General features: G+C 66.7%; 53 protein-coding genes (1 of these 53 cut by a window edge). 31 read left to right on the top strand and 22 right to left on the bottom strand.

Annotated features, from left to right (window positions below; translation table 11 throughout):
* From ACQR0U_RS18280 to ACQR0U_RS18245, 8 genes are all read left to right on the top strand, one after another.
* Positions 1–634, top strand: partial view of a DsbA family protein gene (locus ACQR0U_RS18280; protein WP_315717267.1) — the 3' portion only. Its footprint begins 23 nt before the window's first position; the window shows 634 of its 657 coding nt (coding positions 24–657); the start codon falls outside the window, past its left edge; its stop codon occupies positions 632–634.
* 243 nt (positions 635–877) lie between these two features.
* Positions 878–4,342 (top strand): chromosome segregation protein SMC, encoded by a 3,465-nt coding sequence (gene smc / locus ACQR0U_RS18275; RefSeq protein WP_434844151.1) that lies wholly within the window; start codon positions 878–880, stop codon positions 4,340–4,342.
* A gap of 63 nt (positions 4,343–4,405) precedes the next feature.
* Positions 4,406–5,395 (top strand): small ribosomal subunit Rsm22 family protein, encoded by a 990-nt coding sequence (locus ACQR0U_RS18270; RefSeq protein WP_434844150.1) that lies wholly within the window; start codon positions 4,406–4,408, stop codon positions 5,393–5,395.
* Between the two features lie 144 nt (positions 5,396–5,539).
* Entirely contained in the window at positions 5,540–5,968 is a 429-nt protein-coding gene (locus tag ACQR0U_RS18265) for a COG4315 family predicted lipoprotein (RefSeq protein ID WP_315750410.1), read from the top strand.
* 189 nt (positions 5,969–6,157) lie between these two features.
* The gene (locus tag ACQR0U_RS18260) at positions 6,158–6,715 is read left to right on the top strand and encodes a LemA family protein (RefSeq protein WP_315750409.1); all 558 of its coding nucleotides are present in this window, start codon (positions 6,158–6,160) and stop codon (positions 6,713–6,715) included.
* Positions 6,716–6,748: 33 nt separating this feature from the next.
* Entirely contained in the window at positions 6,749–7,948 is a 1,200-nt protein-coding gene (locus ACQR0U_RS18255; RefSeq protein ID WP_315717272.1) for a M48 family metalloprotease, read from the top strand.
* 264 nt (positions 7,949–8,212) lie between these two features.
* Positions 8,213–8,974 carry a hypothetical protein gene (locus ACQR0U_RS18250; RefSeq protein WP_009025709.1) on the top strand — a complete coding sequence of 254 codons (762 nt, stop codon included), beginning with the start codon at positions 8,213–8,215 and terminating at the stop codon, positions 8,972–8,974.
* 56 nt (positions 8,975–9,030) lie between these two features.
* On the top strand, positions 9,031–9,699 hold the full coding sequence (locus ACQR0U_RS18245; RefSeq protein ID WP_315717273.1) for a hypothetical protein: 669 nt from the start codon (positions 9,031–9,033) through the stop codon (positions 9,697–9,699).
* Between the two features lie 16 nt (positions 9,700–9,715).
* Here ACQR0U_RS18245 and ACQR0U_RS18240 read toward each other — a convergent pair whose 3' ends face one another.
* Both ACQR0U_RS18240 and ACQR0U_RS18235 read right to left on the bottom strand, forming a co-directional pair.
* Positions 9,716–10,255 carry an adenine phosphoribosyltransferase gene (locus tag ACQR0U_RS18240; protein ID WP_172133418.1) on the bottom strand — a complete coding sequence of 180 codons (540 nt, stop codon included), beginning with the start codon at positions 10,253–10,255 and terminating at the stop codon, positions 9,716–9,718.
* Between the two features lie 135 nt (positions 10,256–10,390).
* Positions 10,391–12,553 carry an anthranilate synthase component I gene (locus ACQR0U_RS18235; protein WP_315717274.1) on the bottom strand — a complete coding sequence of 721 codons (2,163 nt, stop codon included), beginning with the start codon at positions 12,551–12,553 and terminating at the stop codon, positions 10,391–10,393.
* A gap of 1,024 nt (positions 12,554–13,577) precedes the next feature.
* Here ACQR0U_RS18235 and ACQR0U_RS18230 point away from each other — a divergent pair.
* Positions 13,578–14,981, top strand: a complete 1,404-nt coding sequence (locus ACQR0U_RS18230) for a tetratricopeptide repeat protein (protein WP_434872206.1) — start codon at positions 13,578–13,580, stop codon at positions 14,979–14,981.
* A gap of 62 nt (positions 14,982–15,043) precedes the next feature.
* Here ACQR0U_RS18230 and ACQR0U_RS18225 read toward each other — a convergent pair whose 3' ends face one another.
* The 3 genes from ACQR0U_RS18225 to ACQR0U_RS18215 all read right to left on the bottom strand — a co-directional run bounded on the left by ACQR0U_RS18225 (position 15,044) and on the right by ACQR0U_RS18215 (position 16,854).
* Complete coding sequence (locus ACQR0U_RS18225) at positions 15,044–15,880, bottom strand: DUF3658 domain-containing protein (RefSeq protein WP_434863373.1); 837 nt, start codon at positions 15,878–15,880, stop codon at positions 15,044–15,046.
* Complete coding sequence (locus ACQR0U_RS18220; RefSeq protein WP_315750406.1) at positions 15,877–16,104, bottom strand: hypothetical protein; 228 nt, start codon at positions 16,102–16,104, stop codon at positions 15,877–15,879. The genes ACQR0U_RS18225 and ACQR0U_RS18220 overlap by 4 nt, the downstream gene beginning before the upstream one ends.
* A gap of 177 nt (positions 16,105–16,281) precedes the next feature.
* The gene (locus ACQR0U_RS18215; protein WP_315717278.1) at positions 16,282–16,854 is read right to left on the bottom strand and encodes a TetR/AcrR family transcriptional regulator; all 573 of its coding nucleotides are present in this window, start codon (positions 16,852–16,854) and stop codon (positions 16,282–16,284) included.
* Positions 16,855–16,987: 133 nt separating this feature from the next.
* Between ACQR0U_RS18215 and ACQR0U_RS18210 the strand changes: the two genes are divergently transcribed.
* A complete protein-coding gene (locus ACQR0U_RS18210; protein ID WP_315717279.1) occupies positions 16,988–17,404 on the top strand; it encodes a 4-oxalocrotonate tautomerase in 417 nt (138 codons plus the stop codon).
* A 61-nt stretch (positions 17,405–17,465) separates the two neighbouring features.
* Here the strand turns inward: ACQR0U_RS18210 and ACQR0U_RS18205 are convergent, their stop codons facing one another.
* The 5 genes from ACQR0U_RS18205 to petA form a co-directional block, all read right to left on the bottom strand.
* Entirely contained in the window at positions 17,466–18,518 is a 1,053-nt protein-coding gene (locus ACQR0U_RS18205) for a hypothetical protein (RefSeq protein WP_315717280.1), read from the bottom strand.
* A gap of 634 nt (positions 18,519–19,152) precedes the next feature.
* The gene (locus tag ACQR0U_RS18200) at positions 19,153–19,827 is read right to left on the bottom strand and encodes a dienelactone hydrolase family protein (protein WP_315717281.1); all 675 of its coding nucleotides are present in this window, start codon (positions 19,825–19,827) and stop codon (positions 19,153–19,155) included.
* 193 nt (positions 19,828–20,020) lie between these two features.
* Positions 20,021–20,353: a YnfA family protein gene (locus ACQR0U_RS18195; RefSeq protein ID WP_315717282.1), complete on the bottom strand. Its 333-nt coding sequence runs from the start codon at positions 20,351–20,353 to the stop codon at positions 20,021–20,023.
* 128 nt (positions 20,354–20,481) lie between these two features.
* The gene (locus tag ACQR0U_RS18190; protein WP_316167450.1) at positions 20,482–22,554 is read right to left on the bottom strand and encodes a cytochrome c1; all 2,073 of its coding nucleotides are present in this window, start codon (positions 22,552–22,554) and stop codon (positions 20,482–20,484) included.
* Between the two features lie 60 nt (positions 22,555–22,614).
* Positions 22,615–23,145 carry a ubiquinol-cytochrome c reductase iron-sulfur subunit gene (petA, locus tag ACQR0U_RS18185; protein ID WP_315717369.1) on the bottom strand — a complete coding sequence of 177 codons (531 nt, stop codon included), beginning with the start codon at positions 23,143–23,145 and terminating at the stop codon, positions 22,615–22,617.
* 280 nt (positions 23,146–23,425) lie between these two features.
* Between petA and ACQR0U_RS18180 the strand changes: the two genes are divergently transcribed.
* The 5 genes from ACQR0U_RS18180 to ACQR0U_RS18160 all read left to right on the top strand — a co-directional run bounded on the left by ACQR0U_RS18180 (position 23,426) and on the right by ACQR0U_RS18160 (position 26,677).
* Positions 23,426–23,911 (top strand): tRNA (cytidine(34)-2'-O)-methyltransferase, encoded by a 486-nt coding sequence (locus tag ACQR0U_RS18180; protein WP_315750403.1) that lies wholly within the window; start codon positions 23,426–23,428, stop codon positions 23,909–23,911.
* The gene (queE, locus tag ACQR0U_RS18175) at positions 23,908–24,540 is read left to right on the top strand and encodes a 7-carboxy-7-deazaguanine synthase (protein WP_434872205.1); all 633 of its coding nucleotides are present in this window, start codon (positions 23,908–23,910) and stop codon (positions 24,538–24,540) included. Before ACQR0U_RS18180 ends, queE begins: the two co-directional genes overlap by 4 nt.
* Positions 24,541–24,557: 17 nt before the next feature.
* The gene (locus tag ACQR0U_RS18170; RefSeq protein WP_315750453.1) at positions 24,558–24,926 is read left to right on the top strand and encodes a 6-pyruvoyl trahydropterin synthase family protein; all 369 of its coding nucleotides are present in this window, start codon (positions 24,558–24,560) and stop codon (positions 24,924–24,926) included.
* A gap of 103 nt (positions 24,927–25,029) precedes the next feature.
* Positions 25,030–25,917 carry an oxygen-dependent coproporphyrinogen oxidase gene (hemF, locus tag ACQR0U_RS18165; protein ID WP_315717287.1) on the top strand — a complete coding sequence of 296 codons (888 nt, stop codon included), beginning with the start codon at positions 25,030–25,032 and terminating at the stop codon, positions 25,915–25,917.
* A gap of 31 nt (positions 25,918–25,948) precedes the next feature.
* Entirely contained in the window at positions 25,949–26,677 is a 729-nt protein-coding gene (locus ACQR0U_RS18160; protein WP_316167447.1) for an HAD family hydrolase, read from the top strand.
* Between the two features lie 18 nt (positions 26,678–26,695).
* Here the strand turns inward: ACQR0U_RS18160 and ACQR0U_RS18155 are convergent, their stop codons facing one another.
* The gene (locus tag ACQR0U_RS18155) at positions 26,696–27,610 is read right to left on the bottom strand and encodes a LysR family transcriptional regulator (protein WP_316167446.1); all 915 of its coding nucleotides are present in this window, start codon (positions 27,608–27,610) and stop codon (positions 26,696–26,698) included.
* Positions 27,611–27,729: 119 nt separating this feature from the next.
* On the opposite strand from ACQR0U_RS18155, the gene ACQR0U_RS18150 reads away from it, so the two are divergent.
* From ACQR0U_RS18150 to ACQR0U_RS18140, 3 genes are all read left to right on the top strand, one after another.
* Entirely contained in the window at positions 27,730–28,359 is a 630-nt protein-coding gene (locus tag ACQR0U_RS18150) for a DsbA family protein (RefSeq protein ID WP_315717290.1), read from the top strand.
* Between the two features lie 108 nt (positions 28,360–28,467).
* Positions 28,468–29,367: an MBL fold metallo-hydrolase gene (locus tag ACQR0U_RS18145; protein WP_315717291.1), complete on the top strand. Its 900-nt coding sequence runs from the start codon at positions 28,468–28,470 to the stop codon at positions 29,365–29,367.
* A 71-nt stretch (positions 29,368–29,438) separates the two neighbouring features.
* Entirely contained in the window at positions 29,439–29,861 is a 423-nt protein-coding gene (locus ACQR0U_RS18140; protein WP_434844146.1) for a diguanylate cyclase, read from the top strand.
* A 10-nt stretch (positions 29,862–29,871) separates the two neighbouring features.
* Here ACQR0U_RS18140 and ACQR0U_RS18135 read toward each other — a convergent pair whose 3' ends face one another.
* The 5 genes from ACQR0U_RS18135 to ACQR0U_RS18115 are packed head-to-tail and all read right to left on the bottom strand — an operon-like array spanning position 29,872 to position 33,422.
* On the bottom strand, positions 29,872–30,648 hold the full coding sequence (locus tag ACQR0U_RS18135; RefSeq protein WP_316175823.1) for a TSUP family transporter: 777 nt from the start codon (positions 30,646–30,648) through the stop codon (positions 29,872–29,874).
* Positions 30,645–31,895: a CCA tRNA nucleotidyltransferase gene (locus ACQR0U_RS18130; RefSeq protein ID WP_315826989.1), complete on the bottom strand. Its 1,251-nt coding sequence runs from the start codon at positions 31,893–31,895 to the stop codon at positions 30,645–30,647. The genes ACQR0U_RS18135 and ACQR0U_RS18130 overlap by 4 nt, the downstream gene beginning before the upstream one ends.
* Positions 31,892–32,155, bottom strand: a complete 264-nt coding sequence (locus ACQR0U_RS18125) for a DUF6111 family protein (RefSeq protein ID WP_315750395.1) — start codon at positions 32,153–32,155, stop codon at positions 31,892–31,894. Before ACQR0U_RS18125 ends, ACQR0U_RS18130 begins: the two co-directional genes overlap by 4 nt.
* Positions 32,152–32,811: a CoA pyrophosphatase gene (locus ACQR0U_RS18120; protein WP_409977949.1), complete on the bottom strand. Its 660-nt coding sequence runs from the start codon at positions 32,809–32,811 to the stop codon at positions 32,152–32,154. Before ACQR0U_RS18120 ends, ACQR0U_RS18125 begins: the two co-directional genes overlap by 4 nt.
* A gap of 8 nt (positions 32,812–32,819) precedes the next feature.
* Positions 32,820–33,422, bottom strand: coding sequence for a DUF1285 domain-containing protein (locus ACQR0U_RS18115; protein ID WP_316192281.1), 603 nt, complete (start codon positions 33,420–33,422; stop codon positions 32,820–32,822).
* A gap of 264 nt (positions 33,423–33,686) precedes the next feature.
* Here ACQR0U_RS18115 and ACQR0U_RS18110 point away from each other — a divergent pair, with 264 nt between their 5' ends.
* The 7 genes from ACQR0U_RS18110 (at position 33,687) to ACQR0U_RS18080 (ending at position 43,704) form a co-directional block, all read left to right on the top strand.
* Positions 33,687–34,685 (top strand): AAA family ATPase, encoded by a 999-nt coding sequence (locus tag ACQR0U_RS18110; protein WP_315717298.1) that lies wholly within the window; start codon positions 33,687–33,689, stop codon positions 34,683–34,685.
* Positions 34,685–35,641 carry a DUF58 domain-containing protein gene (locus ACQR0U_RS18105; RefSeq protein WP_434844145.1) on the top strand — a complete coding sequence of 319 codons (957 nt, stop codon included), beginning with the start codon at positions 34,685–34,687 and terminating at the stop codon, positions 35,639–35,641. Before ACQR0U_RS18110 ends, ACQR0U_RS18105 begins: the two co-directional genes overlap by 1 nt.
* On the top strand, positions 35,638–38,460 hold the full coding sequence (locus ACQR0U_RS18100) for a DUF4159 domain-containing protein (protein WP_316183792.1): 2,823 nt from the start codon (positions 35,638–35,640) through the stop codon (positions 38,458–38,460). Before ACQR0U_RS18105 ends, ACQR0U_RS18100 begins: the two co-directional genes overlap by 4 nt.
* A gap of 2 nt (positions 38,461–38,462) precedes the next feature.
* The gene (locus tag ACQR0U_RS18095; RefSeq protein WP_434844144.1) at positions 38,463–38,609 is read left to right on the top strand and encodes a hypothetical protein; all 147 of its coding nucleotides are present in this window, start codon (positions 38,463–38,465) and stop codon (positions 38,607–38,609) included.
* Positions 38,606–40,669, top strand: coding sequence for a hypothetical protein (locus tag ACQR0U_RS18090; RefSeq protein ID WP_315750389.1), 2,064 nt, complete (start codon positions 38,606–38,608; stop codon positions 40,667–40,669). The genes ACQR0U_RS18095 and ACQR0U_RS18090 overlap by 4 nt, the downstream gene beginning before the upstream one ends.
* A gap of 187 nt (positions 40,670–40,856) precedes the next feature.
* Positions 40,857–41,219 (top strand): DUF2946 family protein, encoded by a 363-nt coding sequence (locus ACQR0U_RS18085; RefSeq protein WP_316172767.1) that lies wholly within the window; start codon positions 40,857–40,859, stop codon positions 41,217–41,219.
* A 157-nt stretch (positions 41,220–41,376) separates the two neighbouring features.
* The gene (locus ACQR0U_RS18080; protein WP_316172772.1) at positions 41,377–43,704 is read left to right on the top strand and encodes a TonB-dependent receptor; all 2,328 of its coding nucleotides are present in this window, start codon (positions 41,377–41,379) and stop codon (positions 43,702–43,704) included.
* Between the two features lie 137 nt (positions 43,705–43,841).
* Here ACQR0U_RS18080 and ACQR0U_RS18075 read toward each other — a convergent pair whose 3' ends face one another.
* Complete coding sequence (locus tag ACQR0U_RS18075; RefSeq protein ID WP_315717304.1) at positions 43,842–44,354, bottom strand: GNAT family N-acetyltransferase; 513 nt, start codon at positions 44,352–44,354, stop codon at positions 43,842–43,844.
* Positions 44,355–44,604: 250 nt separating this feature from the next.
* Between ACQR0U_RS18075 and ACQR0U_RS18070 the strand changes: the two genes are divergently transcribed.
* The 4 genes from ACQR0U_RS18070 (at position 44,605) to qhpR (ending at position 49,394) form a co-directional block, all read left to right on the top strand.
* On the top strand, positions 44,605–46,005 hold the full coding sequence (locus ACQR0U_RS18070; protein WP_315826992.1) for an ethanolamine ammonia-lyase subunit EutB: 1,401 nt from the start codon (positions 44,605–44,607) through the stop codon (positions 46,003–46,005).
* Positions 46,002–46,784: an ethanolamine ammonia-lyase subunit EutC gene (gene eutC, locus ACQR0U_RS18065; protein ID WP_315826993.1), complete on the top strand. Its 783-nt coding sequence runs from the start codon at positions 46,002–46,004 to the stop codon at positions 46,782–46,784. The genes ACQR0U_RS18070 and eutC overlap by 4 nt, the downstream gene beginning before the upstream one ends.
* Positions 46,777–48,183 carry an ethanolamine permease gene (gene eat / locus ACQR0U_RS18060; protein ID WP_315717307.1) on the top strand — a complete coding sequence of 469 codons (1,407 nt, stop codon included), beginning with the start codon at positions 46,777–46,779 and terminating at the stop codon, positions 48,181–48,183. Before eutC ends, eat begins: the two co-directional genes overlap by 8 nt.
* Before the next feature lie 149 nt (positions 48,184–48,332).
* The gene (gene qhpR / locus ACQR0U_RS18055; RefSeq protein ID WP_315717308.1) at positions 48,333–49,394 is read left to right on the top strand and encodes an AraC-like transcriptional regulator QhpR; all 1,062 of its coding nucleotides are present in this window, start codon (positions 48,333–48,335) and stop codon (positions 49,392–49,394) included.
* A gap of 16 nt (positions 49,395–49,410) precedes the next feature.
* Here qhpR and ACQR0U_RS18050 read toward each other — a convergent pair whose 3' ends face one another.
* From ACQR0U_RS18050 to ACQR0U_RS18040, 3 genes are all read right to left on the bottom strand, one after another.
* Entirely contained in the window at positions 49,411–50,583 is a 1,173-nt protein-coding gene (locus tag ACQR0U_RS18050) for a M20 aminoacylase family protein (protein WP_315717310.1), read from the bottom strand.
* A gap of 78 nt (positions 50,584–50,661) precedes the next feature.
* Positions 50,662–51,594 (bottom strand): glycosyltransferase family 2 protein, encoded by a 933-nt coding sequence (locus ACQR0U_RS18045; protein WP_316172763.1) that lies wholly within the window; start codon positions 51,592–51,594, stop codon positions 50,662–50,664.
* Positions 51,595–51,643: 49 nt separating this feature from the next.
* Positions 51,644–52,165: an NUDIX domain-containing protein gene (locus tag ACQR0U_RS18040; RefSeq protein WP_315717312.1), complete on the bottom strand. Its 522-nt coding sequence runs from the start codon at positions 52,163–52,165 to the stop codon at positions 51,644–51,646.
* 127 nt (positions 52,166–52,292) lie between these two features.
* Here ACQR0U_RS18040 and ACQR0U_RS18035 point away from each other — a divergent pair, with 127 nt between their 5' ends.
* On the top strand, positions 52,293–53,177 hold the full coding sequence (locus tag ACQR0U_RS18035; protein ID WP_434863380.1) for a metallophosphoesterase family protein: 885 nt from the start codon (positions 52,293–52,295) through the stop codon (positions 53,175–53,177).
* A gap of 15 nt (positions 53,178–53,192) precedes the next feature.
* On the opposite strand, the gene ACQR0U_RS18030 is transcribed toward ACQR0U_RS18035, so the two are convergent.
* Together ACQR0U_RS18030 and ACQR0U_RS18025 are read right to left on the bottom strand one after the other, a co-directional pair.
* On the bottom strand, positions 53,193–53,741 hold the full coding sequence (locus tag ACQR0U_RS18030; RefSeq protein ID WP_434863381.1) for a hypothetical protein: 549 nt from the start codon (positions 53,739–53,741) through the stop codon (positions 53,193–53,195).
* A 233-nt stretch (positions 53,742–53,974) separates the two neighbouring features.
* Complete coding sequence (locus ACQR0U_RS18025; RefSeq protein ID WP_315717315.1) at positions 53,975–54,181, bottom strand: DUF4170 domain-containing protein; 207 nt, start codon at positions 54,179–54,181, stop codon at positions 53,975–53,977.
* Between the two features lie 194 nt (positions 54,182–54,375).
* Here ACQR0U_RS18025 and ACQR0U_RS18020 point away from each other — a divergent pair, with 194 nt between their 5' ends.
* On the top strand, positions 54,376–55,821 hold the full coding sequence (locus ACQR0U_RS18020; RefSeq protein ID WP_315717316.1) for a helix-turn-helix domain-containing protein: 1,446 nt from the start codon (positions 54,376–54,378) through the stop codon (positions 55,819–55,821).
* Positions 55,822–55,981: the final 160 nt, after the last annotated feature.

Genomic DNA, 55,981 nt, shown 5'->3' with positions numbered 1-55,981 from the left:
CACCGCTGCCCTGTCGCTGACCGGCCTCGCCGCGCTGGCCGGCTTCTCCCCGCTGCGGCTGATCTCGGACGCGATGGCGCAGAGCGCCGCCGATGTCGCCAAGCCTCAGTCGTTGCCCGACATGGCGATCGGACCGGCGGACGCTGCGGTGACCATCACCGAATATGCCTCCATGACCTGCCCGCACTGCGCGGCGTTCAACGCCACCGTGTTCCCGAAGCTGAAGGCCGAATACATCGATACCGGCAAGATCCGCTACATCTTCCGCGAGTTCCCGCTCGACATCAAAGCCGCCGCGGGCTCGATGCTGACGCGCTGCATCGCCAAGGACGACGCGCAGAAGTATTTCGCGGTCACCGACATGCTGTTCCGCTCGCAGAACGACTGGGTGGTGAAGAACACGACGGAGACGCTGACGCGGATCGGCAAGCAGGCCGGTCTCAGCCAGCAGCAGGTCGAGGCCTGCCTCAAGGACCAGGCGTTGCTCGACAAGATCGCCGCCGACCAGAAATATGCGAGCGACATTCTTAAAGTCGATTCGACGCCGACCTTTTTCATCAACGGCGAGAAGATCAAGGGCGAGGCTTCGATCGAGGAGTTTCAGAAGAAGATCAACCCGCTTCTGAAGAGCTGATTCGAATCACTGAGTCATCAAAGACACAGCGCGGCCCCTCAATGGGGCCGCTTCTGTTTCGTGGGCCGTTCGCCACGAGAAAGCCTTGGAAAAGCAGGCCCGGCGGGTTGCCCTGGGGACCAGCCCTCGCCATTGTCCCGCCCTCAGAATGAGGCGCCAGGGCGACTCAGTCCACATTGACATTGCCTTCCATGGTATTGTCGGGGCTGGGAGATTCGTCTCCCGCCAACAGAGAATCTGTGCATGAAACTCACGCGTCTTCGTCTTCACGGTTTCAAGACGTTCGTCGAACCGACTGACTTCGTGATCGAACCCGGCCTCACCGGCGTCGTCGGTCCGAACGGCTGCGGCAAGTCGAATCTGGTCGAAGCGCTGCGCTGGGCGATGGGTGAGACCTCGCACAAATCGCTGCGCGCCGCCGACATGGACGCGGTGATCTTCTCCGGCTCGAACACGCGTCCATCGCGCAACCACGCCGAAGTGGTGATGACGATCGACAACAGCGATCGCACCGCGCCGGCCGCCGTGAACGATCGCGACATTCTCGAGATCTCGCGTCGCATCGAGCGCGAGGCCGGCTCGGTCTATCGCATCAACGGTCGCGACGTGCGCGCCCGCGACGTGCAGATCCTGTTCGCCGATGCCGCCACCGGCGCGCGCTCGCCCGCGCTGGTCCACCAGGGCAAGATCGGCGAGATCATCCAGGCCAAGCCCGAGCAGCGCCGCCGCGTGCTCGAAGACGCCGCCGGCGTTGCCGGCCTGCATGCGCGCCGCCACGAGGCCGAGCTGCGGCTGAAGGCGGCAGAGACCAATTTGCTGCGTGTCGAGGACGTCATCGGCCAGCTCTCCGGCCAGATGGAAGGCCTGCGTAAGCAGGCGCGGCAGGCGATCCGCTATCGCGAGGTCGCCGCCAAGGTGCGCAAGGCCGAAGCCACGCTCTATCACCTGCGCTGGATGGGCGCGCATGCCGACCTCAACGACGCCGCGCATGTGCACGATGTCGCCGTTCGCGAGATGGCGGAGCGGACCCGCGAGCAGGCCGAATCGGCCCGCATCCAGGCGATCCGTTCGTCGCATCTGCCGGCGCTGCGCGAGGCCGAGGCCCGCGCCGCCGCGACGATGCAGCGGCTGAAAAATGCCCGCGATCTGCTCGACCGCGAGGAGGTGCGCGCCAAGGAGCGCGTTAGCGAGCTCGATCGCCGCCTGATGCAGCTCACCGCCGACGTCGCGCGCGAGCAGCAGCAGAACCAGGACGCGCAGGTCGCGCTGCAACGTCTTGAAACTGAAGACGCGGAGCTGAAGGAAGAGATCAAGGCGCGCGTCGAGATGCGCAGCGGCGTCGACGAGCGCGTCGCCGAGGCCGAGGCTGATCTGGCCGAGACCGAGCGCCAGTTCACCGAGCTGACGACGCAGCTCGCCGACCTCACCGCGCGCCGCAACCAGCTCGAAGCCAACGTCCGCAGCCATCGCGAGCGTCTCGCCCGCCTCGACCAGGACATCGCCAATGTCCGCGCCGACGAGGAGCGGCTGGCGCAGGAGACCGCGCATCTCGGTGATCTCGACACGCTCGCCGCCTCGCTCGAAGCGGCCGAGGAATCCGAGGCGCAGGCCGAGGCCGCGGTGCAGACCAACGAGTCGGCGCAGGCCAATGCGCGGCAGAAGCTCGAAGCCTCGCGCGCCCCGCTCGCCGAGGCCGAGAAGCGGGTGCAGCGGCTGGAGACCGAGGCGCGCACCATCTCCAAGATGGTGAACAGCGAGACCAAGAATCTGTGGCCGCCGATCATCGACGGCGTCACCGTCGCCAAGGGCTATGAGAAGGCGCTCGGCGCCGTGCTCGGCGACGACCTCGATGCGCCGGTCGATGCCTCCGCGCCGATGCACTGGACCGTCGCCGGCGCCGAGGTCACCGATCCCGCGCTGCCCGACGGCGTCGAGCCGCTCGCGGCCTATGTGCAGGCGCCGCCGGAGCTGTCGCGCCGCCTGGCCCAGATCGGCGTGGTGTCGCGCGACCGCGGCGCTCAACTGGTTTCTCAACTCAGGACCGGCCAGCGGCTGGTGTCGCCGGAAGGCGACGTCTGGCGCTGGGACGGCTTCATCGCCGCGGCGCACGCGCCGACCGGCGCGGCCCGGCGCTTGGCCGAGCGTGCCCGCCTGATCGATATCGAGGCCGAGCTCGAGCAGGCGCGCATCGATGCCGCCAACAAGCGCCAGGCGCTGGAGAGCGCCGAGGCCGAGGTGAGGGCCGCGACCGCCGCCGAGAGCGCCGCGCGCGAAGCCTGGCGCGCCGCGCAGCGCGAGGTGAACTCGGCGCGCGAGCGCCACGCCAATGCCGAGCGCGAGATCAATCGCCATTCGGCGCGCAAATCGGCGCTGGTCGAGGCCTCGACCCGCCTCGCCCATGACCGCGCCGAGATCGCCGAGCTGCACCAGAATGCGCTGGAGGCGATCGAGGAGCTGCCGGCGACCACCGAAGCCGATGGCCGGCTGGCGGCCGTGCGCGCCGAGATCGAGGCCAAGCGCCGCGCCGCGGCCCAGGTGCGCGCCGAGGCCCAGGCGCTGGCCCGCGAGGCCGAGCTCGCCGACCGCCGCGTGCAGGCGATCATCAGCGAGCGCAACGACTGGTTCAACCGCATCCGCGGCGCCGGCTCGCAGATCGCCACCATCGAGGCGCGCATCGCCGAGGTGCGGGACGAGCGCGCCGAGCTCGACAACGCGCCGGAGATCTTCGCCGAGAAGCGCAGCGCGCTGATCGACGAGCTCGCCATCGCCGAGGAGGAGCGCCAGGTCGCGGCCGACGCGCTGGCCGAGGCCGAGACTGCGATGGGCGACACCGACCGCGCTGCGAAAGCGTCGCTGGAAGCGCTGTCGAAGTCGCGTGAAGCGGCCGCCCGTGCCGAGGAGCGGCTGGAGAGCGCCAAGCGCCGCGTCGGCGACGTCGAGCGCGAGATCCACGACATGCTCGAATGCGAGCCGAACGCGGTCGCGGCGATGGCCGAGATCGGTCCGGACACGCAACTGCCGCCGCTGCACGAGATCGAAGAGACCTTGGAGAAGCTGCGCCGCGACCGGGAGCGGCTCGGCGCCGTCAACCTGCGCGCCGAGGAAGAACTCACCGAGGTCGAGGGCTCGCATACCGCGCTGACCACCGAGCGCGACGACCTCGTCGAGGCCATCAAGCGGCTGCGCCAGGGCATCCAGAGCCTCAACAAGGAGGCGCGCGAGCGTCTGCAATCCTCGTTCGAGACCGTCAACGACCACTTCAAGCGGCTGTTCACCGAGCTGTTCGGCGGCGGCGAAGCGGCGCTGCACCTGATCGAGAGCGACGATCCGCTCGAGGCGGGCCTCGAGATCATCGCCAAGCCGCCGGGCAAGAAGCCGCAGACGCTGTCGCTGTTGTCGGGCGGCGAGCAGGCGCTGACGGCGATGGCGCTGATCTTCGCGGTGTTCCTTACCAACCCCTCGCCGATCTGCGTGCTGGACGAGGTCGACGCGCCGCTCGACGACCACAACGTCGAACGCTTCTGCAACCTGCTGCACGAGATGAAGGGCTCGACGGAGACCCGCTTCATCATCATCACCCACAACCCGATCACCATGGCGCGCATGAACCGGCTGTTCGGCGTCACCATGGCCGAGCGCGGCGTGTCGCAGCTCGTCTCGGTCGCGCTCGACGAGGCCGTGAAGATCCTCGACCAGCAGGTGGCGTGATCTTGCTCCGTCATTCCGGATCGCCGCCTGCGCGGCGGCCGGACTGACGCGTGGAGAGGACCGATGATCTCTCCTGATCTGCCCGCCGCGCTGAAGGCGTCCCTCGAAGCCATGCTGCACGGGCAGTCGCGGCAGGATGCAGCCGCCCGGGCGGCCCGCATCTCGGCCGCCTACCGCAGCGGCGGCAATTCCGGAACGATCACGAGCGACGCCGACGCCATTGCCTATGCCACGGTGCGAATGCCGGGGACCTACGCGGCGGTCGTTGCCAGCCTCAATGCCGTGATGCAGGCGAGCCCGGACTTCGCTCCGGCCTCGCTGCTGGATGTCGGTGCCGGACCAGCGACCGCGAGCTTCGCTGCGGCGGAAGCGTTTCCGCTGCTGACCTCGTTCAACGCCGTCGATTCCAATCCAGCGTTGCGCGGGCTGGCGCTGACGCTCGCTGACGACACGATGCGCCTCCGCGACCTCTCTTATGCGCTGGGACCGGCGCGAGCGCTGCTCGATCGTGCCGGAAGGGCCGATCTCGTCATCGCCAGCTACATGATCGGTGAGCTGACGGATGCCGAGCGCTCTGCGACCGTCGACGCGCTGTGGGCCAGGACCGGCGATGCGCTGCTGATCGTCGAGCCCGGCACGCCCGCTGGCTATCAGCGCATCATCGCCGCGCGTGACCGCCTGATCGCAGCCGGGGCTCATGTCGCGGCGCCCTGCCCGCACGCAGCGCCGTGTCCCCTCGTGGCACCGGACTGGTGCCACTTCGCGCAGCGGCTGGCGCGGTCGCGGGCACATCGCGAACTGAAAGGGGCTGACGTCCCGTTCGAGGACGAGAAGTTCAGCTTCGTTGCCCTCACCCGCAAGCCAGCAACGCATCGGCCCGCCGCGCGCGTGCTGGCGCCGCCGGCGGTCACCAAGGTCGGGGCAACCGCGAAGCTGTGCCAGGCGGATGGTGCCGCTGGCGTCATCAGCGTTCCCCGCCGCGACAAGCCCGCCTTTGCCGCCGCCCGCCGGTGGGACTGGGGCGACGGCGTGGAGCGGCCGCCACGGCCGTAGATACCGTCGCGGCCGCAGATGGTTAACGACAGGTCGTGTTAGTCTCTCATTTTCGCGATTTCGCGAAACCCGAGAGAAATCGCTGCTTGCTACGGTGAGCTGCAACAGGCGCTGGATGCGCTGCTCACACGGGAACGCGTTTCGATGTTCAGGACGATGATGATCACCGCCGCGCTGCTGGCTTCGGCAGGAACGGCCCTGGCAAACGGCCACGGTGGTGGATCCTCGGCACCGCCCCCACCGAAACAGGAGGGCCCGCCGGCCAAGGCCATCGTCGGCAAGAACGGTCCCGTCCTGGTCGACCCAAAAGGGATGACGCTCTACTATACCGAGCGCGACAACACCGGGAACAAGTCGACCTGCGACGGTGCCTGTGCCGAGAAGCGGCCGCCGCTGATCGCCCCCGACAACGCGACCGCCAGCGGCGACTTCACCGTCATCACCCGCAGCGACGGCAAGAAGATGTGGGCCTACCGCTACCGGCCGCTCTACACCTCGCAGCTCGACAGCGTCCCCGGCGATATCAAGGGCAACGACCCCACGCAGCAATGGCGGGTCGCCCGTCCCTATTGAGCCCTGCGCATCGTTGCCTCCGACGCCAATTCGGTCGCCTGGGCGTCCATCGAACGGACCGGCCAGGCTCAAGCGACTTGAACGGGCACCCCCCGTGATGCGACCAATGCACGCCGGTCCACCTGCGGACCGGCGGCGCCGTCGCGTGTCGGCCGCCTCGTTCTCCCGCCCTCTCCCTCGGAGCCCGTCATGTCCGGCTGGATCGTCCTCGGCATCATCGTCATTCTCGTGCTGTTCGCCCTTGGCGCCTACAACCGGCTGGTCGCCCTCAGCCAGCGGGTCGGCCAGGCCTTTGCCGACATCGACGTCCAGCTCAAGCTGCGCCACGACCTGATTCCGAATCTGGTCGAGACCGTGAAGGGCTACGCTGCGCATGAGCGCGGCACCCTCGACGAGGTCATCAAGGCTCGCAATGCGGCGATGTCGGCGCAGGGCCCGGCCCAGGTCTCGGCCGCCGAAGGCCAACTTTCCGGCGCACTCGGTCGCCTGATCGCGCTGTCCGAGGCCTATCCGGACCTCAAGGCCAACGCCAACTTCCAGCAGCTCGCCGGCGAGCTCTCCGACATCGAGAACAAGATCGCCGCCAGCCGCCGCTTCTTCAACAACGCGGTCCAAGAGTATAATACCGGCATCCAGCAGATGCCCGCCGCACTGTTCGCCGCGACCTTCGGCTTCACGCGCAAGGAGTTCTTCGATCTCGGCGCCAGCCGGACCGAAGTCGAGGCCGCGCCGAGCGTCAAGTTCTGATCCCGCGCCCTCCGCGCTGAAGGGTCCGACGCCATGGCCGCCTACGGTCTCTACACCCACATCGCATCGAACAAGACTCGTTCGGTGCTGCTGCTCGGCGGCCTGTTCCTGCTGATCTACGTGCTGGTGTTCGCCGGCGCGCTGATCGCGGAGGTCATGATCAACGGCAATGGCAGTGTCGCCTATTACATGAACGCGGCCACCCGCGACCTGATCAGGGCGCTGCCCTGGGCCACGCTGGGCGCGGCGGCCTGGATCGTGATCGCCTATTTCTTCCATCAGAAGATGATCGACGCGGTCACCGGCGGGACCGCGGTGACGCGTCAGGAGCAGCCGCGGCTGTACAATCTGCTCGAAAACCTCTGCATCTCGCGCGGCATCACCATGCCGCAGCTGAAGATCATGGACAGCCCGGCTCTGAACGCCTTCGCGACCGGCCTGAACCCGCGGCAATACGCGGTCACCGTCACGACCGGCCTGCTCGACGCGCTCGATGACCAGGAGATCGAGGCGGTGCTCGGCCACGAGCTGACCCATATCCGCAACGGCGACGTCCAGCTGATGGTCGTGGCCGTCATCATCGCCGGCGTGGTCGGCTTCTTCGGTGAACTGTTCTTCCGCCTGTTCACCAACATGAGCTGGGGCGGCGGCTGGGGTCGCTCGTCGTCGTCGTCCTCCTCGTCCGACTCCGACCGCAAGGGCTCCGGCGGCGGGGCCATCATCGTCGTGATCATCGCGGTGGTGCTGATCGTGGTGGCCTGGCTGCTGTCCCAGGTGGTCAAGCTGGCGCTGTCGCGCACCCGCGAATACCTTGCCGATGCCGGGTCGGTCGAGCTGACCAAGAATCCGGACGCCATGATCACCGCCCTGCGCAAGATCGAAGGGCGCGGCGAACTGCCCGGCGCCACCTCCGCCGTCATGGAATTGTGCGTCGACAATCCGCGCGAGGGCTTTGCCGACCTGTTCGCCACCCATCCCTCGGTCGATGCCCGGGTCCAGGCGCTGATCAGGTTCGCCGGCGGCCATGATCCGGGCCCGATGGCGCTGCCCACGGACGAGGCACAGCCGGACGACACCGGCGCCAACGCGACCGAAAGCGACGCTCCGCCACCGTTGCCGTCCGGTGGTCCCTGGGGCCAGGCCGATGGCCCGGCCCCGCCATCTGGCCAGGGTCAAGCCGCTCCCCAGGGACCGTGGACCACCCCCGCGACCGGTCCCTGGGGCCGGCACTAGTCGCCGCCTTCGCCGCGGAATTCAGCCGCCAATCCCGTGCGACGGGCAATTGTCCTGCCATTCGCTTGCAAGTGCTTCCTCGCCGGCTCGAACGCCCGGGCCGGAATGCCTCCGATTGCTCCAGCCTGTTGCGGCGAAGGCGCAAATTTCCCCGGTCTCGTGCTGCAATGAATTTGAATTCTCCAGCGTTTCTGCCATGTTCGCGCCCAAAGCAGAATGCAAAGCGCCGGCCCCCTGGCCGGCCTCAGGGCTGAAGGACTTTCCATGGCGAAACCGGCAGTGGTTGTGGTGGGTGCGGACAAGGGCGGGGTCGGCAAGACCACGGTGTCACGGACGTTGCTCGATTATTTCAGCGCCAACAACGTCCCGACCCGGGCGTTCGACACCGAGCATCCGCGCGGCACGCTGAAGCGCTTCCACCCGGAAATCACCGAGATCGTCGACATGAATTCGACGCCGGACCAGATGAAGATCTTCGACACGCTGAGCGCGGTGGCGCCCTCGGTGACCGTGATCGACGTCCGCGCCGGCCTGATGTCGCCGACGCTCGCGGCACTGCGCGACATCGGCTTCCTCGACGCCGCCCGCTCCGGCCAGATCACCTTCGCGGTGTTCCACATCCTGGGCTCGTCGATCGCCTCGCTGGACGAGATCGCGGAGACGGCAAGCTACATGATCGGCGCGAAGTACTTCCTGGTGAAGAACTTCATCAACAACACCAGCTTCTTCGAGTGGGACCAGTCGACCTACAATTCCTACTTCCACCGCATCAAGGACGCGACCGAGCTGACCATCCCGAAGCTCAACGAAATGGCGTTCGAGCAGGTCGAGGTCGCCTCGGTGCCGTTCCTCAAATTCGTCGCCAACAAGGGTCCCCGCGACGAGGCCGCCAACTACTCCTTCGTGCTGCGCGGCTATGTCCGGCATTGGCTCGCCAACGTCTGGAGCGAGTACGACCGCATCAAGCTGACCGACATCGTCGGCTCGACCAAGGCGGCGGCGCCGCGGCCGGCCGGGGAAAAATAGCAGCTCCGTGAAGGATGGGACTTTATCGCAACCGCATTTGACCTGATATAGGTCGGATGCCCGCGACGCCTGTCTACATCGTCTGCTCGCCCCGGCCGCAATCCGGGAAGACGCTGCTTGCGCGGGTGCTGAGCGAGTTCCTACTGCTGAAGAACGGCCAAGTGCTCGCCTTCGACGTCACCTTGCGCGAGCCGTCGCTGCTCGACTTCCTGCCGCAGATCACGGAGACCGCGACGATCGAGGACACCTACGGCAAGATCCAGCTGATGGACCGGGTGATCCTCAACGACGGCATCCCCAAGGTGATCGACCTCGGCTACTACTCGTTCGACGAGTTCTTCAAGATGTCCGAACAGATCGGCTTTTTGAAGGAGGCCGCGCGGCGGAACGTGGTCCCGATCATTCTGTTCTGCGCCGAAGGCGACCGGGTCTCGATGCGCGCCTACGATGCCCTGCGGCGCCAGATCCCGAAGCCCCAGCTGATCGTGGTCGAAAACGACCACGTCCTTCGCGAGGAGCTCCCCGACCTCTACAGCCGCAGCAAGCATCTGCACATTGCCGCCCTGCCCGCGTTCCTCAGAACCTATATCGAACGTTTTTCGTTCTCCTTCACCGGCTACCTGCGCCAGGAGAAGGACCCCTCCACCGAGCTCTATCAATGGATCCGGCGCAACTACTATGCGCTGCGCGAGATCGAGAACGAGCTTCTGATGCAGCGGTCCTGACGCCGCCGCGCGCTTCTCAGTGCCCTTCGAAGGAGATCAGCGTGCGCACGGGCACGTCGAGCGCGCGCAGCTTGGCGGCGCCGCCGAGATCCGGCAGGTCGATGATGAAGCAGGCCGCCACCACGGTCGCGCCGATCTGGCGCAACAGCTTCACCGCGCCCTCGGCCGTGCCGCCGGTGGCGATGAGGTCGTCGACCAGGATCACGCGCTCGCCGGGCTGCACCGCGTCGACATGCATCTCCATCTCGTCGGTGCCGTATTCCAGCGCATAGGACATGCTGACCGTCTTGTGCGGCAGCTTGCCTTTCTTGCGGATCGGCACGAACCCGGCCGACACCTGATGCGCCACTGCGCCTCCGAGGATGAAGCCGCGGGCCTCGATGCCCGCGACCTTGTCGATCTTGGAGCCGGCCCAGGGATGCACCAATTCGTCGACCGCGCGGCGGAACGCGCGCGCGTCCGCCAGCAGGGTCGTAATGTCCCGGAACAGGATGCCCGGCTTCGGATAGTCCGGAATGGTGCGGACGGTGTTCTTGATGTCCAGATCGAACGTCATCGTGCTCTCATTGCCTCGTTTGGCCGTGACCGCGAGGAATTCATCATTGCGAGCGAAGCGAAGCAATCCAGGGCCGCGAAAACAACTCTGGATCGCTTCGTCGCTCACGCTCCTCGCGATGACGGCAACCACCTCTCACCCCGGCTGATTGAGCCGGAACGCATTCTCCACGATCCTCAAACCCACGGCATCGCCGAGTGACATCAGCGATTCCGGATGGAACTGCACGCCGCCGACCGGCAGCGTCTTGTGCTCGATCGCCATCGCCACGCCGTCCTCGGTTGCCGCCGTGACGGTCAGCACCTCCGGCATGCTGTCGCGCTCGACGAACAGCGAATGATAGCGGCCAATGACGATCTCGTTCGGCAGGCCCTGCATCAGGCGGCCGCCGCGCACCTGGACCCGCGAGGGCCTTCCATGCGCCGGCTGGGCAAGCTGGCCGAGCTGGCCGCCGAAATACTCGCCCATCGCCTGCACGCCGAGGCACACGCCGAAGATCGGCAGCTTCTTCGCGAGCGCAGCGTCGATCGTCGTCGAGATCTTGAAGTCCTCGGGGCGGCCTGGCCCCGGCGACAGCACGATCAGATCCCAGCTTCGTTCGGCGAGCATCTTCAGCGCGTGGACATAACGCACCACGGTGACGTTGGCGCCGACCTGGCGGAAATAGTCGGCCAGCATGTGAACGAAGCTGTCGTCGTGATCGATCAGCAGCACGTTCTTGCCGGAGCCGGTGGCATCCGGCGCGGTCGACGACAGCGGCTTCGGCGGATCGCCGCGCAGCGCCTGGAACAGCGCCGCCGCCTTGACCTGGCACTCACGATCCTCGGCCGCGGGATCGGAATCGAACAAGCAGGTGGCGCCGACACGGACCTCGGCGAGCCCGTCCTTCATGCGGATGGTGCGGATCGTCAGGCCGGTGTTGATCGAGCCGTCGAAATTCACCGCGCCGATGGCGCCGGCATACCAGCGCCGCGGCGAGCGCTCATTGTCCTCGACGAACTGCATCGCCCACAGTTTTGGCGCGCCGGTCACGGTCACGGCCCAGGCGTGGGTCAGGAAGGCATCGAGCGCGTCGAAGCCCGGCCGCAGCATGCCCTCGACGTGATCCACCGTGTGGAACAGTTTCGAGTAGGTCTCGATCTGCCGGCGCGCCAGCACCTTGATGGTGCCGGGCACGCAGATGCGCGCCTTGTCGTTGCGGTCGACGTCGGTGCACATGTTGAGCTCGAACTCGTCCTTCTCCGAGTTCAGGAGCTGGCGGATCTGCTCGGCATCGCCGATGGCGTCGCGGCCGCGGGCGATGGTGCCGGAGATCGGACAGGTCTCGACGCGACGGCCGTCGGAGCGGACGAACATCTCGGGTGAGGCCGAGACCAGGAACTCGCCGTCGCCGAGATTCATCAGCGCGCCATAGGGCGACGGATTGATCCGGCAGAGCCGCTGGAACACTTCCGCCGGCGAGCGCTCGCACGGCTCGGCAAAGAGTTGGCCGGGCACCGCCTCGAACAGGTCGCCGCGGGCAAACGCGGCGCGGGCCTTCTCGACCGTCGCCTGGTACTCGCCGGGCGCGTGATCGGCAAACCCCTGGCGCGGCTCCTTGAGATAGATGCTGGCGTCGGTGTCGCGCGACAGGCCTTCCGTCGACTGTCCGTTCCAGGAAAAATCATAAGACAGCACGACGCCGCGGCCGGTGGCGCGGTCGTAGGCCAAGAGGCGATCCGGCACGTAGAGCACGATGTCGCGCTGGTCCTTCTCGCGCGGCCGCTTCTGCTGGAGGTCCTCGATCTGGAACACGAGGTCGTAGGCGAAGGCGCCGAACAGGCCGAGCAGCGGGTCGTCATTGGCCGAGAGCGCCGCGATCATCGCCCGCACCAGCGACATCACGCTGGCGCGCCGCGTGCGCTGGTCCTCCTCGACCGGGGCCGGGCCGCGGACGATGTGTCCAGCGAGCCGCGCCGGCGAAGCTTCGGTGATGACCACACAGGGCTCGCGCAGCGTGTCCTTCAGGAACGCGATCAGCACCTCGCCGCGGCGGTTCAGCGCCTGCAGGGTGAAGTCAGTGCCCTTGGTCTCCAGCACCAGCGGCGGATCGGCGAAGCCGAGGTCGAAACTCTCGTAGCGGCCGGGCACGGTCGTGCCCGAGGACAGCACCACGCCACGGCGGCGGTCGAGCAGGTTGATCAGGTCATCGAGCCGGCTGGCGCCACCGGAAAACTGCTCGACGGCGCGCGTGATCGCGAGCCCGCTGGAGGTGCGGTAGTCGCTGCGGGCCGGAAGGGCGAAAACGGTCCTGTTCATGGGGTCCTCTTGGGCGTCCTCTTACGGAATTTGCCGAGGAAACGCCACACAGGACCAACCGGAAGCCGCCGCTGCGTGGCGGCCCCTCTGCGATCGAATGTCAAACAAATCGCACCGGCCACCTTTTACAAGGTGCGCCACCAGAGACGGGCTGGGCGGACAAGGGTGCTCATGCCGCGGAACTGACCACGGCGGGCAGCCGGGGTCAAGGGCGGTGGGGCCACAAATGGGGGTGTGATGCCTCAGCCGATCAACAGAGGCGCCGCGGGCCGGCTGCCCGATACAGCGCCCTCGCCCCTTGTGGGAGAGGGCATGTGCGGCCCATCCGCTAACGCGGCTGGGTGAGGGGTCTCTCTCCGCAGCGGCGCTTGCAGAGGCATACCCCTCACCCAACCGAGCATGCCGCTCTGTCCTACATGCCCTCTCCCGTAAGGGGCGAGGGCGTAATAATACGCACCGGCGAGCCGAAGGCACTGGCGCCGACGAGAATGACAAAGGAACATGCAGCAGCATTCTCGCGACACATGATGCCCGAGTGATGATCATCAATTCCGCCCTCCAAGTCGAGGGCGCAGGAAAGGCCGGGCATCGGCTGATGCCCGTGGTCCGCCTGCAGCAAAAAAAGCAGGCGGCAGTCACCACAGGTCAGCCGGACGACCGGCCTTCCCTGCGCGATGGTATGACGGCTTATACGCACTCTCCCCGGGGACCGGGCTGTCTTGCCCCCGTGACCGGCGGATCATCATCACCACCGGCGCGGCCTCAGCGTCGGGAGGCCAGGACCATGCGACTTCACCGTGCGCGCCCGCCGTTCGTCCGCACGACGTCTGCCATGCTGCGACGTGACACGCCCACCGCATCTCCACCCCGCGTGTCGTGACGATCGCGATACGCCCCTCGTGCCGGGGTGGGACGGAGATATCAGAGCACGAATTCCGAAAAATAGAAACAAGAATGTTTTTTGGCGAAGGACTGGACAGGGCAAATCAGCTTGAGGCGGCTGATGAATTTCGCGGGGCGGCGCATGATCGACCAGCCCGGCACGGAGATCATCGGCAGAGCGAATATCCGAATTGCCGGGCATGCAGTGCCCGGTCTATGCTGCACCGTCTCCCTTGCTGAAGGCATTCGTCCTTTGCGACGCCATCCCCTGGCCTTGCCCGCCATGCTCCTCTTTGCCGCGGCGACGGCGCCCGACGCTGTTGCGCAGGGCGAGCCGCCACTGGCATGGTGCCTGGACCGCCGTTTCCCGGCCGACCAGCGGATCGAGAGCTGCACCTTCGCATTGCAGTCCGATCGATGGTCCGGACAAGATCAGATCCACGGCTATTTCAATCGTGGCAATGCGTACTATGAGAAACAGGAGTACGACCGCGCCATAGCCGATTTCACCGAAGCGATCAGGCTCGATCCCTCCTACCCGGCGGCCCGCAACAATCGTGGGTTCGCCTACGCAGGCAAAGGCGACTACGATCGGGCGATTGCAGATTATGACGAGGCGATCAAGCTCGATTCGAAGAAGCCGCTCTACTACTACAATCGCGGCTTGGCCTACTTCTCGAAAGAAAATTATGATCGGGCGCTCACGGACTTCAATCGAACGTTGGCGCTGGACCCCGAGCAAGCCAAGCCCTACGTTGATCGCGGCGCAATCCATGTTCTGAGGAACGACTTCGATCGCGGTCTCGCAGATATAGACGAGGCGATCCGACGCGACCCGACTGACGCCACCGCATACAGCCTTCGCGCCGCCGTGCATAAACACAAGAAGCAGTTCGACCGCGCCATTGCCGACTACAGCGCTGCAATCAAATTCGGCCTGACGCCCGCGAAAGCCCTTAACGCCCATTTCAACCGAGGGATCGCGTATTTCGAAACAGGTGACATCGATCACGCCATCGCCGATTTCGACGAAACGATCAGGCGCGATCCGGGTCACGTTCTTGCCCATGTCAATCGCGGCATAGCATATGACGATAAGGGCGATCACGACCGTGCCATCATAGATTTCGGCGTGGCGATCAAGCTCGAGCCGCAACACGCGAAAGCGTACATGAACCGCGGCGCGGCCTACGACAAGAAAGGCGATCATGACCGCGCCATCGCCGATTTTGACGAGGCTCTGAGGCTTAATGGCAAGCTTGCAGAGGCCTTCAACCGTCGCGGTATCGCCTACGACGACAAAGGGGATCACGACCGGGCCATCGTCGACTTCGATCAGGCCATCAGGCTCGATCCGAGCTATGCCGATGCCTACAACAATCGCGGCCTCGCCTACAAGGAGAAGGCAGACTACGATCGCGCGATCGCCGACTTCGACGCGGCCATCGCCCTGGCGCCGGATTTCTCCGAGGCCCAAGGCAACCGGGATGCGGTTCGCGAGCTGAAGAAGAGCCGCGGGGCTGCAATGCCGGCCCCGGAACGTTAGACGGGTCCGCGGCTGATGCGGACGCGGCGCTGGGTCCGGCCAACCCGGCTATTCCTGACGCGTCATGCGCAGCCGCCCGCTAACCGCAACTCACTGCGATGCATATCGAACAGGTCGCCACGAGACTCGAGGCAACCTGCTGCTACGAGCGCACGGGCGCGCGCGAACAACTCGATATCGCCCGTCTGCAGCACAATCGTCCCGGTTTCGCAAAGCGCCTCCCCGATAATGCTCGCCGCCTTCTGCCAGTCGGCCGTGGCAAATGACAGCAGCACCGAATCGAAGAACGAGATCGGCGCTGACACCAATTCGCCGTCGCGAATGACGCGCAACGGCGCGTTCTCCGCTTTGAGGCGCGCCCAACGTTCTCGGCAGGCATCACGCCGGCTTGGCGACAGAACGGTCCGCAGATCCCACAGTGCATTGTCGCGAATTGTCTCCGGCGACACTAAACCCAGGCTGACGGCCAGCCGTGGCGCCTTCGGCCCTGTCTCCCCTGCCCGCACGACTGTGTCGGTGAGATCGACGATCTCGATCGGCTCATCGCCGAGCCGCCACAGGAGTTCGAGGAAGCCGGCATATTCCTGGGTCGATCGCCGCGTGAACCAGGCGATCCGTCGGTTGTTGCTCGAGAGTGCCTCGTCCCAGAACGATGTTGCCTGGCCGCCCACCTCTTCCCAGCCTGACACTTGCAATTCCTGGTCCATCCAGGCGGTTCGCAGCTCCGGGTCGGGTGGATTGATCGGACCAAAGCTCAGGCTGTCGGCAAAGCCAATCACGCGGTCGCTGCGCCCAGCCTGCTGGAGCGCAGCGCGCAACGTGCCTGCAGCGGACATGTTGAAGACGACATGAAGGATCGCGTGGGGAATTGTTATCTCCCTTGCCAGACGTGCGTTCACGTGGGGCGAGTCACGATGACGCTTCCCTCGCGCCCCATCGCCGCGCGAGCTTGCTGAAGCGCACCGATGACTCGATCGAGCTCTTCGGCCGCCATGAAGACCTCGATGTCGCCGTCCGTCCTCAACGACAGCGACAATCCAACGCTGCTGCCGACGACGCGAACCAGCACGCATGCGTCGTCGCCGGACGACTTGTCGACGAACGTGATCGGCTCGGTGCTCATGCGGGATCCAGGATCATCTGATAGGCCATGCTAGCAGATATCGAAACGTCGTTGGATTCGACATGCCGCCAAACTGGCGGTGCGCTCCCCTCCCCCTTGCGGACAGGGGAGCTCACTGGCGTTGGGGCGAGCGGCACCTCACAACTTGCGAAGCCGAGCGCTCGCGCGGCAGCGGCTCTACAGCAGCGCCAGCGCGGCTTGTTTGAGGTGGGCGGCGATGGCATCGCGGGCTTCGCGTGAGCCGACGCTGCGCGCCATCGTCACCCCTCCCGAGAGGATCGCCATCAGCGACCAGGCCTTTTGCAGCCGAGCTTCATCGGTGCTCCCCTGCAACCCCTTTGCGATCTGCTGCGCGACCCTTTCGAGCGCGGTGCCATAGGCGGCCTTCGTTTCCTCGCTGGCGCGCGTCACGTCCGGCGTCAGGCTCTGCAGTCCGCAGCTCGAGTCCAGGATGCAATGGAGACGTTCTCCGAGATAGAATGCGATGAACGCCTCGGCCCAGCGCGCTCCCATCTGCTGCTGAAGACTCGCAATGCCCGTCCTGAGATCGTCCAGCCCGGCCAACGCGGCGGCTTCGAACGCGGCGTCCTTCGACTTGAAGTGACCGTAGAACGCGCCGGACGTGACCCCGGCTTCCTTGGCGAGGCCGTCGACGCCGATGCCGCCATAGCCAAGCCGGCGAAAGCCGCGCCCCGCGGCCTCCAACAACTTCGTCTTTGCTTCCTGCTTATGCTCGGCGTGGTACCGCATCTGGCGCCTTCCATAGCGATCGTCATTTCATGCTTGACTGATAACGATCGTTATTCTATTGGTGAATCACGGTCGTTATATAATGACCGCCGTTCCCCGGGACAACCGCCCTAGGGCGAGCACAGGAGGAGTCATGCCGATCAGTCTCACACTCACCGAAGGCGTCATCGCTGCCGACCAGGCGCCGATCGCCGTTGCGCGGATCACGGAATCGTTCCTGAGACACCATGGTCTGGCGGGCAACAGGATCATGGGGGCGAACGTCACGGCCCATCTGAACATCCTGCCGAAGGGCCATACCTTCGCCGGCGGCACGCCGGTCGATGGCGCCTGGATCGAGACCAAGACGCCGTCATTCGCGCTCGCCAGTCACGAGGTCCAGACGGCGTTCTTCGGCGAAGCCACCGACATCCTGCATGACCTCTCCGGCGGGGCGCTTGCCAGGGACCGGATCTGGTCCAACGGCGTCCACGCCGTGGACGGCACCTGGAATCTCGACGGCAGGCCGATGACCAACGACGCGCTCGTGGGGGCCATCACCGCAGGATGATCACGGTCGTCACGGCCGCTACCGCATTGCGCGGCGGCGGCCGTGATTGAATGCCGACCGCTCACGTCCCCGGCTTCACCAGCCCCAGCTCGGCGAACTTCATCTCCGTCGCCACCACCGCGTTCTCATACACCTCGCCGCGCTCGACGAAGTAGTTGAAGTAGCCGGCCGGCGTCTCCGGCTGGATCTCGACCAGCTCCACGGTCTTGTATTTCGGATCGGTGATCACGCCGCTCGCGATCAGGTCGTTGATGCGCTTGAGCGCGTCGACCTCGGCCTTGTAGCCGACCGAGAACCACATCTCCGTGGTCCAGTCCTGCACCTCGAACCAGTTGGCCGGCGCCTGGCCCTGCCACCCCTCGGCGAGCGGGCGGACGGCAAAGACGCGGTCGAAACCGTGCAGCTCGGAGATGATGCTGGCGCGGTGATAAGCGCCGTCCATCTGTCCCTGGGGCAGCTTGGTGAAGCCGTAGAGCGACAGCCACAGCGCGGCCTTGACCGCCTCCGGCGTGATCGGGCGGATGGCGCGCTCGGCCAGCACCTCGGAGGCGTAGCGCAGGTCGCGCTTGGCCGCCGATTGCCGCGCCTTGACGGCATGGGCGTTGGGAACCGACTTCTCCGCCGGCAGCAGCGCCCGCGCCGCCTCGTTGCCGTAGAGATAGCCGGTGCCGGTCTCGGGATCATAGGTGTTGAACACGACGCCGACCGACGTGGCGTTGAGCGTCTCCGCCGCGTGCGCGAAGTCGGCCTCGCTCCGCACCGGGACATATTGCTGCGCCGGCCACAGCCGGTCGGCGAGGGCGTTGAACGGGCCGTCACGCCAATCCGGCCAGGAGACGAAGCGCGCCAGCGCCTCGGCATAGGCGGGACGAAACACCCCGGGATAGCCGAACATCACCGTGCGCAACTGCGACGCCGGATCCCGGTGGCGGTCGGAGGACATCAGCTCGTTGCGCAGATCGAGACCCTGAAGCCACGCCGACAGCACCAGGATCTGGCCGGACGTCGCGGTGACGAGATCCGGCGTCACGCCCCAGGCGCGGGCAGTGTCGAGGAAGCCGGCGCCATGGGCGTTCAAGCCGCCCAGCCCGGCCAGCGCAAAGGCCACTCGCACGGCTTTCTCCATCAGCAGAGGGACCGGAGAACGCTACCTCAGATTGTTTCGGCGATGCAACCGGCGGCGAGACGCAGCGAATTCGAACATCGAACGAAGCGACGCGCTTCGAACATGATCGATGCTCAGATCTCCGCAGGATCCCGGTGATTCGCCGAAACGTGACGGCGCCAAGCGACGAAAAGCTGCAGCCGGCGGCTGTGTGGTGCCTCACAACCTCATGTTGCGCGCGTGCACGCCGCCTCGGGATCGACCAATGATTGTCGCAATCCAAAAAAGTTACATAACTTGGCTGTGCGCGAGGGCAACACTGTTGTCTATCTGCAATAGTGTGGCAATGATTGGTTAACCATATTGAATTACCTTGGTTAACATGGCCCGCGGCAAACAGCCCTCAGTGTCGCATGCGCTCCCGAAGCAGCCGACGCTGCTCGATTGCTTCCTCGAAGCGCAGGCAAAGCGGACGAAGCGTCGACGGCGCTCCGCCGACGCAGTGACCAGCGCCGACCCCTTGGCTCCTTCAGACGACGCTCCGACTCTTGGTGAGGCCGAAGCGCCCTCGGCCGAAACCAAGACCGCCCGCGCGGTTTGAGTCCGCACGGCGCGGTTTGGAACCGACGCGCCGGCCCTCAGCTCAGCCGAGGTGCTTGTGGAAAAACGCCGTGGCGCGGCCCCAGGCGAGCTCGGCGGCCCTGCGATCGTGCACGGTCATGCGCTGCTCGTTTACGAAGGCATGCTCGGCATCGTAGCGATAGAGCTCGAGCGACTTGCCGGCGGCCTTCATCGCCTTCTCGAAGCCGTCCACCAGCGCCGGCGTGCACCAATCATCCTTGTTGGCAAAGTGGGCCTGCAGCGGGATCTTGACGTCGGCCGGCTTCGCCGCCTGCTCAGGCGGAATGCCGTAGAACACGACGCCGGCGGCGAGCTCGTCGATCTTGGTCGCGCCGATGATCGTCACCGCGCCGCCGAGGCAGAAGCCGGTGAGGCCGACCTTGGCGCCGTTGCGCGCCAGATATTGCGCGGCCCCGCGCACGGTCTGCGTGGTCGCGTCCATGAAGTCGAGCGAGTTCATCTCCCGGCCCGCCGCATCCGTATCGTGATAGGGCACCACCGTGCCCTTGTAGAGATCGGGCGCCAGCGCGTTGAAGCCGGCGAGCGCGAAACGATCGCACATCCCCTTGATCTGGTCCTGCAGGCCCCACCATTCCTGGATGACGACGACGCCCGGCGCATCGGCCTGCGCGGCCTTGGCGAGATAGCCCTTGGCCTCCTGGCCATCGGGGCGCTTGAAGCTGATCAGTGTGCCCATGTGTTCCTCCGCAGGTTTTGTTGGAAGCTGAGGAGCGGGGTTTACCGCAAATGCGCGTCCGGCGCGACGGGAGGCGATCGGGTTCGCTGCAACGTGAGAGGATTCGTAGCCCGGATGAGCGCAGCGACATCCGGGGTCCTCGCCGGCACTGTTGCGATCCAGGATGTCGCTGCGCTCATCCGGGCTACGGGCGCTAGACCGGCATCGCGCGCGGCGCGAACAGGATCACTGCCATGCCGGCGAGGCAGATCAGGGCGCCGGCGGCGTCCCACGGATCGGGGCGATGGCCCTCGACCAGCCAGCCCCATAGCAGCGCCGCGGTGATATAGATGCCGCCATAGGCGGCGTAGGCGCGGCCGGCGAGCGGGCTGTCGGCCACGGTGAGAAGCGTCGCGAAGCCGGCGAGCGCGGCCATGCCGGGCAACAGCCATAGCGGCGACTGCCCGAGCCGCAGCCAAGCCCAGAACGCGAAGCAGCCGCCGATCTCCAGCACGGCGGCGCCGGCGAAGGCGAGAAGTGACGGCATGGGCGAACTCCGTTTTGCCGGCTGCGCCGCGGACAAGGCCTCCCCTGGCCCGAGCCCAACTAACACAGGGACAACAAAAAAGCCCCCGGAGGGGCTTTTCGTTTTCATCAGACGTTTCCGATCACCGCTCAATGCGCGGCGGCCCAGACCCGCTTCTTGGTGAAGTACATCAGGCCGGCGAAGATGATCAGGAAGATGAACACCTGATAGCCGATGCGCTTGCGCGCTTCCATGTGCGGCTCGGCGGTCCACATCAGGAAGGTCGCGACGTCGTGGGCATACTGCTTCACGGTGGCCGGCGAGCCGTCGTCGAACGTCACCTGGCCGTCGGACAGCGGCGGCGGCATCTTGATCGCATGCCCGGGGAAGTACTTGTTGTAGTACGAGCCGTCCGGAATGGTGACGCCGTGCGGCGGGGTTTCTTCATAGCCCTGCAGCAGCGCGTTGATGTAGTTCGGGCCCTGCTCCTGGAACTGGGTGAAGAAGTCGATCAGGAACCAGGGGAAGCCGCGCTTGTAGGAGCGCGCCTTGGCCATCAGCGACAGGTCCGGCGGGGCCGCACCGCCATTGGCGGCCCGTGCGGCCTGCTCGTTCGGGAACGGCGACGGGAAGTAGTCGGCCGGCCGGCCCGGACGCTCGAACATCTCGCCGGCGTCGTTGGGACCGTCCTTGATCTTGTACTCGGCCGCGAAGGCGGCCGCCTGCGCCGGCGAGTAGCCCGGGCCGCCGGGCTCGGCGAGATTGCGGAACGCCACATATTGCAGCGAATGGCAGTTCGAGCAGACTTCCTTGTAGACCTTGAGGCCGCGCTGCACGGCGCCGCGATCGAAGGTGCCGAACGGACCGGCAAACGACCACTTCGCCGAAGGCGGGTTCTCCTGGCCTTCGCTGGCACGGGCGTCGCCCATGCTGCCGGCGAGCAGCGACACCGCGGCGACCAGCGCGATCACGGTCGAGACCATCGGCGCCGCCTTGCGGCCGGACCTGGCCAGCACGTCGTCAGCGATCGAGTTCGGCAGCGGGCGCGGCCGCTCGATGCGCGCGAGCAGCGGCAGCACGATCAGGAAGTAGGCGAAGTACAGCACCGTCAGGATGCGGCCGAGCACGACATAGACACCCTCCGGCGGCTGCGCGCCGAGATAGCCGAGGCCGATGCAGACGACGACGAAGATCCAGAAGAACTGCTTGCCGAGCGGACGGTACTTGTTGGAGCGGGTCTTGGCCGAGTCGAGCCAGGGCAGGAACACCAGCACGATGATGGCCGCGAACATCGCGATCACGCCGGCGAGCTTGTTCGGGATCGAGCGCAGGATCGCGTAGAATGGCAGGTAGTACCATTCGGGCACGATGTGCGCCGGCGTCACCGCCGGGTTGGCCGGGATGTAGTTGTCGGCCTCGCCGAGATAGTTCGGCATGTAGAAGATGAACCAGGAATAGAAGATCAGGAAGCAGGCGACGCCGAAGAAGTCCTTGATCGTCGCGTAGGGCGTGAACGGCACCATGTCCTTCTCGGTCTTCGGCTCGACGCCGGCCGGGTTGTTCTGGCCAGTGACGTGAAGCGCCCAGACGTGCAGCACGACCACGCCGGCGATCAGGAACGGCAGCAAATAATGGAGCGCGAAGAAGCGGTTCAGCGTGGGATTACCGACGGAGTAGCCGCCCCACAGCAGGGTCACGATGCTCTCGCCGAAATACGGCACGGCCGAGAACAAATTGGTGATGACGGTCGCGCCCCAGAAGCTCATCTGGCCCCACGGCAGCACGTAGCCCATGAAGCCCGTCGCCATCATCAGGAGGTAGATGATGACGCCGAGGATCCAGAGCACCTCGCGCGGCGCCTTGTATGACCCGTAATACAGGCCGCGGAACATGTGGATGTAGACGGCGAGGAAGAACATCGACGCGCCGCAGGCATGCATGTTGCGCAGCAGCCAGCCGTAGTTCACGTCGCGGACGATCAGTTCGACCGACTTGAAGGCGAGGTCGGCATGCGGCGTGTAGTGCATCGCCAGGACGACGCCGGTCACGATCTGGATGCCGAGCATCATCGAGAGGATGGCGCCGAACGTCCACCAATAGTTCAGGTTCCGCGGCGTCGGATAGGCAATGAAGGACGAGTGGACCAGGCCGATGATCGGAAGTCGTTGCTCGAGCCACTTCAAGGCGGGGTGGCTCGGCTGGTAGTCAGAAGGTCCACTCATGATGCGTTCCTGAAGAAATTATCTTGCACGATCGAGCGTGAGCTCAAGACGAACGTCTGCTCAGCCGATCTGGATCTTGGTGTCGGAAACGAACTGATAGGGCGGGACGGGAAGATTGAGCGGCGCCGGCCCCTGGCGGACGCGACCGGAGGCGTCGTACTGCGAACCGTGGCACGGGCAGAAGAAGCCGTCGTAATTGCCTTCGTGGGCGATCGGGATGCAACCCAGATGGGTGCAGATGCCGATCACGACCAGCCACTGCTCGTGGCCGTCCTTGGTGCGGGACTGGTCGGTCGCCGGATCCGGCAGGCTCGACACCGGCACCGCGCGGACCTCCTCGACCTGCTTCTTGGTGCGGTGGGAGATGTAGATCGGCTTGCCGCGCCAGAACACCTTGATGTCCTGTCCTTCGGCGACGGGCGCGAGATCGACCTCGATCGGCGCACCGGCCGCGATGGTCGAGGCATCGGGATTCATCTGGGAGATGAAGGGCCACAGGGCGGCCACAGCACCGACAGCCGCGGTAGCGCCCGTGGCGACGAAAAGAAAATCCCGGCGTGTCGGATGATCCGCAGTAGACGCTGTCACGATTCCAACCCTTTCTTCGTTGCAGCCGGTGGAACCGCCCCGCTCGACGTCTTACGATCTCGACCTTGGAGATCACGTGACCGGGAGATCCTGCCGGCGCCCGCGTCCCCCGCGGCGGCAGAAAACGGCTCGCTCCACCGCCCCTGGGGAACAAGCCGTCCAGAATCGTTCTATTGGCACCCTTGCGATACGAGCGCAAGCCCGCTATCGGCCCTGCAGCACGCCATGCACCAATTCCCGCTTCGGAAGCGGACTTTCCGCCTCAGTCCTAAGACCAATTCGCATGCAGATCGCGCTCTATCAGCCCGACATTCCGCAGAACACCGGAACGATTCTGCGCCTGTGCGCCTGCCTCGGGCTCGCGGCCCACATCATCGAACCGGCGGGCTTTCCTGTGTCTGACCGGCAGTTCCGCCGCGCCGGCATGGACTATCTGGACCAACTGAATTGGCGGCGGCACGATTCCTGGAGCGCGTTCGAGGCCTGGCGGTCCGCAGAGGGCCATCGCCTGCTGCTGCTGACGACCAGGGCCGCGACCTGCTATCTCGACTTCAGTTACGGCCCGGACGACATCCTGCTGCTCGGGCGCGAGAGCGCCGGCGTGCCGGACGGCGTGGCGGCGGTCGCCGATGCGCGGCTGCGGATTCCGCTGCAGCCGGGGCTGCGCTCGCTGAACGTGGCGATGGCCGCGGCGATGGCCGCCGGCGAGGCGCTGCGCCAGACCGGACAATTCGTCCAACTGCAATCCGCACAAGGAGCCGGAGGGTGAGCTACGCGGTGAAGGAAATCTTCATGACCCTGCAGGGCGAAGGCGCCCAGGCGGGCCGCGCTGCCGTGTTCTGCCGCTTCGCTGGCTGCAACCTGTGGAGCGGCCGCGAGGCCGATCGCGCAACCGCGACGTGCCGGTTCTGTGACACCGACTTCGTCGGCACCGACGGCACGCTGGGCGGCCGTTATGAGACCGCCGCAGCGCTGGCCGAGGCCATCGGCGGGCAATGGACAGGCGGGGCCGCCGACCGCTATACGATCCTCACCGGCGGGGAGCCGCTGCTGCAGGTCGATGCCGACCTGATCGAGGCGCTCCACGCCCGCGGCTTCGCGGTCGGGGTCGAAACCAACGGCACGCTCATTCCGCCCGACGGGATCGACTGGATCTGCGTCAGCCCGAAGGCCGGCGCCGGGCTGAAGCTGCGGCAGGGCCACGAGCTGAAGCTGGTCTACCCGCAACACGGGGCCGAGCCGGAGACGTTCGCGGGGCTTGCCTTCGAGCGCTTCTCGCTGCAGCCGATGGACGGGCCCGAAGCGGCCGCGAACACGGCGCGCGCCATTGATTACTGCCAGCATCATCCGCAATGGCGGCTCAGTCTGCAGACGCACAAGATGATCGGCATCAGGTAGGGATTGTGACTGACACGATGTGGGAATTGACCAAGTCGTTCACCTTCGAGGCCGCGCATACGCTGCCGATCACGACGCTCGGCGAAGCCAGCCAGGAGATCCATGGCCACTCCTTCCGCGCCGAGGTGACGGTGCGCGGCGATGCGACCCATCCCGAGACCGGCATGGTGGTGGATTTCGGCGTGCTGACGCAGCGGCTGAGCGAGATCCAGGCCATGCTCGACCACAAGTTCCTGAACAAGATCGAGGCGATCGGGCTGCCGACGCTCGAGAACCTGTCGCGCTTCATCTATGAGCGCGTCCGCTCGATCGGCCATGTCACCAAGGTCAGCGTCCACCGCGACAGCTGCCGCGAGACCTGCACCTATTTCGGTCCGCAGGGCTGATCGATTGTGGTAGGACCGAACCGTAGCGACAACAGCGCTGTCACCTCCGGCTGTCATGGACGCTTGACGGCAGGGTGAGCGCCAATGTGCCAGGGGAACGTCCATGACCACCGCCGCCATCGAGGATCGCAAGGCCCGCGCCCGCGCCTGGTTCGAGAGCCTGCGCGACCAGATCTGCGCGGCGTTCGAGCGGCTCGAGGACGAGGCGCCGGCTGACCTTTATCCGCGCACACCGAGCCGGTTCGTCCGAACGCCGTGGGAGCGCACCGACCATGCCGGCGGCCCGGGCGGCGGCGGCGTCATGAGCATGATGCACGGCCGGCTGTTCGAGAAGGTCGGCGTGCACTGCTCGACCGTGCATGGCGAGTTCGCCCCGGAATTCCGCAGCCAGATTCCCGGCGCCTCGGAAGACCCGCGGTTCTGGGCCTCGGGCATCTCGCTGATCGCGCATCTGTGGTCGCCGCACGTGCCGGCGGTGCACATGAACACGCGCTTCGTCGTCACGACGAAAGCCTGGTTCGGCGGCGGCGCCGACCTGACGCCGGTGCTGGACCGCCGCCGCACCCAGGAGGACGCGGATACGCTGGCCTTCCACGCCGCGATGAAGGGCGCCTGCGACGCCCATGCCGCGGTGGCCTCGTACGACAAGTACAAGCGCTGGTGCGACGAGTACTTCTATCTGCCGCACCGCAAGGAGCCGCGCGGCATCGGCGGCATCTTCTACGACCATCACGATTCCGGCGACTGGGAGGCCGACCTCGCCTTCACCCAGGATGTTGGCCGCGCCTTCCTGAAGGTCTATCCCGAGCTTGTCCGGAGCAATTTCAGCAGCCCCTGGACCGCCGCCGACCGCGAGGAGCAGCTCATCCGCCGCGGCCGCTACGTCGAATTCAACCTGCTTTACGACCGCGGCACCACATTTGGGCTTAAAACCGGCGGCAATGTCGACAGCATTCTGTCCTCGATGCCGCCCGAGGTGAAATGGCCCTGAAACTCGATTTGGTGAACCGCGTAGATTGATCATGACCGCCGCCCTGCCCCGCGCCATGCTGATCGACATGGACGACACCATCCTGTCGGCCTATGGCCGTCCCGAGATCGCCTGGAATATCGTCGCCACCGAGTTCGCCGACGAACTCGCGCCGCATACGCCGCGGGCGGTGGCCGCCGCGATCCTGGCCTCGGCACGCAGCTTCTGGTCGGTCGCCGGCGCCGAATGGCGGATGAAGCTGATCCAGGCGCGGCAGGAGGTGGTGAAGGACGGCTTCGCGGCGCTCGCCGGCCACGGTCCTGCTCTACCGACCGAGCTCGCGATCCGCATCGCCGATCGCTTCACCGGCTATCGCGACGAGCAGATGTTCGTCTTCCCCGGGGCGCATGAGGCGATCGACGCATTCAAGGCGCGCGGCGTCAGGCTGGCGCTCGTCACCAACGGCGAGGCCGGCCAGCAGCGCGCCAAGATCGAGCGCTTCGCGCTGGCGCACCGCTTCGACCACATCCAGATCGAGGGCGAGCACGGCTTCGGCAAGCCCGAGGAGCGCGCCTATTGGCACGCGATGGAGCGGCTCGGCGTCGGCCCGGAAGACACCTGGATGATCGGCGACAATCTCGAATGGGAGATCGTCGCGCCGCAGCGGCTCGGCATCTATTCGATCTGGATCGACGTCCATGGCGACGGCCTGCCGGAAGGCACCGACGTCAAGCCCGACCGCATCATCCGCTCGCTGACCGAGCTGGTGCCGGCGGGCTAGGCCCGCGCGGCGCCGGCGTCACTTCGCGCGCCGCGGACCTCCGGCGACTGCGCGCTTGTGCGCCTCCATCAGCATCGCCACGAAGGCCGTCACCTTCGGTGGACGAAAGCGCGCCGCTGGGAACACGGCGTGGATGCCTCCGGACGGCAGTGTCCAGGACGGCAGGATGGCCACGAGGCGGCCGGCCGCGAGATCGTCCCTGATCAGGAAATCGGGCAGCACCGCCAGGCCGCCGCCGGCCAGCGTCGCGGCGAGCACCGCCGGCGTGGTGTTGATGGTAAGCGTCTGGCTCATCTCGACGCTCTCGCGCTCGACGTCGCCTTTCATGAACTGCCAGGTGAGCGGCTCCCTCAGCGCGGCATTCGCAATGAACGGCAACGCGGCGAGGTCGCGCGGATGCGCGACGCGCCTGACCACGTTCGGCGCGGCCACCAGCAGCTGCCGGAAGCTGCCGACCCGGCGGGTCTGCAGGGTGGAATCGTCGAGCCATCCCACGCGGATCGAGAGATCGATCTGGCTGGCGACGAGGTCGATCTTGCTGTCGGCGAGGATCAGCTCGACCCGGCAGGCCGGATAGGTCCGCGAGAACTCGGTTGCGATCGCGGCGAGCGTGCAGGTGCCGTAGTCGTTCGGCGCGGCGATGCGCAACAGTCCCATCGGCTCGGCGTTGCTCTGCGCCAGCTCGGCCAATGCGCTCTCGGCCTCGCGCAGGATGGCAGCACAGCGGGCATGCAGCAGGCGACCGGCTTCCGTCGGCTCGACCCTGCGCGTGGTCCGCACCAGCAGGTCGGTTCTGAGCTCGCGCTCGAGCTGGGCGACCTGCTGGCTGACCACGGCTTTGGTGATCCCGAGCCGATCGGCCGCGCGGGTAAAGGACGCTGCGTCCACCACGGCCGCGAAATAGACGAGGCGGTTGAGATTGATCGCCTCCATGCCGGCGGCTCCTTCTATTGTCCATTAACAGCATACAGTCTGTCTCATTATGCTGTATTTATGAACAAACGAGAACCCGCTATCTCGGCGCCATGCCGCTCCAAGACAGGGTTCCGGAAATGCGACTGACCTATCTGTTCGACCCGCTCTGCGGATGGTGCTACGGCGCCGGCCCGGCGGTCGAGACGCTCGCCGCCCACGACGCCATCACGCTCGAGCTGCTGCCCACTGGCCTGTTCGCCGGCCGTGGCGCCGGCAGGATGGATGCGCAATTCTCCGAATATGCCTGGAGCAACGACCAGCGCATCGCCAAGCAGACCGGCCAGCGTTTCACCGACGCGTACCGCACCCGCATTCTCGGCGCGGGCGGCGCCTTCGATTCGACAGCCGCATCGCTCGGCCTGACGGCGGTCCACGTCACCGACCCCGGCCGTGAGCTCACGGTCCTCAAGGAGCTGCAGCTTGCGCGCTACGTACACGGGCAGGACATCGTGAGCGTCGCGGGCGTCGGCGAAGTCCTTCGAGCGCTGGGCCTTGCGAGCGCCGCCGAGCGGATGCTGGCCCGGGATCACGCGCTGGTCGAGGCCTATGGCCGCCGGCTCCAGACCGCGCATAGCTTGATGCGACGCTACGGCTTGTCCGGTGTCCCGGCCCTGCTGGCGGGTGACGGCGAGCGGCAGAGGCCGCTGCCGGGCAACGCTTTGTACGAACCGCTCGACGGCCTGCTCGCACAACTCGGAGCAGCCTGAGCCGCTCCGTACTCGATGCCTGGCACAATCCACCCAGCCGTCGCACACGGCCGGAGCGCCGCCTGCTGCCCGGCCTCATCGTTTTATCACTCCAAGAAAGAGACTGACATGCCGACACGGAGACAGATCATGACGACAGCGATTGCAGGGACCGCCGCAGCCATTCTCGGTGCATCGGACAGCGGCCGTGCCGCTGGCAGCAAGCTGGTCTGGACACACTTTCCCGCCGGTCCGAACGGCTTCTTCCGCGCGCCCGTGCTGCTGAGGGGCCCCACCGAAGCACTGCTGATCGACGGCGGCTTCAACTATCCGGACGGCCGCGCGGTGGCGGCCGCAATCAAGGCGAGCGGCAAGACGCTGACGGCCATCTACATCAGCCAGTCGGACCCGGACTACTACTTCAGCCTCAAGCCGATCCGCGAGGCCTTTCCCGGCGTGAAGGTGATCGCCGCCACGGCGACCATCGAGGCGATCAAGGGCAATGTCGAGAAGAAGCTCGCCGTCTGGGGCCCGCAGCTGAAGGAGAACGGCCCGCAGACGATGGCCGACATCGTTCTGCCCGAACCGTTCGATGGCCCGTCGCTGTCGGTCGATGGCGAGACGATCGAGATCGTCGCCGCCGAGGGGCTGGCCAATCGGCGCTATCTCTGGGTGCCCTCGCTCGCAGCCGTATTCGGCGGCGTCATGATCTTCTCGGGTGTCCATGTCTGGACGGCCGACACCCAGAGCAAGGAGCAGCGCGCAGCCTGGATCGCGACCCTCGACAAGATCGCTGCACGCGCTCCGACGGTGGTGGTCGCCGGCCATGCCGTGGCGGACGCCGCCACCGACCTGTCGGGTGTTCGGCACACCAAGTCCTATCTCATCGCGTTCGAGGAGGAGCTCGCCAAGGCCAAGGACGCCGCAGCCCTGAAGGCCGCAATGGAGGCGAAGTTTCCCGGCCTCGGCATGGGCGTGGCCCTCGACATCGGCGCCAAGGTGGCGAAGGGCGAGATGAAGTGGGGCTGATGCAGGCCGCGGCCACATCAGGCTGACATGACAGAAGCGCCGGCCCGTCAGGACCGGCGCTTCGGCCTTTCGTGGATGGCCGCGTCGTGCCTCGGGCCGGGCGCTCGGCGACGTTGGGACGCCATTTGATCAGGCGGCTCTCGACGAGGTCGAGCAGCGCGTCGATGCGCGCGGAGGAGCTGCGCGCCCGCGTCGAGGCGCTCAACATCAGCTATGGCGTGGGCATGCTGCCGCGGGGGACGATCTCGGTCGGCGTCGCCGCCTATCCCGAGGCCGACCTCGATCTGACGGAGATCCTGCGCGTCGCCGACGGCGCGCTGTACCGCGCCAAGCACAAGGGCCGCAACCGGGTCGAGCTCGCCTCCGGCGGCATGGTGCCGCCGCTCGACGAGGTGACGAACCGGGCCGTCGCCGCGCTCGATGCCATCGTGGCACGCGCCGAGACCGACGGCATCACGCCATCCGATCGGGACACGGACCAGCAGGTGGCTTGACGCCGGAAGGCTACGCCGCCGGCAGCAGATGCCGCAGCGCCGATGCGATCATCACGCCGCCGCCGGTGATGACGGCGGCGTCGAGGATGGCGGCGTGGATGTGCACCGGCATGCGCGCGACGAAGGCCTTGGCGAGGAACGCGCCGGGCACCGCGACCGCGCCGATCAGCAGTGCGAACGCCAGGACCTGCACGGTGACCACGCCGGCCAAACCAAACACCGAGATCTTGATGACGCCCGTCGCCACCGAGATCATCGCGTCGGTGGCGACGACCGCGGCGCCTTCGAGGCCGGCGGCCATCAGCAGCGACAGCAGGATCACGCCGGAGCCGGAGGTGCCGCCGACCAGCACGCCATAGCCGACCGCTCCGGCAGCAAGCCCGCCATTGCCGATCCTGACCTCGCGCTTGCGCAGGATCCGCCGCAGCGGAACGCTCATGATGAGCATCGTGCCGATCACGAACGCCGCGCCGGCATTGGTCAGTCGCGTGTAGCCGTAGGCGCCGAGCGCGGTCGTGAGCGCGGCTGCCGCGATGACGATTCCGGCGCGCGTACGGTCGGCATGGCTGATATAGGCGACGACACGGCTGAGATTGGTGAGGATCGCCGAGATCGCGATGATCGGCACGACCGGCTCGGCCCCGACCATCGGCACCAGCACGAGCGGCATGAGAGCGCCGGTGCCGTAGCCGGCAAGACCACCGATGATGGAAGCGAACAGAGCGACGGCAGCGACGAGCAGGAGTTGCAGCAGCGAGATGTCGGCAAAACCTGCCAGAAAATTCATGAACGTCCGTCGCGGTTGACACGCGCCGCCGCCTGATCGGCGATCGCGTTCAGCGATGCCTCGTCGAGCGGGAAGTCCGCGGCTAACCAAGCATCCTCTGCGAGGGTAAGCACATGACCGAGAAGCGGCCCCTCCGCAACCCCGCGCGCGATGAAATCGGCCGCCTTCAACGGCAATTTCGGCGGCGTGAAGCGCTGCGGCAACAGCGCACGCTCGCGCCAGCGCCGGTCGTCGCGATCGCGCGCCCGCGCCCAGCCGAGCATCAGGCGGTCGCGATAGACGGTCTCGCCGAGACGATACAGCAGACGCCGGACTCGCGCCTCGTCGGCGGAAGCGAACCGCCACCAGCGATGGCCCATGCCGTCGAGCGCCTTGGTCTCGGCGTTGGAGAGCTTCAGCCTGACGCCGAGACGGCGCGCATCCTCGGTCACGGCGACCGCGAGCGCCGCGAGACGGCGGACCGGGCTCGGCGAAAGCTCCAGCTCGCGCTCGATGCCGATCATCGCGGCGAACGGACCGAGATAGGCGACGCCGCCGAGGATCGCCGTCAGCAACCCGCCATCCGCCATCGCCGTGACCGCGCCGACAGCGCCGTCGGTGACGAGCAGCTTCAGCATCTCCATGCGCACGCGCTCGGCTGACAGCGTGGCGAGCCCGGCACGGCCGGCGATGCAGGCCAGATAGCCCTCGCAATCGGGGGCGCCGTGACCGAACGCCGAATGGATGCGGAAGAAGCGCAGGATGCGCAGATAGTCCTCGGCGATGCGCTGGGCGGGGTCGCCGATGAAGCGCACGCGGCGCTGGGCGATGTCGGCGAGGCCGCCGACGTGATCATGCACCACGCCGTCCGGCCCGACGGAGAGCGCGTTGATGGTGAAGTCGCGCCGGTGCGCGTCGCCGACCCAGTCGCGGCCGAACTCGACCTTGGCCTTGCGGCCGAAGGTCTCGGTGTCCTCGCGCAGGGTCGTGATCTCGAACGGATGGCCGTCCAGCACTAGCGTCACGGTACCGTGGTCGATGCCGGTCGGCACGCTCTTGATCGACGCCGCCTTGGCACGCCGGAGCACCTCCGCCGGCAGCGCCGTGGTCGCGATGTCGATGTCGCCGATGGCGATGCCGAGCAGCGCATTGCGCACGGCGCCGCCGACCACCCGTGCTTCCTCGCCATCGCAATTGAGCAGCGCGAGCACGCGCGCGGCGGGACCGGACGAGAGCCAGGGCGCGTGCAGCACCCGCGCGTCGATCATTTCTCGACCCCTGGAACGAGCCTGCCGTTCTCGACATGAGCGGGGACGTAGGTCGAACGCGGCGGCGCGCCGGAGAACTCGGCGATCAGGACCAGACTTGCAATCACCAACACCAGGGCCGCCACCGTCAATTTTGTGGTCAGATGAAAGGGCCAGTTGGCCGGCACCAACAGCCCCGATTTGGTCGCGAGCAAGAACAACACATAAACCGCAAAAGGAATGAGGAAAATTCCGATTTCCGTCAACACGCCACGGATCATGGCCGACCGATCCGCTCGTACAACACCCGAAGGATGCCCGCTGTCGCGCCCCATATGTAGCGCTCGGCGAACGGCATCGCGTAATACGAACGCTCCATGCCGCGAAACTCCTTGGAATGCAGCTGGTGATTGGCGGGGTCCATCAGGAAGGCCAGCGGCACCTCGAAGGCGTCGTCGACCTCGCCCTCGTTGATCTTGAGCGTGAATCCCGGCCGCACCCGCGCCACCGTGGGCAGGATGCGGAAGCCGAAGGCGGTGCCGTAGACGTCGAGATAGCCGATCGGGTCGACGAAGCTGCGGTCGAGCCCGATCTCCTCTTCGGCTTCGCGCAGAGCGGCATCGAGCGGAGAGGCATCGGTGACGTCGATCTTGCCGCCGGGAAAGGCGATCTGTCCGGCATGGCTCGAGAGGTTCGGCGAGCGCTGGGTCAGGAGGACGGTCGGCTCGGGGTGGTCGACCACCGGGATCAGCACCGCCGCGGGGCGGATCGGCTGCTCGCGGGAGATGATCTCGAGCATGCGGTCGGTGCCGGAATCTCCACTGGCCGGAATGACGTCCGGATCCAGCAGGGCCTGCGGAACATCGAAGCGCAGCCGCGCGCGGCCCCGCGCGAAGAAATCGGCCGAACTGAGTTCAGCGGTCCTGTTCCTCACCATGGGCTGGTTCAAAGCGCCGCCCTCACCTCTTCTGCGTCGGCCATGGGGAAGAACGCGCCGCCCGACCCCACGCCGAACATCACACGACCATCGATCATCCGCTCCTCACCCATGTCAACAAGCTCGTAGTACAGCGCCCGCGTCACCTTGGCCCAGAGATCGGCTCGCACATGCAGATAGGGCGTCAGGCCGCCGCTCTCGCCGGGCTCGAAGCGCAGCCGGTGCTCGGCATCGCACGCGACCCAGTCGTCGACATTGGTGCGGAAATGCAGCAGCGGCCCGCCCGCATCGCTCTCCGTCCGCATTTCTACGGCCGTGAAGGGGGCATCATCGACGCGGATGCCGACCTTCTCCACCGGCGTGACCAGAAAATAGCGGTCACCCTCGCGCTTGAGGATCGTTGAGAACAGCCGCACCAGCGCCGGCCGCCCGATTGGCGTGCCCATGTAGTACCAGCTACCATCACCGGCGATTCGCATGTCGAGATCGCCGCAGAATGGCGGATTCCACAAATGCACCGGCGGCAGTCCCTTTGCGGATGTGCCAGCCTGCGTTGCCGCCGACGTCAGCCGATCGAGTCCGTTGTCGGTGGTCTGCCCTTGCTTCGCCATGGTTTGCCTTGAGTTTGCGTCCACCTTGGCACGATTGGTGCAAGATTCCATCGCCGTCGTCTGTGCAAAAGTTCCTGGCGGCCCTGCAGGTCATGTAAGGTCGCCATAACGTGATGCCGTCAATACCCCGTAATGCCGATAATATGGGGATAGTTTAACTCAACGAATACAGCGCCTTCGCATAGGTTGGCATCCGCTTCCCGGCAAACTGGAGCGGAACGTCCGTCCGAAAGTTCAAGATGCGGGGCAGAAGGAGCGACGGAAATGGCTGAGAGTGCCGAGAAGCTCGAGGATGCGATCGTCCGGTCGGCCGAACAGGTCTCCGGCCAGATCCGAGCGGCAAAGGATGCGATCTCCGGCGTCATCTTCGGCCAGGACCGCGTGGTGGAAAACACGCTGGTGACCATCCTGTCCGGCGGCCACGCGCTGCTGATCGGCGTCCCCGGCCTCGCCAAGACCAAGCTGGTCGAGACCTTGGGCGTGACGCTCGGCCTCGATGCGAAGCGCATCCAGTTCACGCCGGACCTGATGCCGTCGGACATTCTGGGCGCTGAGGTGCTGGACGAAAGCGCCGGCGGCAAGCGCTCGTTCCGCTTCATCGCCGGCCCGGTGTTTGCGCAACTCCTGATGGCCGACGAGATCAACCGCGCCAGCCCGCGCACGCAGTCGGCGCTGCTGCAAGCCATGCAGGAGCAGCACATCACGGTTGCAGGCGCCCGCCATGACCTGCCGAAGCCCTTCCATGTGCTCGCGACCCAGAATCCGCTGGAGCAGGAAGGAACCTATCCGCTTCCCGAGGCTCAGCTCGACCGCTTCCTGATGGAGATCGACGTCGACTATCCGGATCGCGATGCCGAGCGCCGCATCCTGTTCGAGACCACCGGCGCCGAGGAGAGTGCCGCCAAGGGCGCGATGACGGCCGATGCGTTGATCGCGGCCCAGCGCCTGGTGCGGCGGCTGCCGGTCGGCGATTCCGTGGTCGAGGCGATCCTGTCGCTGGTGCGCTCGGCGCGTCCCGGTCCCGAGGCCGGAGAGGCCGGCAAGCTGATCGCCTGGGGCCCCGGTCCCCGCGCCAGCCAGTCGCTGATGCTCGCGGTGCGCGCCCGCGCGCTGCTCGACGGCCGGCTCGCGCCCTCGATCGACGACGTGCTCGATCTCGCCGAGCCCGTGCTCAAGCACCGCATGGCGCTGACCTTCCCGGCGCGCGCAGAGGGACGCACCATTCCGGACGTGATCCGGCAATTGAAGAGCCGGATTGGCTGATGGCCGCAGCGACAGGGCACGCCGACAAGGAGATTCTCGCGATACGGCGTGCCGATGGCGAAAGCCGGACGCTGGCATCGTCGCTGCCGCGGCTGGTGCTGGAAGCCCGGCAGATTGCCGCCAACGTCATTCATGGCTTGCATGGAAGGCGCCGCGCCGGCTCCGGCGAAAGCTTCTGGCAGTACCGACGCTTCGTCTCCGGTGAGCCGTCGCAGCGCGTCGACTGGCGCCGCTCCGCGCGCGATGACCATCTCTATGTCCGCGAGCAGGAATGGGAGGCCGCGCACACGGTGTGGATCTGGCCGGACCGCTCGTCGTCGATGGCCTTCGCGTCGAAGGGCGCGCGCGACAGCAAGCTCGAGCGCGCGCTGATCGTGACCTTCGCCCTGGCCGAGCTGCTGGTGGCCGGCGGCGAACGCGTCGGCATTCCCGGCCTGATCAATCCGACCGGGAGCCGCAACGTGATCGACCGCATTGCGCAGGCGATGCTGCATGATGAGACGATCAGGCCGAGCCTACCGCCGTCCTTCGTCCCCTCGGCGCTCGCCGAGATCGTCGTGCTGTCGGATTTCTGGTCGCCGATCTCCGAGATCAGCACCATGCTGGCGGGCCTGTCCGCGTCCGGTGCACACGGCACGATGGTGCAGGTGGTGGATCCGGCCGAGGAGACCTTCCCCTATTCGGGCCGCGTCGAGTTCGTCGAGCCGGAAGGCGGCGAGGTGATCACGGCCGGCCGCGCCGAGAGCTGGGCGCAGGACTACGTCGCTCGCGTGGCGCTGCATCGCGACCAGATCCGCGCCGAGACCGGCAGGCTCGATTGGCTGTTCACAACCCACACCACCAGCCGCTCGGCCGCCGAGCTGCTGCTGTTCCTGCATGCCGGCATGACCACGGCCAAAGGTAGCGCGCGCGGCGGCGTCAAAGTGGGCGCTGGCCCCGGAGGGCTCGGCGCATGATGGGCCTGCCGCTGTCGTTCGCCGAACCGCTGCTGCTGACCGGTCTCGTCAGCCTGCCGGTGCTGTGGTGGCTGCTGCGGGTGATGCCGCCGCGGCCGCGCCGCATCGAGTTTCCGCCGACCCGGCTGTTGTTCGACATCACGCCCAAGGAAGAGACGCCGTCGCGCTCGCCCTGGTGGCTCACCCTGCTGCGGCTGGTGGCGGCGGCGCTGGTGATCTTCGCCGCAGCCGGTCCGATCTGGAATCCGCGCACCGAAGCCGTCGGCAGCAAGGCGCCGCTGGTGCTGCTGCTCGACGACAGTTGGAGCGCGGCCGCAAGCTGGGACACGCGCATCAGGGCCGCCGACGAGATCATCGCCAACGCCGATGCCGACCGCCGCGGCGTCGCGCTGCTGCCGCTGTCGGAGCCCGCGCGTGACCTCACCTTGATGCCGGCCGGTGCTGCGCGCGTCGCGCTGCGCCAGATCGCGCCCAAGGCCTACACGACCGAGCGCGCCGATGCGCTGCCGCAGCTCGATCGCTTCCTGAAAGCGACCGGCGATGCCGAGATCATGTGGTTCTCCGACGGCGTCGATCCCGGCCGCGGCAGCGAGTTCGTGGGGGGTCTCGCCAAGACGATCGGCGACCGCAGCCTGACCGTGTTCGAAGGCGGCACGCCCTCGCCGCTGGCGCTCGCTGGCGCCGAGAACGCGGCCGCCAAGATGACGGTGAAGGTGCTGCGGGCGGATCTCTCCGTTCCGGGCGGCATCGTGCGCGCGCTCGATGCCAAGGGCTCGCCGCTCGGCGAGGCACAGTTCAGCTTTGCCGCCGGCGCGCACGACGCCGAGGCGAGCTTCGACCTGCCGGTCGAGCTGCGCAACGACATCACTCGGCTCGAGATTGCGGGCGAGCGCTCGGCCGGCGCCGTACAGTTGCTCGACAAGCGCTGGCGCCGCCGCGCCGTCGGCATCGTCTCCGGCGCAACCAGCGACACCGCGCAGCCGCTGCTCGCACCGACCTTCTATCTCACCCGCGCGCTGTCGCCGTTCGCCGATCTCAGGCTCGGCGATCGCGGCGCTCCGCAGCAGGTCATCACGCAGTTCCTCGACCAGAAGGTGCCGATGATCGTGATGGCCGACGTCGGCACGCTGTCGCCGGAGCTGCGCGACCGTCTCAACGGCTGGATCGAGAACGGCGGCGTGCTGGTGCGCTTCGCCGGCCCGCGCCTGGCGCAGGGCGACGACGACCTCGTGCCGGTGAAGCTGCGCCGCGGCGGCCGCACCCTGGGCGGCAGCCTGACCTGGGAGAAGCCGCAGCACCTGGCCGCGTTCGCCGCCGACGGCCCGTTCGCCGGCATCACTGTCCCGAAGGACGTCACCGTCAACCGCCAGGTTCTCGCCGAGCCCGACGCCGTGCTGGCGACCAAGAGCTGGGCGTCTCTCGAGGACGGCACGCCGCTCGTCACCGGTGAGCATCGCGGCAAAGGCCTGATCGCGCTGTTCCACGTCAGCGCCGACATGCGCTGGTCCGATCTGCCGATGTCCGGCGCCATGGTCGAGATGCTCCGCCGCATCGTCGACATGTCCGGCTACACCTCGACGCCGGGCCCAGGTCCCGCGGGTGAGACCGCCAAGGCCACGCTGGCGCCGCTGCACATCCTCGACGGCTTCGGCGCCTTCGGACCGCCGCCTTCGACCGCCAAGCCGCTACCGGCTGATTTCAACGACCGGGCTTCGCTGGATCATCCGCCCGGATTCTATGGCCCAGCCGAGGGACCTACCGCAGTGAACACGCTCAGCCCCGCCGATCGCATTCTGCAGCTCGACACGGCAGCGCTGCGCGCCAACCGCGCCAGCTACACCACCGCCGAGCCGCGCGATCTCCGGGGCATCCTGCTGTCGACCGCACTGCTGCTGTTCCTGATCGACGCCGTCATTGTCGCCCTGCTCGGCGGCGTGCTGGCCGCGTTGGCAAGACGACGGCGTGCGGCCCCCGCGGCCATCGCGCTTGCGGTGCTGGCAACCGGCGCCCTGCTCGCGGTCGCGATGCCGGCGCCCGCACGCGCCGACGCCGCCAGCGATGATTTCGCGATGCGCGCAGTGTCACAGACGCGGCTTGCCTATGTCGTGACCGGCAATGCCGACGTCGATTCCATCGTCAAGGCCGGGCTGATGGGGCTGACCTTGTTCCTGGCGCAGCGGACCGCGCTTGAAGCCGGCGATCCCGTCGGCGTCGATCCCGCGCATGACGAGCTTGCCTTCTTCCCGCTGATCTACTGGCCGATCGTGCCGGGCGTGCCGAAGCCGCCGCAGGACGCGATCAACAAGATCGACGCCTACATGAAGCAGGGCGGCACGGTGATCTTCGATACCCGCGACGCCGTCGAGGCTCCTCCGGGCGAGAACGGCGCGCAGCAGACCCCGGGCATGCAGTCGCTGCGCGAGATCCTGTCGTCGCTCGATGTGCCCGAGCTCGAGCCGGTGCCGCGCGAGCACGTGCTGACCAAGACGTTCTACCTGCTGCGCGACTTCCCCGGCCGCTTCACCGCGGGCCAGACCTGGGTCGAGGCGCTGCCGAAAGATGAGGACGAGGACAGCGCCTCCCGTCCGGCGCGTGGCGGCGACGGTGTCTCACCGATCATCATCACCTCCAACGATCTCGCCGGCGCCTGGGCCATCCGCCCCGACGGCCAGGCCATGCTGCCGATGGTTCCGGGCGAGCCACGGCAGCGCGAATTCGCCTTCCGCGCCGGCGTCAACATCGTGATGTACACGCTGACCGGCAACTACAAGGCCGACCAGGTGCACGCGCCCGCGCTGATCGAACGGCTCGGGCAGTGACAATGCGCGTCGTCGGCCTCGATATCGCAACAACAATGGTTGTCATGGCCGGGCTTGACCCGGCAATCCACGAGCAGCGACGCTGGCTGCGCGACCTGGATGCCCGGCACGAGCCCGGGCATGACGACAACTGCGAGTTTGCCTCATGAACTACGGCATCGCGTTCACACCTCTGGTTCCGCCGATCGTGCTGTGGCTTGCGATCGGCGCGATCGTCGTCATCGCCGCGCTCCTGTTGCTCGGCCGCTCGCGTTCGGCCTGGATCCGCGTCACCGCGCTGGCCTTGATCGCACTCGCGCTGGCCAATCCGCAGTTCACGCGCGAGGACCGCGAGCCGCTGAGCTCGGTCGCCGCCGTCGTGGTCGACAAGAGCCCGAGCCAGAATTTCGGTGACCGCAACAAGCAGACCCAGGCGGCCCAGGAGTCGCTGGTCGACAGCTTGAAGAAGATCAAGGGTCTCGAGGTCCGCGTCGTCGATGCCGGCCAGGCCGACGGCGAGACCGACGGCACGCATCTGTTCAGCGCGCTGACCTCGGCGCTGTCGGACGTCCCCGTCGATCGGGTCGCGGGCGCCTTCATGATCACCGACGGCCGCGTTCACGACATTCCCGGCAACGTGGCCGCACTCGGCTTCCAGGCTCCGCTGCAGGCCCTGATCACGGGCCAGAAGGCCGAGCGCGACCGCCGCATCGCGATCACCGCCGCGCCGCGCTTCGGCATCGTCGGCCAGCCGCAGACCATCAGCTTCCGGCTCGACGACCAGGGCGTCAGCGGCGCCAGCGCGAAGGTCGTGATCCGCCGCGACGGCGAGGTCATCAGCGAGCGCACCTTGACCAGCGGCCAGGCCGCCAATGTCGACGTCGACGTCAAGCACGAAGGCCAGAACATCGTCGAGATCGAGGCCTCGCCGCTCGACAACGAGCTGACCCTCGTCAACAACCGCGCGGTGGTCTCGATCGATGGCGTCCGCGACAAGCTGCGCGTGCTCCTGGTGTCTGGCGAGCCGCATTCGGGCGAGCGCACCTGGCGCAACCTTTTGAAGTCGGACGCCAGCATCGATCTCGTCCACTTCACGATCCTGCGGCCGCCGGAGAAGCAGGACGGCACCCCGATCAACGAGCTGTCGCTGATCGCGTTTCCGACCCGTGAGCTGTTCCAGCAGAAGATCAACGAATTCCAGCTGATCATCTTCGACCGCTACGCCCGCCAGGGCGTGTTGCCGATCGCCTATTTCGACAACATCGCACGCTATGTCAGGAATGGCGGCGCGGTGCTGGTCTCGGCCGGCCCGGACTACGCCTCCAACACCAGCATCTGGCGCACACCGCTCGACTCGGTGCTGCCTGCCGAACCGGTCGGCGTCACCGAGAAGCCGTTCTATGCGCATCTGTCCGACGCCGGAAAACGCCATCCGGTGACGCGCGGCCTCGAAGGCTCGGGCTCCGAGCCGCCGCGCTGGAGCCGCTTCTTCCGCACCGTGGAGACGCGCAATGCGGTCAGTCCGCCGGTCATGACCGGCGCCGACGGCAAGCCGCTGCTGCTGCTGTCGCGCTTCGGCGCCGGCCGCGTCGCGCTGCTGCTGTCCGACCACATCTGGCTGTGGGCACGCGGCTACGAGGGCGGCGGACCGCATCTCGACCTGCTCCGGCGCATGTCGCACTGGCTGATGCAGCAGCCGGATCTCGACGAGGAAGCGCTGCGGCTGCAGATTCAAGGCAAGGATCTCGCCGTCATCCGGCAGACGATGGGCGACAGCGTCCCGCCGGTGACCGTGACCTCGCCGTCGGGCCAGACGCGTGAGCTCACTCTGAGCCAGGGCGATCCCGGCGAATGGCGCGCGACCCTTCCCGCCAACGAGCTCGGCCTGTGGCAGGCGACCGACGGCACCTTGAAGGCGCTGATCAATGTCGGCCCGACCAATCCCAAGGAATTCTCCGAGGTCACCTCGACCACCGAAACCCTGAAGCCGCTGGCACAGGCGACGGGCGGCGATGCCCGCCGCATCGGCGACGGCTCGGGCATCGACATGCCGCGCATCGTCCCGGTGAGGTCATCGACCTTGTTCAGCGGCGACGGCTGGATGGGCGTGCGCATGCGCGATGCCAGCGTGGTCAAGGGCGTCGGCGTGCTGCCGATGTTCGCCGGCGTGATCGGCCTCTTGCTGCTGCTCGGCGCGCTCGCCGCGACCTGGGTGCGCGAGGGACGCTGACACGAAGACACAAGCACGCACCACCGCGGCGCGCCACGTGGCGCGAAGGGCACAGCGACGGGGATTCCGACCACCGTTGCAGTGCACTGATTGACAGCTGTGAAGCTCCCTTGCGATGTTATATTGTAACAAAGGCTGAGCCTCTCAGCCGAACGGGGTGGCCTATTCATATGAGCCAGAGCTGGCGATGAGCTGGTTTCGCGCGAACATCAAGGATGTCTCGCGGCTCGCGCTGCTGGCGCTGGTGCTGCAATTCGCGCTCGCCTTCGGCCATGTGCATTGGCTCGCCGGACAAGCCCGGGACGTCTCCATCGCCGAGCGGCACACTGGTCCCTCTCCCGCTGACCAAGATCCCGATCAACAGCCGTCGCCGGATGGCTGTGCCATCTGCGCCGTCATGGCGATGGCGCAGTCGATCCTGCTGTCACCGGCGCCAGTTCTGACGCCTCCTGAAGCGGTCGCATTCCGTCTGCCCGATGCGATCACCGCCACTGTCGCGGCTGTCGTCGTCGACACCGCCTTCCAGCCGCGCGCTCCTCCCACCGCCTGATCTGAGCCGCTCGAAACGCTGCCCTGCGCGCGAGCGCACGGCGGCCGCGTGAAGGAATGGTCCGTCGCACGACGACGGCAGGCGCATCCCGCCGGCAACGAAAGACGTGGGACGCCTGATCAGGATCAGGAAGTGAAAGATGTTGTCGAGAGCCTTGATGTCGGGCTGCAGCGCCGCAGCCATGTTGTGCGTTTTGGGTGCGCCCGCGCGCGCTGACGATCCTGCGAAGCCGGCGGCCGAACTGCCCGAGGTCACAGTGACCGCACCGAGCCCGATCCGTGCCCGCAAGCCGGTGGTGCCGCGGCCCAATCCCGCCCCGCGCGTGGCCCGGAGCGGCCCACGCACGCCGGCGCCCGCGCGCGAGGCACAGACCGCGCCGCCCCCGCCGCAACAGGGCGTGCTGCCTGTCGTCACCGACCAGTTCGCGACCGTCACCGTGGTGCCGAACGAGGAACTGCGCCGCTCCGGCGCCGCCACGCTCGGCGACCTTCTCAATTCGAAACCCGGCATCACCGGATCGAGCTTCGCGCCGGGCGCATCGAGCCGGCCGATCATTCGCGGCCTCGACGTCAACCGCGTCGGCATCGTCGAGAACGGCCTCGGCGGCGGCGGTGCCTCGGATCTCGGCGAGGACCATTTCGTCCCGATCGATCCGCTCACCAGCGACCAGATCGAGGTGGTCCGCGGCCCCGCGGCGCTACGCTACGGCTCGACCTCGATCGGCGGCGTCGTCAGCGCCACCAACAACCGCATTCCGCAGGCCCTGCCGACCTGTTCGACCGCGCCGTTCCAGACCTATGGCCTGCCGGCGAGCGCTCCGGCCGCGGGCAGCGCGCCTTGCGTTACCGCGGAAACGCGCACCTCGTTCAGCTCGGTCGACCGCGGCGTCGAGGGCGGCGTGCTGCTCGATGCCGGCGGCGGCAATTTCGCGCTTCATGCCGATGCCTACGGCCGCAAGACCGGCGACTACTCCATTCCCGGCTATCCCTATCTGTTCGACCAGACCCGCCCGGTGAACGGCCGGCAACCGAACTCCGCCGCGCAGAACGATGGCGCCTCGATCGGCGGCAGCTACTTCTTCTCAGGCGGCTTCGTCGGCGCCGCGATCACGCAGACCGATGCGCTCTACCACATCCCCGGCATCGGCGGCGCCGACAGCCGGACCCGGATCGATGCGCACCAGACCAAGATCACCGCGAAGGGCGAGTATCGCCCGGACTCCGCGGCAATCGACGCGATCCGGTTCTGGGCCGGCGCGACAGACTATCGGCACAATGAGCTCGGCCTTGCAGCCGTCACCGACCCGACCACCGATGGCGTGCGCCAGACCTTCACCAATCGCGAGCAGGAAGCGCGCGTCGAGATGCAGATGATGCCCGTCAATCTGCGCTTCGCCACCCTGACGACCGCCTATGGCGTGCAGGCCGGGCACCAGGAGCTGAATGCGCCGAGCCCCGACAATCCCGGCTCGGTGTTCAACGGCCTGTTCGGCCCCAACACCAACAACCGCGTCGCCGGCTATGTCTTCAACGAGTTCGCCTTCTCGCCCTCGACCAAGGCGCAGGTCGCCGGCCGGATCGAGCACATCGCGCTGAACGGCTCCACGCCGAACTTCCCGGTCGACTATCTGCCGGACGGCACGCCGCAGGCCAACATCGCCCGAAATCCGTCATACACGCCGAAGAGCGCGAGCGTCGGCCTGTTGCAGAACCTGCCGGGCGATCTGGTGGCGAGCGTGACCGCGCAATATGTCGAGCGCGCGCCGAAGCCAGCCGAGCTGTTCTCGCGCGGCGGCCATGATGCGACCGCAACCTTCGACATCGGCAATCCGAACCTGACCATCGAGACCGCCAAGACCGTCGAGGCCGGGCTGCGCAAGGCCACCGGCCCGTTCCGCTTCGAAGCCACTGCCTACTACACGCAGTTCAGCAACTTCATCTATCGCCGGCTGACCGGCGTGATGTGCGGCGACGATTTTGCCTCCTGCGGCACCACCGGCACCGAGCTGAATCAGGCGGTCTACTCGCAGCGCAACGCGCTGTTCCGCGGCTTCGAGTTCCAGAGCCAATTCGATGTTGCTCCGCTCGGCAGCGGCATCTGGGGGATCGAGAACCAGTTCGACGTCGTCCGCGCCACCTTCGCGGACGGCACCAACGTGCCGCGGATTCCGCCGATGCGCGTCGGCGGCGGCCTGTTCTGGCGCGATGCCAACTGGTTGACCCGCATCAACCTGCTGCACGCCTTCGCGCAGAACGACATCGCGCCGATCGCGGAGACTCCGACGCCGGGCTACAACCTGCTCAAGGCGGAGGTCAGCTACCGGACCAAACTCGATGCGAACATGTTCGGCGCGCGCGAGATGCTGGTCGGCCTCGTCGGCAACAATCTGCTCAACGAGAAGATCCGTAATTCGGTGTCCTACACCAAGGACGAGGTGCTGCTGCCCGGCATCGGCGTGCGGATCTTTGCCAACCTCAAATTCTGATTCGAGGAGGGCGCAGAACGCGACCAATCTGCGCCCCCTCCTTCGTCATTGCGAGGAGCGAAGCGACGAAGCAATCCAGAGACGTGGGCGGAACTCTGGATTGCTTCGCTTCGCTCGCAATGACGGAGAGACCGAGATTACTTCGCGTAATCCCAATCGGGCCGGATGGCACCCTCGACGCCCTCGAACGCGCCCTCGATCAGTTCGTTCACCAGCAGCCGGTTGTAATCCACCGGTCCCGGCATGATCGCCCTGCCCTTCGGCACCGGCTTGAAGCCGACGCGCGCGTAGTAGGCCGCGTCACCCACCAGCAGTATCAAGCGGTGGCCCTGCGCCCGCGCGTCCACGACCGAGCGCTCCATCAGCATGCGGCCGATGCCGTGCTTGCGGAACGGCGGCTCGACCGTCAGCGGCCCGAGCATCAGCGCCTTGGTGTCGCCGACGCAGATCGGCAGTTGCCGCACCGAGCCGACCAGCAAAGTGCCGATATGGGCGGTGAACGACAGCGCGAGCAGATGATCGACATGCTCGCGCAAGCGGTAGGCGCTCAGCACGAAGCGGCCGGGGCCGAAGGTGCGCTCATGCAGCCGCTCGATCGCCTGCGCGTCGCCCGGCTTTTCGGCGGAGATCGTAATGGACAGGTCACTCATGTGGGGTGGCGAGATAGCATTCTGGAGCGGCGCGGTCCATGGCGGGCCGTCCACGTGTTGACAGCATTCGCCCGCCCCCGAGGGTCACCGATGCCAGTTTTCTGAGCATTCGCGCGACGTGACCGAAGATTGTGCTAAGATGTCAAGTTTCCGGAGCCGCCCTCGCTTAACCTGCCCCAGCTCATGAGCGTTGTGGTCGCCATCGCGGCCGCTTGGACCGCTCTGACGCAGCACGAGCGGCAGGTCGAAGATGACGGGTGCGTTCCGGTCGCGCCATCGCGGCGAAACTCATGTGTTCGACGATCTCAAGACGCTGCTGGCCTGCGCCTCGCCGCGCCGCTCTGGCGATGAGCTGGCTGGCATAGCAGCCGACAGCGCCGCGCGGCGGGTGGCGGCGCGGATGGCGCTCGCCGACGTGCCGCTGCGGCGTTTCCTCGACGAGCCGCTGATTCCCTACGAGAGCGACGAGGTCACGCGCCTCATCCTCGACAGCCACGATGCCGCCGCATTCGCGCCCGTCGCGTCGCTGACCGTCGGAGAATTGCGCGAATGGCTGATGTCCTGGGAGGCGGATGCCAACCGGCTGGCCGCCCTCGCGCCGGGCCTGACGCCGGAGATGGTGGCCGCGGTCTCCAAGCTCTGCGGCAATGGCGATCTCGTCGCCGTCGCGGCCAAATGCCGGGTCGTGACCCGCTTCCGCTCCACCATCGGCCTGGAGGGGCGGCTGTCGTCGCGGCTGCAGCCGAATGATCCGACCGACGATCCCCAGGCGATCGCCGCAGGCACGCTCGATGGCTTGCTGTTCGGCATGGGCGATGCGGTGATCGGCATCAATCCCGCGACCGACAATGTCGAGGCCTGCATCCGCCTGCTCACGATGCTCGATGATCTCAGGCTCAAATTCGAGGTGCCGACGCAGTCCTGCGTACTGAGCCACGTCACGACCTCGATCCAGGCGATCGAGAAAGGCGCGCCGCTCGACCTCGTCTTCCAGTCGATCGCCGGCACCGAGGCTGCCAATGCCGGCTTCGGTGTGACCCTGAAGCTGCTGGCCGAGGCGCAGGACGCAGCCTTGTCGCTGAAGCGCGGCACGGTCGGCAACAACGTCATGTATTTCGAGACCGGCCAAGGCGCGGCGCTGTCGGCCGACGCCCATCACGGCCTCGATCAGCAGACCGTCGAGGCCCGCGCCTATGCCGTCGCGCGCGTCTTCTCGCCGCTGCTGGTCAACACCGTCGTCGGCTTCATCGGTCCCGAATATCTCTACGACGCGAAGGAGATCATTCGCGCCGGGCTGGAGGATCATTTCTGCGCCAAGCTGCTCGGCGTGCCCATGGGCTGCGATGTCTGCTACACCAACCACGCCGAGGCCGATCAGGACGATACGGACGATCTGGCGCTGCTGCTCGCGGCGGCCAACGTCAACTTCCTGATCGCCGTGCCGGGCGCCGACGACATCATGCTCAACTATCAGAGCCTGTCGCATCACGACGTGATGCGGCTGCGGCATCTGCTCGGCCGCCGCCCGGCGCCGGAGTTCGAGGCCTGGCTGGCGCGGATGGGCCTGCTCGACCAAAGCGGCCGCGTGCCGCCATTGCCGGGCAGCGCGCCTTCCGTAGTCCGGCTGATCGGCCAGGGAGCGCGGGCATGAGGGAAGATCCGTTCGACCTGCTGCGCGGGATGACGCGCGCCCGCGTCGCACTCGGCCGCGCCGGCGACGGGCTTCCGACGGCCGCGAAGCTGGAATTCCAGATGGCGCATGCGCTCGCGCGCGATGCCGTATGGGGCAAGGTCAATTTCGACGGCATCGCCGACGCGCTCGCGCCGCGGGAGGTGATCGAGGTCGCGAGTGCAGCACCGGACCGCGCCAGCTATCTGCGCCGGCCCGACCTCGGGCGCCGCCTCGCCGCGGAGGAAGCCGCCAGGCTGACATCCGGTCCGTACGATCTCGTCTTCATCATTGCCGACGGGCTGTCGGCGGATGCCGTCGAAAACCATGCCGCCGCTGTCGTGATCGCCACCGAGGCGCGTCTGACGGGCCTGTCCATCGGCCCGATCGTGCTGGCTTCGCAGGCGCGTGTGGCGCTGGGTGACGATGTCGGCGCCACGATGCGCGCACGGCTGGTCGCGGTCCTGATCGGCGAGCGTCCGGGTCTGTCGGCCGCGGACTCCCTTGGAGTGTATCTGACGCTGCACCCGGCGCCGGGCCTGCGCGACAGCGCCCGCAACTGCATTTCCAACATTCACGACCACGGGCTCTCGGCCGAGCGCGCCGCCGACAAGCTGGCCTGGCTGGTGCGCGAGGCGCTGCGGATCGGCGTCACCGGCATCGGCCTCAAGGAGGCGGCGCCGGATGCCGCGATCGAGACGACCACATCGTCATCCCAAATCACCCATCACAAGCAGACAGGAGCGACTGGACATGAGTGACGAGGCCAAACCGACCCTTTCGAAGAGCCTGACCGGACTCCATCTGTGGGGCATCGCGGTCGGGCTGGTGATCTCCGGCGAATATTTCGGCTGGAGCTATGGCTGGGACAAGGCCGGCACGCTCGGCTTCCTCGTCACCACGATCTTCATCGCGGTGATGTATACGACCTTCATCTTCTCCTTCACCGAGCTCACCACCGCGATCCCGCATGCCGGCGGTCCGTTCGCCTATTCCTACCGTGCCTTCGGCCCGCTCGGCGGCTTCGTCGCCGGCTTCGCGACGCTGATCGAGTTCGTGTTCGCTCCGCCTGCCATCGCGCTCGCCATCGGCGCCTATCTCAACGTCCAGTTTCCGGCGCTGTCGCCCAAGACCGCCGCGCTCGGCGCCTATCTGGTGTTCATGGCCCTCAACATCGCCGGCGTATCGATCGCCGCGACGTTCGAGCTGTTCGTGACGGTCCTGGCGATTGCCGAACTCCTGGTGTTCATGGGCGTCGTGTCGCCCGGTTTCTCCTTCGCCAACTTCGCCGCCAACGGCTGGGCCGGTGAGAATTCGTTCTCGCTGACGAGCATCGGCGGCATCGTCGCGGCGATCCCGTTCGCAATCTGGTTCTTCCTGGCGATCGAAGGTGCGGCCATGGCCGCGGAGGAGACCAAGAATCCGACCAAGACGATTCCGCTCGCCTACATCGCCGGGATTCTGACGCTCGTCGTGCTCGCCTTCGGCACCATGATCATGGCCGGCGGCGTCGGCGACTGGTCGAAGCTCGCCAACATCAACGATCCGCTGCCGCAGGCGATGAAGATCGTGGTCGGCGAAAACTCCGGCTGGCTGCACATGCTGGTGTGGATCGGCCTGTTCGGACTGATCGCCTCGTTCCACGGCATCATCATGGGCTACTCGCGGCAGATCTTCGCGCTGTCGCGCGCCGGCTTCCTGCCGGCCAAGCTCGCCGCGCTGCACCCGACCTGCCGCACGCCGCATTGGGCGATCTTGGCCGGCGGCGTGATCGGGATCGCCGCGATCTACTCCGACGAGCTCATCCAGTTCGCCGGGCAGACGCTGACGGCGAACATCGTCACCATGAGCGTGTTCGGCGCGCTCGTGATGTACATCATGAGCATGGCCGCGCTGTTCCGCCTGCGCGCCACCGAGCCCAACCTCATCAGGCCGTTCAAGGCGCCGCTCTATCCCGTGCTTCCGGCCGTGGCGCTGGTGTGTGCGACGCTCTCGCTGCTCACGATGATTTGGTTCAACCTGCAGGTGTTCGCGGCCTTCGTGGTGCTGTTCGCCGTCGGTCTGCTGCTCTATCGTCTGACGGCCGGCAAGCGCGGCAACGCGGCGAGTGACAACCTGCTCGACATCGCCTTGACCGAGGCCCGCGCCATGGCCGACTGATCCGCGAGGACTCGCGAGATCCAGGATCAAGGCAAGCCCTCCGCGTCCCTGCGCGGGGGGCTCTATCGATAGCCCGCTTCGGCAGGCACGTGACTTGCATAACTACGAGGTGTCAACCGACGGCGTACGTCCTCAAAGGCGAGGATTTCATGGCACAGCCTCCCGCAGCCGAACACCAGCATCCGCGCGACCGCAGCCGGAACATTCTGGCCGCTGCTGCGACCGGTGTCGCCGATTTCATCGCCCTGACGGGAGGCCGCCCCGAGGCGGTGTTCGAACGGGTGGGCATCGATGCCGAATGCCTCGGCCAGACCCGCCGCGCGCTCGACCTCGCCGACTACGTCGCGATGATGGAAGATGCCGCGCAGGAGACCGGTAACGACAATTTCGGACTGTGGTTCGGCCAGCGCTACCAGCCGCAGATGCTCGGCCTGATCGGCGAGATCGCACTCGCGGCGCCGACGCTGGGCTCTGCGATCGAGCATCTTGCGCTGTGGTTTCCCTGGCATCAGCAGGCGACCGAAACCCGTCTCACGCGCCATGACGGTTTGCTCCGGCTGGAATATCGCATTCTCGACGGCTCGATCGTCGATCGCCGGCAGGACGCCGAATTGACCATGGGCATGTTCGCGAACGTCTTCCGCGCCTGCCTGCCATCGGGCTGGGCGCCCGACATGGTGCTGTTCGAACATGCCCGGCCGGCTGCCTGGCGCGATCATGAGGCAGCCTTCGATGCCGACGTCGGCTGGTCACAAGGCACGAATGCGCTGGTGTTTCGCGACCGCGGCCTGGACCGCGCCATGCCCCAGGCCAATCTGTCTCGCCTGCAGCGGCTGACGACAGATCTTGCCGGTGTCGCCGGCTCCTGCGGCACGCCCGCGTTCCTCGATCTGGTCCGTGGCGAAATCCGGCGGCGGTTGTCGGCCGGCGCGCTTCATCTCGAGGAGGTCGCCGAGGCGCTGTCGACCACGTCGTGGACGTTGCAGCGCCGGCTTGCCGAGTTCGGCGCCACCTTCTCCGACCTCGTCGAGGTGACGCGGCTCGACCTCGCCCGCCACTATCTGCGCCAAGCGCATCTGCCGCTCGGCGACGTCGCCTTCCTGCTCGGCTATTCCGAGGCGTCCGCATTCTCCCGTGCGTTCTCGCGCTGGAGCGGCTGCAGCCCGCGGCAGTGGCGCCAACGGTCATTGCAGGCGACCGCTCGCAGCTAGCGCCACGCCGCCGGCATCAATCGGCCGGCATCGTCTTCTCGACCAGCCGCACCCAATAGGACGCGCCGTGGCCGAGAATGTTGTCGTTGAAGCGATAGGCCGGGTGGTGGCAATCCTTGCCGTCGCCCATGCCGAGGAAGACGAAGGCGCCGGGACGGGCCTGCAGCATGAAGGCGAAATCCTCGGCCCCCATCAGCGGCGGCGCATTGTCGACCACCCGCTCCGCGCCGACAACGTCGCGAGCGACGTCAGCGGCGACGCCGGTCTCGCGCGCATGGTTCATCGTGATCGGGTAGAGCCGCGTGTATTTCGTCGTCGCCTCACCGCCATAGGTGCGGGCGATGCCGTCGGCGACCTCGGCAATGCGGCGCTCCACCAGGTCCTGCACCTCGGGATCGAGCGTGCGCACGGTGCCCTTCAATTCGACGGTCTCCGGAATGACGTTCATCGCCTTGCCGGCCTCGACGACGCAGATCGAGATGACCGCCGACTTGATCGGATCGACGTTGCGCGACACGATCGACTGCAGCGCCGTGATGATGTGCGCGGCGATCAGCACGCTGTCGACCGCCTTGTGAACGCCGGCGCCGGCATGACCGCCCTTGCCGCGGACGGTGATCTCGAGCTGGTCCGATGATGCCAGCATCGGACCCGGCCGCAGCGCGAACACGCCTTCGGGCACGCCCGGCGCATTGTGCAGACCGTAGACCTCCTGGATGCCCCAGCGGGTCATCAATCCATCGTCGACCATCGCCTTGCCGCCGGCGCCGCCCTCCTCGGCGGGCTGGAAGATCACGATCGCGGTGCCGTCGAAATTGCGCGTGTCGGCGAGATGCTTGGCGGCACCCAGCAGCATCGCGGTATGGCCGTCATGGCCGCAGGCATGCATCAGGCCCGGCGTCTTCGACGCATAGGGCACGCCCGAGGCTTCCTCGATCGGCAGCGCGTCCATGTCGGCGCGCAGGCCGATGGTGCGACCTGAACTGGTCCGACGGCCGCGGATGACACCGACCACGCCGGTGCGCCCGATGCCCGTCACCACCTCGTCACAACCGAATTCGCGCAAGCGCTCGGCGACGATGCCGGCGGTGCGGTGCACCTCGTACATCAACTCCGGATGTTCATGGAAATCATGGCGCCAGGCGGCCATGTCGTCGGCGAGCGCGGCGATGCTGTTGAGGATGGGCATGGAGGCGGTGTTCTCGTTCAGGACATTGACGCCCGAACCATGACCGGAACGGCGGACGGACACAAGCTTCCGCCTGCATCAGCCCTCGATCGGGGCGTGTGACAGGTAGGCCAGCAGCTTCATCTCGCGGCGGCCGCGGGTGACGGTGTCGAGCACCAGGCCCGACGAGGCCGACAGCAACGCCATGATCATCAGGCCCATCGACAACACGGCGGTCGGCAGCCGCGGCACCAGTCCAGTCTCGATATAGGTGACGAAGATGGGAATCGCGAAGCCGATCGAGACCAGCGCGAGGAAGATGCCGATCGCGCTGAAGAAGCGCAGCGGCTTTTCCGAACGATAGAGCTTCAGGATCGTGCCGAGGATGCGGAAGCCGTCGCGCCAGGTGTTGAGCTTGGAGACGGACCCTTCGGGCCGCGCGTAGTATGGCGTCGCGAGCTCAGCGACCGGCAGCGCCAGCTCCAGCGCATGCACGGTCAGCTCGGTCTCGATCTCGAAGCCGTCGGAGAGCACCGGGAAGGATTTGACGAAACGGCGCGAGAATACGCGGTAGCCGGACAGGATGTCCTTGAAGGCCTGGCCGAACACCTCGGCGAGGAAGCTCGTCAGCATCCAGTTGCCGGTGCGATGGCCCATGCGGTAGGCGGCCTGCTCCTGGTCGACGCGCAGACCCACCACCATGTCGAGCCGCTCGCTCACGAGACGCGCAACCATGCCAGGCGCGCTCGGCGCGTCATAGGTCGCGTCACCATCGACCAGCACGTAGATGTCAGCATCGACATCGGCGAACATGCGCCGGACGACGTGACCCTTGCCCTGCCGCCGCTCAGAGCGCACCTCGGCGCCGGCCGCGCGCGCGACCTCGATGGTGCGGTCCTTGGAATTGTTGTCGTAGACGTAGACGGTGGCCGTCGGCAACGCCTGCTTGAAATCGCGGACCACGGCGGCGACCGCGGCCTCCTCATTGTAGCAGGGCACCAGCACGGCGATCCGCATCGAAGGTGATATCATCGACCCCTCTCCCACGGGACGGGAGACTGCCCTCATTCGGTGCAGAAATTCATAATGATCCGGCGGCAACGTGCTGTTCCGGCCGCCAGGTGGGAATGATCTTAACGCCGTCTAGCACCTCGCGCAGGCGGGACAGCGTGCCGAGCGTGGTTCCCTCCGGCAGCGCGTCGCGGGCGAAGAAGCCGGTCTCCACGATCTCGAGGTTCGGCTCCGGCGGCCGGTCCTGCGTGAACCTTTTGATAACGAAGACGGCGACGTGGTCGCGCGGCGAGACGTGGCCGTTGAGGAAGATGCCGTGCAGCTCCGGCTCGCCTTCGAGCGCGATCCGGCCCTCCTCGAACAGCTCCCGCGTCAGTGCCTCGATGAACGTCTCGCCGACCTCGACGCCGCCGCCCGGCAGGTGCCAACCCGAGACATAGCCGTGCCGGACCAGGAACACGCGGTTCTCGGCATCCAGCACCACGCCGCGGACGCCGAGCGTCATGCCGCGGGCGAAGCGCCAATAGAGGTGGAAGCCGCGCCGGAGCGCGGGCTCGAGCCGGATCCGCAGCCGGCTCAGATATGTCGTCATCGCTGTCGTCGTCCTGGTTGTTCTTGCGCTCGCTGGCAGGGCTTGTCATGAGAGCCGGGCACCACGAGGGATAGCACGAGATGACATCTGGGCGCGCTTGCATCCGCCATCGGCACCGAGGGGCATAATGGCTGCCTTCACGCTCGCCCATCTGTCCGACCCGCATCTCGCGCCACAGCACAAGCCGCGCCTGTCGGAGCTCGCCGGCAAGCGCGCGCTCGGCTATCTCAACTGGACGCGCAATCGCTACAAATACCATCGCCGCGACATCCTCGATCTGCTGATCTCCGACCTGCACACGCAGATTCCGGACCAGATCGCCGTCACCGGCGATCTGGTCAATTTCGCGCTGGAATCCGAATTTCCCATCGCCCAGGCCTGGCTCCGGACCGTGGGGCCGCCGGACAGGGTCACCGCGATTCCCGGCAATCACGACGCCTATGTGCGCTCGACGCGGCTGCGCTTCGCCGAGAGCTTTGCCGACTATTTCGGCGGCGATGCCGAGGGACCGGCCACGTTTCCGTCGCTGCGCCGGCGCGGGCCGCTCGCGCTGATCAGCCTGTCCTCTGCCGTGCCTTCGGCGCCGTTCATGGCGACGGGACGGCTCGGCCGCGCACAGCTCGCTGCGCTGGAGCAGATGCTCGAATCGCTGGCGCACGAGCAGCTGTTCCGCGTGCTGCTGGTGCATCATCCGCTGCGCTCGGCCCACCGGATGAAGCGGCTGACCGACGCGAAGAAGCTGATCGCGCTGCTCGCCCGCCACGGCGTCGAGCTGATCCTGCACGGCCACGACCACGTGCATTCGACGCTCTGGATCGACGGCCCGGAGCGCAAGATCCCTGTCGTCGGCGTGCCCTCGGCCTCCTCGATCGCGCATGGCCACTATCCGGCCGCGGCCTACAACATGTTTGCCATCAGCAGCGACGGCAATCACTGGCGCTGCGACATGACCGTGCGCGCAGTCAACGAGGCGCTGCGCGTGCGCGAGATCCGCGAGGTCCGCCTGCTTTGAGGCGCGGCCAGGCCGTCAGATCTGCTGCAGGCTCGCATAGAATGCGACCCCGAACAGCGACAGCGCGCCGAGCACGAAGCCGAGCACGAACGGCCAGATCCCACCGCGCCGGCGCGGCGCCTCGGCGATCGTCCTCGCCTGAGCCCGCGCGACGCTGAAGGCGCGCTCGCGCTCGACCATGCGGCGGGCGACGTAGTCGGTGACGGCTTTCACGATCGCAGCGATGTCGTGCGACTCGGCGAGCACGATGCGGCCGTTGCGGGTGTCCTGCACAAAGCGGTACTGCCGCTTGTCGCGCCCCATCACGACATGGGCGACGACGTCGATCCACAGCCGCGGCGTCTCACCCTGGCTGATGCCGCGATCGAACAGATCGAGCTGACCCGGGATCTCCGCGAACAGCGGGTCGAGCGCATCGTTGAGGATCTCCAGCCGCGCCACCTCGGCGTCGCGCAGGTCGACCACCACGCCTGTTCGGTCTGCGGCCTCGATCCGGGCCTGGCGCAGCGCTTCGCGCAGGCGCACGGGGCGGGAGTCTGTGCTGCTATCGGCGGCCTCGGACATCGCTCACGCTTTCACGGTTCGGCCCTGGTTTCGCCAGGTTCCCACCGTGTTAACCTAGCAGTAACCCAGTATTCTGCAATCCCCTTTCATCTTCAATGGGTTATAAGCACGCCGTCGTAACCACGAAACGGACGTGGGCGGCCCCCGCCGATGTGACCCGGCTGAGACCGCCCCGTCCTTGGGCTCTTCCTCGAGCTTATTCAGATACCCGGCAATGCATTCCTTATCGGCGGTCAGGCCGCCGGAGCGCGCTGCGGCTCCTCGACGATCGAGAAGCGGACGCCAGCCTTGTGGCGGTTCTCCTCGGACACCTCGCGCCAGCAATCCTCGGCTTCCTTGCGCGACTTGAACGGACCCTTCACCTGGGCCGAGCCTTCCACCAGCTTGTGGAAATTCATCGAGCCGAACTCGCCGCCGATCACCCAGAAATTGCTGCTCATGAGACTCTCCTTGAACCGTCACAACTTTGACAGTGCATTGCGAATTGCGTGACAGGAGATAAACGCGAATCCGGCTGTTTCGTATAGAGCCCTTGTTTTCGAATGGTGATGTCATGTAACATCATCACTTGTCATAAATGTCATTTTGTAAAATTTGTCACAATCCAGGGCTGGCTACCCCCAAGGAGATCAAGATGCCCGGCGAATCCGGAAAGAAGCTGTTCGTCGGCCCGCGCTTCCGGCGCATCCGCCAGCAATTGGGGCTGTCGCAGACCCAGCTCGCCGAGGGCCTCGGCATCTCGCCGAGCTATGTCAACCTGATCGAGCGCAACCAGCGCCCGGTCTCTGCCCAGATCCTGCTGCGGCTGGCCGAAACCTACGACCTCGACCTGCGCGACCTCGCCAGCGCCGACGAGGACCGCTTCTTCGCCGAGCTCAACGAGATCTTCTCCGATCCGCTTTTCCGCCAGATCGAGCTGCCCAAGCAGGAGCTGCGCGATCTCGCCGAGCTCTGCCCCGGCGTCACCCACGCGCTGCAGCGGCTGTACGCGGCCTACACCGAGGCGCGCCGCGGCGAGACGCTGGTGGCGGCGCAGATGGCCGACCGCAACGAGGGCGCCCGTTTCGAGGCCAACCCGATCGAGCGGGTGCGCGACCTGATCGAAGCCAACCGCAACTATTTCGCCGAGCTCGAGCAGCAGGCCGAAAGCCTGCGCGACGCGCTCGACGTGCCGGCCGAAGGGCTCTATGCGGCGCTCGCCGCCCGTCTGCGCGAAAAGCATTCGGTGCAGACGCGGGTCATGCCGGTCGACGTCATGCGCGAGACCTTGCGCCGTTACGACCGCCATCGCCGCCAGCTCCTGATCTCCGAACTGGTCGACGGGCCCGGACGCACCTTCCAGCTCGCGGTGCAGCTCGGCATGGCCGAATGCCTGCCGCAGTTCGAACTCATCATCGGCCGCGCCGGCGCCATCGACGACACCGCGCGCCGGCTCTACCGCATGACGCTCGCGAGCTACTTCGCCGCCGCCGTCATGATGCCCTATGCGCCGTTCCTCACTGCTGCGGAGGCGCTGAGCTACGACATCAACGTGCTGGCGCAGCGCTTCAACACCGGCTTCGAACAGGTCTGCCACCGCCTCACGACCCTGTCGCGCCCGAACGCCCGCGGCATCCCGTTCTTCATGCTGCGCGTCGACAATGCCGGCAACGTCTCCAAGCGCTTCTCGTCGGGTACCTTCCCGTTCTCCAAGTTCGGCGGCACCTGCCCGCTGTGGAACGTGCATTCGACCTTCGACACGCCCGACCGCCTCCTTAAGCAGATCATCGAGCTGCCCGATGGTTCGCGCTATTTCTCGATCGCCCAGATGGTCCGCCGCCCGGTCGCGCCGCATCCGCTGCCGCAGCCACGCTTCGCCATTGGCCTCGGCTGCGAGATCAGGCATGCGTCGCGCCTCGTCTACGCCGCCGGCATGGATCTGGAGAAAACCGAGGGCACTCCGATCGGCGTCAACTGCCGGCTCTGCGAACGCGAAAACTGCGCCCAGCGCGCCGAGCCGCCGATCACGCGCACGCTGATCCTGGATGAGACGACGCGGCGCGTCAGCTCGTTCGCGTTCAGCAATGCAAGGGAGCTGTAGAGCCAACGCTCTCCTCCGCGTCATTCCGGGGCTTGCGCGAGCCGCGCCCCGGAATGACACCGAGTTTGCAGCTCCTCTCTCTGCGTCATTGCGAGCGAAGTGTTCAGCCCGGAGACATAGCTTACACCTGTTCGGGGACATAGTTGACAGTTTTGGGGTC

The sequence above is a fragment of the Bradyrhizobium sp. HKCCYLRH3097 genome, assembly GCF_051167875.1.
Taxonomy (GTDB): Bacteria; Pseudomonadota; Alphaproteobacteria; order Rhizobiales; family Xanthobacteraceae; genus Bradyrhizobium.
Note: the sequence above shows the minus strand (reverse complement) of the source record. Positions and strands in the feature narration are given on the sequence as shown.

Excerpts from the sequence above, each read along its gene's own strand:
- ACQR0U_RS18215 (WP_315717278.1), bottom strand. The coding sequence starts at position 16,854 with ATGCGGTACCACGCCGAGCATAAGCAGGAAGCAAAGACGAAGTTGTTG.
- ACQR0U_RS18265 (WP_315750410.1), top strand. The coding sequence starts at position 5,540 with ATGTTCAGGACGATGATGATCACCGCCGCGCTGCTGGCTTCGGCAGGA.
- ACQR0U_RS18040 (WP_315717312.1), bottom strand. The coding sequence starts at position 52,165 with ATGACGACATATCTGAGCCGGCTGCGGATCCGGCTCGAGCCCGCGCTC.
- ACQR0U_RS18030 (WP_434863381.1), bottom strand. The coding sequence starts at position 53,741 with ATGTCCGAGGCCGCCGATAGCAGCACAGACTCCCGCCCCGTGCGCCTG.
- eutC (WP_315826993.1), top strand. The coding sequence starts at position 46,002 with ATGAGGGAAGATCCGTTCGACCTGCTGCGCGGGATGACGCGCGCCCGC.
- ACQR0U_RS18115 (WP_316192281.1), bottom strand. The coding sequence starts at position 33,422 with ATGGCGAAGCAAGGGCAGACCACCGACAACGGACTCGATCGGCTGACG.
- ACQR0U_RS18195 (WP_315717282.1), bottom strand. The coding sequence starts at position 20,353 with ATGCCGTCACTTCTCGCCTTCGCCGGCGCCGCCGTGCTGGAGATCGGC.
- ACQR0U_RS18235 (WP_315717274.1), bottom strand. The coding sequence starts at position 12,553 with ATGAACAGGACCGTTTTCGCCCTTCCGGCCCGCAGCGACTACCGCACC.
- ACQR0U_RS18260 (WP_315750409.1), top strand. The coding sequence starts at position 6,158 with ATGTCCGGCTGGATCGTCCTCGGCATCATCGTCATTCTCGTGCTGTTC.
- ACQR0U_RS18245 (WP_315717273.1), top strand. The coding sequence starts at position 9,031 with ATGCCCGCGACGCCTGTCTACATCGTCTGCTCGCCCCGGCCGCAATCC.
- ACQR0U_RS18025 (WP_315717315.1), bottom strand. The coding sequence starts at position 54,181 with ATGAGCAGCAATTTCTGGGTGATCGGCGGCGAGTTCGGCTCGATGAAT.
- ACQR0U_RS18200 (WP_315717281.1), bottom strand. The coding sequence starts at position 19,827 with ATGGGCACACTGATCAGCTTCAAGCGCCCCGATGGCCAGGAGGCCAAG.
- ACQR0U_RS18045 (WP_316172763.1), bottom strand. The coding sequence starts at position 51,594 with ATGATATCACCTTCGATGCGGATCGCCGTGCTGGTGCCCTGCTACAAT.
- ACQR0U_RS18090 (WP_315750389.1), top strand. The coding sequence starts at position 38,606 with ATGAACTACGGCATCGCGTTCACACCTCTGGTTCCGCCGATCGTGCTG.
- ACQR0U_RS18035 (WP_434863380.1), top strand. The coding sequence starts at position 52,293 with ATGGCTGCCTTCACGCTCGCCCATCTGTCCGACCCGCATCTCGCGCCA.
- ACQR0U_RS18100 (WP_316183792.1), top strand. The coding sequence starts at position 35,638 with ATGATGGGCCTGCCGCTGTCGTTCGCCGAACCGCTGCTGCTGACCGGT.
- ACQR0U_RS18020 (WP_315717316.1), top strand. The coding sequence starts at position 54,376 with ATGCCCGGCGAATCCGGAAAGAAGCTGTTCGTCGGCCCGCGCTTCCGG.
- ACQR0U_RS18145 (WP_315717291.1), top strand. The coding sequence starts at position 28,468 with ATGCCGACACGGAGACAGATCATGACGACAGCGATTGCAGGGACCGCC.
- ACQR0U_RS18170 (WP_315750453.1), top strand. The coding sequence starts at position 24,558 with ATGTGGGAATTGACCAAGTCGTTCACCTTCGAGGCCGCGCATACGCTG.
- ACQR0U_RS18075 (WP_315717304.1), bottom strand. The coding sequence starts at position 44,354 with ATGAGTGACCTGTCCATTACGATCTCCGCCGAAAAGCCGGGCGACGCG.
- ACQR0U_RS18270 (WP_434844150.1), top strand. The coding sequence starts at position 4,406 with ATGATCTCTCCTGATCTGCCCGCCGCGCTGAAGGCGTCCCTCGAAGCC.
- ACQR0U_RS18105 (WP_434844145.1), top strand. The coding sequence starts at position 34,685 with ATGGCCGCAGCGACAGGGCACGCCGACAAGGAGATTCTCGCGATACGG.
- ACQR0U_RS18160 (WP_316167447.1), top strand. The coding sequence starts at position 25,949 with ATGACCGCCGCCCTGCCCCGCGCCATGCTGATCGACATGGACGACACC.
- eat (WP_315717307.1), top strand. The coding sequence starts at position 46,777 with ATGAGTGACGAGGCCAAACCGACCCTTTCGAAGAGCCTGACCGGACTC.
- smc (WP_434844151.1), top strand. The coding sequence starts at position 878 with ATGAAACTCACGCGTCTTCGTCTTCACGGTTTCAAGACGTTCGTCGAA.
- ACQR0U_RS18135 (WP_316175823.1), bottom strand. The coding sequence starts at position 30,648 with ATGAATTTTCTGGCAGGTTTTGCCGACATCTCGCTGCTGCAACTCCTG.
- ACQR0U_RS18180 (WP_315750403.1), top strand. The coding sequence starts at position 23,426 with ATGCAGATCGCGCTCTATCAGCCCGACATTCCGCAGAACACCGGAACG.
- ACQR0U_RS18080 (WP_316172772.1), top strand. The coding sequence starts at position 41,377 with ATGTCGGGCTGCAGCGCCGCAGCCATGTTGTGCGTTTTGGGTGCGCCC.
- ACQR0U_RS18240 (WP_172133418.1), bottom strand. The coding sequence starts at position 10,255 with ATGACGTTCGATCTGGACATCAAGAACACCGTCCGCACCATTCCGGAC.
- ACQR0U_RS18120 (WP_409977949.1), bottom strand. The coding sequence starts at position 32,811 with ATGGTGAGGAACAGGACCGCTGAACTCAGTTCGGCCGATTTCTTCGCG.
- ACQR0U_RS18190 (WP_316167450.1), bottom strand. The coding sequence starts at position 22,554 with ATGAGTGGACCTTCTGACTACCAGCCGAGCCACCCCGCCTTGAAGTGG.
- ACQR0U_RS18155 (WP_316167446.1), bottom strand. The coding sequence starts at position 27,610 with ATGGAGGCGATCAATCTCAACCGCCTCGTCTATTTCGCGGCCGTGGTG.
- ACQR0U_RS18110 (WP_315717298.1), top strand. The coding sequence starts at position 33,687 with ATGGCTGAGAGTGCCGAGAAGCTCGAGGATGCGATCGTCCGGTCGGCC.
- hemF (WP_315717287.1), top strand. The coding sequence starts at position 25,030 with ATGACCACCGCCGCCATCGAGGATCGCAAGGCCCGCGCCCGCGCCTGG.
- ACQR0U_RS18095 (WP_434844144.1), top strand. The coding sequence starts at position 38,463 with ATGCGCGTCGTCGGCCTCGATATCGCAACAACAATGGTTGTCATGGCC.
- ACQR0U_RS18070 (WP_315826992.1), top strand. The coding sequence starts at position 44,605 with ATGACGGGTGCGTTCCGGTCGCGCCATCGCGGCGAAACTCATGTGTTC.
- ACQR0U_RS18220 (WP_315750406.1), bottom strand. The coding sequence starts at position 16,104 with ATGAGCACCGAGCCGATCACGTTCGTCGACAAGTCGTCCGGCGACGAC.
- ACQR0U_RS18230 (WP_434872206.1), top strand. The coding sequence starts at position 13,578 with ATGATCGACCAGCCCGGCACGGAGATCATCGGCAGAGCGAATATCCGA.
- ACQR0U_RS18125 (WP_315750395.1), bottom strand. The coding sequence starts at position 32,155 with ATGATCCGTGGCGTGTTGACGGAAATCGGAATTTTCCTCATTCCTTTT.
- ACQR0U_RS18250 (WP_009025709.1), top strand. The coding sequence starts at position 8,213 with ATGGCGAAACCGGCAGTGGTTGTGGTGGGTGCGGACAAGGGCGGGGTC.
- ACQR0U_RS18210 (WP_315717279.1), top strand. The coding sequence starts at position 16,988 with ATGCCGATCAGTCTCACACTCACCGAAGGCGTCATCGCTGCCGACCAG.
- ACQR0U_RS18085 (WP_316172767.1), top strand. The coding sequence starts at position 40,857 with ATGAGCTGGTTTCGCGCGAACATCAAGGATGTCTCGCGGCTCGCGCTG.
- ACQR0U_RS18050 (WP_315717310.1), bottom strand. The coding sequence starts at position 50,583 with ATGCCCATCCTCAACAGCATCGCCGCGCTCGCCGACGACATGGCCGCC.
- ACQR0U_RS18150 (WP_315717290.1), top strand. The coding sequence starts at position 27,730 with ATGCGACTGACCTATCTGTTCGACCCGCTCTGCGGATGGTGCTACGGC.
- qhpR (WP_315717308.1), top strand. The coding sequence starts at position 48,333 with ATGGCACAGCCTCCCGCAGCCGAACACCAGCATCCGCGCGACCGCAGC.
- ACQR0U_RS18130 (WP_315826989.1), bottom strand. The coding sequence starts at position 31,895 with ATGATCGACGCGCGGGTGCTGCACGCGCCCTGGCTCTCGTCCGGTCCC.
- ACQR0U_RS18255 (WP_315717272.1), top strand. The coding sequence starts at position 6,749 with ATGGCCGCCTACGGTCTCTACACCCACATCGCATCGAACAAGACTCGT.